This window comes from Aliidiomarina sanyensis, assembly GCF_003987175.1.
Taxonomy (GTDB): Bacteria; Pseudomonadota; Gammaproteobacteria; order Enterobacterales; family Alteromonadaceae; genus Aliidiomarina; species Aliidiomarina sanyensis.
The window spans coordinates 1-57,671 of sequence record NZ_PIPM01000005.1 but is presented as its reverse complement, the minus strand read 5'-3'; the positions used below and the strand labels follow the sequence as shown (position 1 = coordinate 57,671).

The window sequence follows — 57,671 nt, the reverse complement described above, 5'->3', positions numbered from 1 at the left end:
GCGGTATTGCGAATCGATGCGGATAATCTGCCGACTATTCCGATCAATCTAAGTTATGAACCCCGCGCTGGTGATGTAGTCCTTGCAATTGGTAACCCTTACAACCTCGGTCAAACCGTGACCCAAGGTATCGTTTCCGCCACCGGTCGGATTGCGATGGGCAGTGGTTACGCTGAATTTATTCAAATGGATGCAGCGATTAATCAGGGGAATTCTGGGGGTGCTCTCGTGAATAGCCGAGGAGAGCTCGTTGGGATTAACAGCGCGTCTTATCAATCGGAATTTACCAGCCGCGGCTCTCAAGGTATTTACTTTGCGTTGTCGTACAACCTCGCCATGCGCATTATGCAGCAACTCATTACGGAAGGCGTTGTGACCCGTGGCTATTTAGGTATTACGGCGGGTCAGTATTACCACGACGGCATTTCCGCCCAAGGATTGCGAGTCGATGATGTAGACGATAACAGCCCAGCACAACGGGCTGGACTTCGGGAAGGGGATTTTATCTTTGAAATTGCCGGGCAAACCGTAACGTCAGTGAATCAAGGTTTGGATTTAGTGGCGGAGGCGCGTCCGGGGACTGAAATCGAGATTCGCTACTTTCGTGGCAGCGAATCTCGCCGTACTTCAGTGGTCATTGAACAACTTCAGCTCTAAGCTTCAGTCCGTTTGATCCGTGTTGGACACATCTTTTCACGCGTGATCTGTGCTCCGAGTTTGGCCAACTTCTTCTCAATTGACTCATATCCGCGGTCAATGTGGTAAACCCGCTCCACTTCGGTAACCCCCTCGGCGACCATCCCGGCGATCACTAACGAAGCTGACGCGCGCAAATCCGTACACATCACTTGTGCTCCAGTTAATTTAGCCACACCGGTGGATATCGCTGTGTTTCCTTCAAGATCAATGTGTGCACCCATTCGGCGGAGTTCAGGAACGTGCATAAAACGATTTTCGAAGATAGTTTCCCGGACCACACCGGTTCCTTCCGCAATTGCATTTAAGGCAATAAATTGCGCCTGCATATCCGTTGGGAAAGCAGGATGCGGAGCGGTAACCAAGCTCACCGCTTTCGGACGACCGGTGCTTTTTAGCTCAATCCAATCTGGACCCCGTGTTATCTGCGCACCGGCTTCGGTCAGCTTCTTCAAGACGGCATCGAGAAAATCTGGGTTGGTGTGGGTGCAGCGAATTTCACCCTGAGTGGCGAGCGCTGCCACCAAAAACGTGCCGGTCTCAATGCGATCCGGCATGACGGTGTACTCACCACCATGCAAGCGCGACACACCATGAATTCGAATCGTGTCGGTTCCTGCATCCCGTACATCCGCACCCATGGCATTAAGAAACTTCGCTAAATCCACGATTTCTGGCTCACGAGCAGCGTTTTCAATGACGGTCTCGCCTTCAGCGAGTGCTGCGGCCATCATTAAATTTTCCGTGCCGGTCACACTCACGGTATCCATCAAAATGTGAGCACCGCGCAATTTGCCATGGCTACGCGCTTTGATGTAGCCATTTTCGACCACAATCTCGGCACCCATTTGACGCATGCCCTCGATATGCAGATTGACAGGCCGTGCACCGATCGCACAACCGCCAGGCAACGAGACTTCCGCATGACCACATTTGGCCAATAATGGGCCAAGCACCAAGATCGACGCGCGCATCGTCTTTACCAATTCATAAGGTGCCACATGGCCATGCTCTGCGGGGGGTTGAATGGTATAACTTGATTCTGAGTTGCGCGCATGGGGAATGCCCAGCTCGCCCAAGAGATCAAGAGAGGTTTCCACATCTTGCAGACGTGGAACATTGTGAATTGTGACTGGACTATCAGCGAGTATCGATGCCATGAGAATCGGCAACGCCGCATTTTTGGCACCCGAGATCCGCACTTCACCCTTGAGGCGGGCACCACCTTGAACGACTAACTTTTCCATTCGTTTACACTCAACCTGGCATATTCAGCATTTTTTCACGGCGCCACTTCTCCGGTGTAAACGCTTTAATGCTCAGAGCATGAATGGTGCCATCCGCAATTTTATCCTTGAGCGGGGCGTAAATCGTTTGTTGCTGTTTCACGCGAGACATCTCGGCAAACATATCGCTCACGGCAATCACTTGATAGTGGCTGCCCTCACCCTTAACGTGCACCTCGTCGAGCGCCAGCTCAGCACGCAGGATATCTTCAATTTCTTTTGGATCCATGGACCGTCTCGTTATTCGCTATTCAGATGGCGTATAGCTTAACGAAAGCAGGTCCGTTACGCCACTGACCTCCGCAAATTGACGCAGCTGAGTGTTCACATTCTGTAAAGAGAGTGACCGATTTTTACCCGCTAGCTCCGCTTGCAGCTGAATCAAAAGCGCCAACCCGGCCGAATCGACTTTACTGACCCCCGCTAAATCAAACACCAAATCACCTGAATCACCCAGCCATGCACGACGTTCAGACCATGCATCGCCGACATGATCGCGGTCCAGCGCGCCGGTGACGGTCACATGACCGTCCGCACATGTGAATGAGAGAGAGTGCTGATCACTCACAACTAATCGCCCCCTTGGCTGAATAGGAACTGACCAATCAAATTCTCCAGCACTATCGCCGAATTGGTGTTGTAGATGTAGTCACCGTGCTCCAACGTAAACACGTCCTCGTCAATAAAGCCCGGTTCAAGGCCAATATACTGCTCACCGAGCAGTCCAGACGTTAAAATTGACGCAGAGCTTGTATCTGGAAATCCTTTAAAATCGACACTGATGCGCATTTCGACGAGCGGCTCAAAATACTCACGATCCAGTGTGATGCGACTCACACGGCCTACCACGACGCCGCCAACTTTCACTGGCGAACGCACTTTCAATCCACCAATATTGTCGAATTTCGCATACAGGGTGTAGGTTTCACCGCGAGTCGCATCGGTATTGTTCGCCACCTGCATTGCTAGAAAGACAATCGCCGCGATGGCTGCCGTGACAAACACACCTACTAAAAATTCAATCTTACGCGCTTCCATAAATCACCCAAACATCAAAGCTGTTAAAACAAAGTCCAAACCGAGCACTGCCAACGAGCTGTAAACCACTGTTTGTGTCGTTGCGGCACTGATCCCCGGCGAGGTCGGCATGGCTGTATACCCTTTATAGAGAGCAATCCAGGTCACCACGACCGCAAATACCACGCTTTTAATAAATCCGTTCATCACGTCGTGCTGCCAGTCTACGCTCGACTGCATGACTGACCAAAAGGCACCATCATCGACACCAAGCCATTGAACGCCAACAAAGTATCCACCATAGATTCCGACCGCACTGAACATAAAGGCCAACAACGGCATACTAATAAAACCAGCCCAGAATCGAGGTGCTACGACACGCCGTAGAGGATCAACTGCCATCATTTCCAAACTAGAGAGCTGCTCGGTCGCGCGCATCAAACCAATTTCTGCGGTTAACGCGGAACCGGCACGTCCGGCAAATAGCAGTGCGGTGACCACCGGACCTAATTCACGCAGGAGTGATAAAGCCACCATGGGGCCGAGCGCTTGTTCAGCCCCAAAATCCACCAGAATCGTGTACCCTTGCAATCCGAGCACCATGCCAATGAATAATCCAGAAATCAGGATAATCAGCATGGATTGTACGCCTACGACATAGAGTTGACGCATTAAAAGAGAGAACATTTTGACGGGCTGCGGTTTCCCGATCAGTGCTTGGGCCAGCATGATGCTTGCTGCACCGATGCCCCGAACCGTGTCGAGGGTATTGCGGCCAATGGATTGGAAAAACTGAATCATGCGTTTTTCCCCCCCAGTAAGTCTTCGTGGTACGGTTGTGCCGCATAATGGAACGGCACTGGGCCGTCTGCATCCCCATGCAAGAATTGCTGCACCAAGGCATTGCCGTGTGCTTCAAGTTCCGCGGGTGATCCCTGACCGACTACTTGTTTATTTGCCAAAATAATCACGTGATCCGCGATACTCATCACTTCATGGATATCATGAGAAACCACAATCGATGTGAGCCCCAACGTATGATTGAGCTCACGAATTAATTTCACCAACATCCCCATGGAAATCGGGTCCTGCCCTGCGAATGGTTCATCGTACATAATTAATTCAGGGTCGAGCGCAATCGAGCGGGCCAGCGCTGCACGCCGCGCCATACCTCCGGACAGCTGCGCAGGAAACAAACGACCCGCGCCTCGCAATCCCACTGCTTCTAGCTTCATTTTTACAATGGTCGCTATGATATTGGGTGGCAAATTGGTGTGCTCGCGGATAGGAAATGCCACATTGTCAAACACCGTCATGTCACTAAACAGTGCGCCACTCTGGAACAACATACTCATCCGCTTGCGGGCTTCATATAAATCGCTCCGCCCAAGATCTGGAATATTGGTCCCGGCAAATTTCACGGTGCCTGATTGGGGCTTTAGCTGCCCACCGATCAGACGAAGAAGGGTGGTTTTCCCACAGCCACTCGGCCCCATAATGGCGGTGACTTTGCCGCGTGGCACAACAAGACTTACTCCCTCATAAATAGGGGTATTACCACGGGCGAAATGTACGTCGTTAATCTCGACTAAATGATCCACGTCAGTCCTCTTGCATGCTGTGCAGACTTCTCTTACAGCTATCCAAATACGCTGCTCTGACTCTCATTATCCGCAATAGGTTCAAGTAATGCGAGCAATTCCGCTTGGAACGCTTCGGCTTGCTCTGGGGTTTCATGCAACAAGCCAAATTGCATCAACAAGCGATGCCCCATGGCCGCCTTCCACGCCATGCGTGCGCGAGCTGATCCCGCTTGCGCGTTATCCAATTTGATCCACAGCTCTCTCGAGCGCTCTTGAATGGGCTCGAGCAAATCTGGATTGGTCGCTGCGGCCGCCATAATTGCGGCGTCCAGGGCCAAACGATCCTCGCCATCCGTGATCTGCGCCAATACAATGGCTTTCAACTCCGGATCGGCTCCCGGGACGCCTTGCTCAAGAATATCCGCAATTCGGACATCACGACGTTGGGCGTACCGTTCAAGCATTGCCATAATCAATGCTTCTTTACTGTCAAAGTGATATAAAAGACCACCTTTGCTGATTCCTGTCCGTTGGGTCAGCGCATCAAAAGTCAATTGTGCCGCTCCCTCTTCAAGAACCAAATACTCGGCTTGTTCAAGAATGAAGTCTCGCTTGCTCGGCCGACCACCGCGTTGTCCCCGAATATCCTTGTTCGATGTTGCTTTACTGGCCATGACTCAGTACCTTGTGCTGCAATAAAAAGTTTCATACCGACCGGATGGTAAAGTAACAGGTTTAGCCTATGCTCTCAACGTAAGTCCGGCGGAGAAAGACGAGATTTCATCGCGTCTGATGGTATACTGAACTGATTTCATTCAATAACCCGGTGGAACCACGGACATGTCGACACCCAACGCGTCACATCGCGACTCGCTGACACAGCATTTTATCGACCAAGGTAAGCAAGTACTCACCATTGAGCGTGCTGCTATAGACGGGCTCTTCTCGGCCATAAACCAAGACTTTGCGCGTGCTTGTGAGTTGATGTTGCAATGCAAAGGTCGCGTTGTTGTCACCGGCATGGGTAAATCCGGCCATATTGGCGGCAAGATTGCCGCGACCCTGGCGAGTACGGGTACCCCTGCATTTTTCGTTCACCCCGGTGAGGCCAGTCACGGCGATCTTGGGATGATCACTGGAAAAGATGTGGTCATTGCCATCTCCAATAGCGGTGAAACCCATGAAGTGCTCGCAATACTGCCCGTCATCAAGCGCCTCGGAGTTCCTCTCATTGCATTGACAGGAAAACCCGATTCGACGCTCGCCACTTTAGCGGATGTCCACATTTGTGTGGCCGTTGCTGAGGAAGCATGCCCCTTGGGCCTTGCTCCAACCGCGAGCACGACCGCGACACTGGTGATGGGCGATGCACTTGCCGTTGCGCTGTTACATGCGCGCGGCTTCACCGCGGATGATTTTGCCTTGTCTCACCCCGGCGGAAGCCTTGGCAAACGTCTCCTCTTGCGTGTGAGTGACATCATGCACACGGGTGAGCGAATCCCCAAAGTGAACGCCGACGCCATTATTACCGAGGCACTGCTTGAGATTTCTCGCAAAGGGCTCGGTATGACAACCATTGTCGACGCGAATGATACGCTTCTGGGGTTATTCACCGATGGGGATTTGCGCCGCATACTGGATCAGCGAATTGATATCCACCAAACTCCGATTTCAAAAACGATGACCACCCAATGTATTACCGCCCACCCCGAGATGCTGGCGGCTGAGGCACTCAAGCTCATGGAAACACGCAAGGTAAATGGGCTGATCGTGATCGATAAAAACAAGCGGGTCGTCGGTGCCTTTAACATGCACGACCTATTGCGCGCAGGAGTGGTGTAAATGCATACCCATCAAACCCATATTGGAACGTGGTACGGCGATATCTCGTCCGAACTTTTTGAAAAATTAGCCCAGGTTCAAATTCTCTTTTGTGACGTCGATGGCGTCTTTTCGGATGGCCGTATTTACCTTGGAAATCAAGGCGAAGAATTGAAGGCCTTCCACACGCGCGATGGTCTCGGTGTAAAAGCGCTCATGACAGCAGGCGTTGAGGTTGTGATTGTCACCGGACGGTCATCTCGGATTGTCGAGCAACGGATGCAGCATCTGGGTGTACGTCATATTATTCAAGGCGAACACGATAAGCTCACCGCCATGCAGCGCATCTTAAAAGACACCGGAATTAAATCAGAGCATGCGGCAGCCATAGGCGACGACTTACCCGATATTCCTATGCTGACCCACGCCCACGTGGGAGTCGCCGTATACGATGCCCACCCTGCTGTTCAACAACGTGCCGACTATGTGACGCAGCAGCGCGGGGGCTTCGGCGCTGTCCGTGAGCTTGCAGACCTGATTTTGATGAGCCAAGGAAAACTTCATCAAGTGCTGGAGAGCAGTACGTGAATCGACGTAGTCTGGTCTTGATTATCGTATTCCTTCTCACCGCAGTTTTGGTGTTGTGGAGTGTGACCGAGCGCAAACCGCCCGAGGACTTCGATGAGACACCCGAGCAGCTGATTCCCGATTTCACCGCGCGCGGCCTCGAAACGCGCATTTTTGAATCGGACGGACGCTTGTCGCACCAAATTCGTGCTGATCGAATGGCACATTTCAGTCTTTTGGGTCGCACGGAGCTCGATTCACCTGTTTATATTTCTTATCTCTCCGATGAGCAGGTCAATATCGAAGAAGCCGGGGCGATCTGGCAAATTACTGCAGTCAGTGGGCGCTTTTATGAAAACGAATTGCTCGAGCTTGAAGAGCAGGTCACCATTTTGAACCTTTCGGATAGCGGCTATATCGAACAGATAGAAACAGAATTTCTGGCGATTGATTTGCAAACCCGTACAATGCAGACGGATGAAGCCGTCACCATTCGCGGACCTCGGTTTATCGTGCGGGGTGAAGGAATGCGAGTCGATTTGGAAGCACAGCAGTTGGAGCTGATTAAGCATGTTGAAACGATTTTTTATCCTCGCCCTCGCGCTGAGTAGTGCTGCAGTCATTACGGCGAGCCTAAGCTTGGCCGATGATACCTCTGGAAATCAGCCCAGTGGCTTCCGCGCTGACTTCGAGCAGCCCGTGCAAATCCTCGCGGACAATGACCTGTTGGATTTACAACAGAGTATTTATCGCGCGACCGGCAACGTCCGGATTAACCAAGGAAGTTTGCGTATCACCGCCGATGAACTCGAAGTCACCGGATTTGATAGCCGCGGTGAAGAGCCTGAGATTTTTAGTTTGCGTGGCGCTCCGGCTACCTATCAGCAAGAAATTGAGCCGGGTTTAGTGGTGAATGCGCAAGCAGCCTCCATTTTGTACGACTCTACCGGTGGCATTCTAACCCTTCAGGGGGCAGCGGAATTGCGACAAGATGGCAGTCTCGTGCGCGCGGAGCGAATTGTGTATAACATTGAAACCCAACAGGTGACGTCTGACCGTGGCGAAGAGCAAGTTGAAACCATCTTCCGCCCGCGTCCTCGGCAACAAAATCAGCCTTAAACGACTCAGCAGCCCAGCGGCTTAAACGAAAGGACTTTACCAAAACCATGGCAACGCTTCGAGCGGAACACCTCGCAAAATCATACAAAGGTCGGGCGGTCGTAAAAGACGTCAGTATTGAAGTGAATGCGGGCCAAATTGTTGGCCTTCTCGGTCCGAATGGTGCTGGCAAAACCACGACCTTCTACATGATTGTTGGTCTGGTCGCGAATGATAAGGGTTCGATTCGTTTAGATGATGAGGACATCACCCTCTTGCCAATGCATGCGCGCGCGCGTCAGGGGATCGGATACTTGCCGCAAGAGGCCTCGGTTTTTAGAAAGTTGACGGTGCGAGACAACATCATGGCGATTCTCGAAACCCGAAAAGATCTGGATGCAGGGGCCCGGGAAGAGAAACTTGATGAATTGGTTAACGAGTTCAGTATCGGTCATATCGTAAATAGTCTTGGGATGAGTTTGTCTGGCGGTGAACGCAGGCGAGTAGAAATTGCCCGCGCTTTGGCGGCGGAGCCCAAGTTTATTTTGCTCGATGAACCTTTTGCCGGGGTGGACCCCATCTCAGTACTCGATATTAAAAAAATTATTCAACAGCTGAGCGATCGTGGGATCGGTGTCTTAATCACTGACCATAATGTCCGTGAAACCCTCTCGGTCTGCGAAATCGCCTACATTGTCAGTCATGGGCAATTGATCGCAAAAGGCTCGGCAGAAGAAGTACTTGCCAACCAACACGTCAAAGAAGTGTATCTTGGTGACCAATTCTCCTTGTAATTCCCGCCAAAATCCCAATGATTAGAGGTATGGACGGAATCATTTTCTGGCGGAAGAGCAACCACGTATGAGACCTGGCTTACAACTGAAAATGGGGCAAAGCTTAAGCATGACCCCCCAATTACAACAGGCTATTCGCTTGTTGCAGTTGTCGACGCTCGAATTACAGTCTGAGATCCAAGAGGCACTTGAGTCCAACCCGCTGCTAGAAGAAGACGACATCCCTCCTCCTGAGAGCCAATGGGAAACACAATATTCCGCTGGAACCTCCGCGGGTGAAGCGCAAGAAGACGATTACATTTATCAAGGGGAGACCACCGAAAGCCTGAAGGATTATCTGCTGTGGCAAATGCGTCTCTCTCACTTTACCCCCCTCGATGAGTTCATTGCAGAAACCATCATTGATGCGATCGATGAAAGTGGTTACCTCACGCAAGACATTGACGATTTATATGCCACAATTGTTGCAGAAGAGCCGGAAACTGAACTCGATGAAGTGAAAGTCGTCCTGAAGCGAATCCAACATTTTGACCCGATCGGGGTTGGTGCGCGCAGTGTACAAGAGTGTTTATTGATCCAGCTCCAACAACGCGCGATTGATTCCCCGTATATTGAGGTTGCACAGCGGGTGGTTCGGGACCACTTAGACCTGCTCGCAAAGCGTGATTATCGAAAGCTAGCCCGGAAGAGTCGTCTGAAAGAGGAAACTTTGCGGGAGGTCTTGAAACTATTACAAGATCTCGACCCACGCCCCGGGGATGGCTTTGGAACGAGCGAGAGTGACTACGTCATTCCTGATGTGCTGGTGCGCAAACACAAAGACCAATGGCGAGTGGAATTGAACCCACATGCACTGCCAAAAGTTCGGGTGAATCAGGGATACGCAGACTTGGTACACAATGGTTGTAGTCAACAAGATGGACAATACATCAAACAGCAGTTGCAAGATGCCCGCTGGTTGATCAAGAGTATAGAGAGTCGCAACGAAACCTTGCTGAAAGTCGCACACTGTATTGTGCACCGCCAACAAGGATTTTTTGAACATGGCCCAGAAGCAATGAAACCAATGATTCTGAGTGATGTCGCAGAAAGTATAGAGATGCATGAAAGCACCATTTCTCGGGTCACGACCCAAAAGTTCATGCACACCCCACAAGGGGTCTACGAGCTAAAGTACTTTTTCTCTAGTCACGTAGGCACTGATGATGGCGGTGAGTGCTCATCGACTGCAATCCGTGCTTTTATTAAAAAGCTAGTTGCAGAAGAGAACGCTGCAAAGCCACTGAGTGATAGCAAGCTTGCGAACTTGTTGGCTGAGCAGGGCATCCAGGTAGCAAGACGGACGATAGCGAAGTACCGGGAATCCCTTGGAATCCCCTCTTCGAGTCAACGGAAGACTCTACTTTAAATCACGTCAAAAGAAGGAAGATGTGTTATGCAAATCAATCTTACCGGTCACCATGTAGAAATTACCGAAGCTTTGCGCGATTATGTCGATAGCAAATTTGCCAAGCTTGAGCGACATTTCGATCATATTAACAACGTCCACGTGATTCTCAATGTGGAGAAGCTTTTGCAAAAAGCAGAAGCGACGGTTCACCTGAACGGTGGAGAAGTGTTTGCAGCATCCGAACATCAAGATATGTACGCCGCGATTGACGGTCTTATCGATAAACTCGACCGCCAAGTTATTAAACATAAAGAGAAACTCAAGAAACACTAGGTATGGACCTGAAAGAAATCCTTAGCCCCGATTGCACGCGTTCAGCGGTTTCGGAGAGCAGCAAAAAGAAAATACTAGAGCTCATTAGCCACCTGGTAGCCCCGAAGCTAGCGGGTGTGAGCAAGGCTGATATCTTCGAAAGTCTGTTGCAACGCGAGCGGTTGGGCAGCACAGGGATAGGTCTTGGAATTGCAATTCCACATGGCCGGCTGGAAAATGCCGGCCATCCTGTTGCTACACTCATTACACTGGACCATCCGGTGGATTTCGACTCGATCGATAATCAGCCGGTCGATTTAGTTTTTGCGCTGCTTGTGCCCAAAGATAATCCCGAGGTGCACCTAAAAACATTATCCGCCGTGGCGGCGCGCTTGAATGATAAAGACTGTTGCCGCTCTCTGCGCTCAGCAACTTCTGATGCGGACTTACATGCCATTATGATCAGTGAGCCGAATACATGCAGCTCATCGTAGTCAGCGGACGATCAGGTTCAGGAAAAACCGTCGCTCTGCGTGCGCTTGAGGATCTTGGCTTCTATTGTGTCGACAATCTTCCGATCGAACTCCTGCCAACCCTTGTTCATGCAACATCGGACCGTTATGAATCTGTAGCGGTCAGTATTGATGTTCGCAACTTAGGAACCGGCGCCGCAGACCTTCACGATGCGCTTGAATTTTTACCCGATAAGATTAAACCCGAGATTCTCTTTATTGATGCAACAGACGACATTCTGATCCGCCGGTATGGAGAAACTCGTCGCATGCACCCACTCTCAAAGGGTGCCCTGACACTTGCCGATGCGATTCAATCGGAAGGTGAACTACTCGAACCGCTCGCAGCCATGGCAACCTGGCGCATTGATAGTAGCGGACTGAACGTCCATGAGCTGATCACCCAAGTCACCGAGCGCATTCTGGGACGGGAAGAAAATCAACTAATGCTCGTGTTTATGTCGTTTGGTTTCAAACACGGTGTTCCACCAACCGCAGACACGGTATTCGACGCACGAATTCTCCCAAACCCACATTGGGAGCCGACACTCCGGCCTTTTTCTGGCAAAGATGATCCGGTCCAGCACTATCTTGGGAATCAAGAGTTGGTCACCAAATTTATCTACCAAGTCGAGAACTTTGTGGGGACTTGGCTACCCTACTTCCAACGCAGTAACCGCAGCTATCTAACCATTGCGATAGGATGCACGGGCGGACAACACCGCTCAGTCTACATTGCGGAGAAGCTCGCAGAGAGCTTTGCCAATCAACACAGCAGCGTTCGTGTGAAACATAGAGAACTTGATAAGAAGAAAAATGCCACAGCGTAGTCGTCAGCTTCGAATTTTGAATAAACTCGGCTTGCATGCCCGTGCAGCCACTAAGTTAGCGCGCCTTGCGAATGAGTTTGAGGCCAAGATCACCATTGCCCAAGGCGAGCGAGAAGTCGATGCATCAAGCGTCATGGGATTAATGTTGTTGGCTAGCCAGCAAGGAAAAACCATTGAGGTTCGTGCCGAAGGGAGCGATGCGGACGCCGCCCTCGACGCCATCGAAGAACTGATTCAAGCGCGCTTCGACGAAGATGAGTAGCCAACGCACTGCGTTGGGTTGGATCATTTATCGGGCTCGAACCCAACGCACTGCGTTGGCTACATAATTCTACGAGCTGGGTTGGATCATTTATCGGGCTCGGACCCAACGCCCCGTTACGGAACATGCCTTGGCTACTTAATTCTACGAGCCGGCCACTTTCATCGTGGGTAGTAACACGGAGCCGGTCAAGATGCCATGCCGTGGATCCGTGTCTTGCGCAATCGCTTCGATCCCTAGCAACATCGTTTTAAGATTCCCTGCAATGGTTACTTCGGTTACCGGGAACTGAATCTCGCCATTTTCAACCCAGAATCCAGCCGCGCCACGGGAGTAATCACCGGTTACCATATTGACGCCTTGTCCCATCAGCTCCGTCACCAACAAACCCCGCCCCATTTGGCGGCACAGTGCCTCAAGGCTCGCCACTTGGTGCGCGGCATCGGGACGTACAAACCAGTTGTGAATCCCACCCGCATGACCGGTGGTTTGCATGTTCATCTTACGCGCTGCATAACTGGTCAGCAGATAAGTGTCGAGTACCCCACCTGTGACAATGTTCCGAGCTTCGGTACGCACCCCTTCGTGATCAAACGGGCTCGACGCCAGTCCTCCAGGAATCAATGGGTCTTCATAAATGCTCAACCACGCCGGCAATACCTGTTTACCGAGATGATCAAGCAAGAAACTGTTTTTCCGGTAGAGACTTCCCCCACTGATAGCTGTCGCGAGGGAGCCAAACAGGCCGTGAGCTAGGTCGCGGTGAAAAATGACAGGTACTGAGCATGTTTCAATACTCCGAGCTCCAAGACGCGCAACGGTGTTGGATGCCGCTTCAGCACCGACCGATTCTGGGCTTGCAAGAAGTTGTGGATCGCGCGCCAGCGTGTACGCATAATCACGCTCCATGCGATCGCCTTCTTTCGCGATCGGCATGCAGCTAAGGCTTTGGCGTGAGCTCAGATAATGGCCAGTAAAACCATGACTGTTGCCATACACCCGGAAGCCACAATGACTGCTGTAATGGGCCCCATCGGAGTTCATAATGCGCGGGTCAGCCGAAAGTGCCGCCTGCTCGCAGCGAATTGCCTGCTCCATCGCATACTCAGGATCTTGTGAGGCAGCAAAAAAGAGGTTGGGGTCTGGATAACCAACCGCCATCAAATCCGCGTCTGCTAAACCCGCATGAGGGTCTTCTGAGGTGTATCGGGCAATCGCATCGGCTTTTTCAACGGCAACTTTGACCGCCTCAGGTGACAGATCGGACGTGCTGGCAGACCCTTTACGTTGTCCACGATAGACCGTAATCCCGAGACTTCCATCTTGGTTAAACTCGACTGTTTCCACCTCGGCGAGTCGGGTACTCACGCTCAAACCCCTTGCATGAGAAATGGCGCACTCCGCTGCACTCGCACCGCGTTTCTTAGCAATCTTTACTGCCTGTTCCACAGCCTCAACAGCACGCTCCAAGTCCGGCTGTAATTGCGCAGATGATGTCGTTTTTTCAATACTCAAAAGAAACCCCTTTTTCCGTCCTGCGTGTTACTTGCACGCAGTCCAATCGCTAATTCTCGGTGTTTACTCGGTGTGCCGACCATTCCACATACCATTCAGGGCGGCTTCCTGATAAAATTACTGCATCTTAACGCAAGGTTTTCATTATGCAGTCACACGACCAAGACGAATTTTCTGATGATTTAGGCCCCAGCAAAACGCAATTAAAGCGTGAAGCAGAAGCCATGCACCAACTTGGTACGAAGTTGGTCAAAATGGGCAAAAACAGCCTCAAACAGCTGCCGTTGGATCAAGAGCTTCTTGATGCCATCAAACTGGCCCAGCGCGTTGAAAATAAGCGCGAGGGCTTCCGCCGCCAGCTCCAGTTCATCGGAAAGCTTTTACGGGGCCGGGATGTCGAACCCATTCTTGCGAAAATCGATGAAATCGAAAATCACAGTTTGCATCAAGCCGCTCATTTTCACGGTCTTGAGCGTTGGCGTGAACGCATCCTAGAAGAAGGCGACGACGCCATTCAAGCGTTCCTCGATCAATACCCGACCGCTGACCGTCAACAGCTGCGCCACTATGTCCGCCAGGCTCAAAAAGAGCAGGCCAATAACAAACCACCGGCAGCCTCACGCGCCCTGTTTAAGTACATCCGCGGCGTCGTTGGCTGACTTCTACCTTCGAAGCCAACGCAATGCGTTGGCTACTCGGTGCCGCCGACGCAATGCGTTGGGTTCGGAGCTTGGTGTCTTTATCTAACTCTGACCCAACGCAATGCGTTGGCTACTCGGTGCCGCCGACGCAATGCGTTGGGTTCGGAGCCCGATGTCTTTATCTACGTCTGACCCAACGCAATGCGTTGGCTACTCGGTGCCGCCGACGGTCATGGCGTCGATCTTGAGGGTGGGTTGCCCTACGCCGACTGGGACACTTTGACCATCTTTGCCGCAGACCCCGATGCCGCTGTCGAGTTCTAAATCATTGCCGATCATCGAGACCCGTGCCATCGCTTCGGGGCCATTACCAATCAAAGTTGCACCTTTTAGCGGCGCGGTAATCTTACCGTCTTCAATCAAATAAGCTTCTGAAGCACTGAAAACAAATTTCCCTGAGGTGATATCAACCTGACCACCAGAGAATTGTGGAGCGTAGATGCCGCGCTTCACTGAGGCAATGATTTCCTCAGGATGGTGTTCACCACCCAGCATGTAGGTATTAGTCATGCGCGGCATCGGCAAATGAGAATAGGATTCTCGTCGGCCATTGCCGGTGGGAGCTACTCCCATCAGACGCGCATTCATTTTATCTTGCATGTAACCGACTAAAGTTCCGTCCTCAATCAGGACGTTGTACCCAGAAGGCGTACCCTCGTCGTCGACGCTCAACGAACCCCGTCGATTGGCTAAGGTGCCATCATCCACAATCGTGATTCCTTTGGCAGCAACTTGCTCGCCCATACGCCCTGAATAAGCCGATGCACCTTTGCGATTAAAGTCACCTTCCAGGCCGTGTCCAACCGCTTCGTGTAAAAGTACGCCTGGCCACCCTGCGCCCAGCACAACGGGCATGGTTCCCGCAGGGGCTGGTTTTGCTTCAAGCATAATCAGTGCTTGGCGCACCGCTTCTTCAACAAAAGAAACATAACGGAGCTTGTCGGCCCGAGCGCTCGTATCGTTGCCATCAATATAAACCGGTTGAAAGAAGTAATTGTAATCCACACGGCCACCGCCACCACTCGAGCCCCGCTCGCGCCGTCCATTTTGTTCGGCGAGGACCGAACAATTCAAGCGCACTAATGGGCGAACATCGGTTGCTAACGTACCGTCCGTTGCCGCGACCAGCACATGCTCGTAAACGCCGGTCAGTGACACTGTCACTTCTGTGATACGCGGATCCAGTTTCCGGGCGTGAGCATCCATGGCTTTTAAGAGCTCGATTTTCTTCTCTTCCGATAAACTTGTCAGAGGATTATCTTCGATGTAGAGCGGATTGATGCCCTGAGCCTGCAACATGGGTTGTTTGCCGTCTTGTCCAGCAGCGGCAATCCCACGCGCGGCCACCGAGGCCCGGCTCAATGCGTCTGCATCGATGCTATCGGCGTAGGCAAAGCCTGTCTTTTCTCCGGCGATCGCGCGTACCCCAAGGCCGCGCTCAATATTGAAGCTACCGCTTTTCACGATACCATCTTCCAATACCCAAGCTTCATTGATACTGCTTTGCAGGTAGACGTCCGCATAATCAATCGCGCCCGTGTGCAAGGTTCCTAAGCACGCGGCGAGGTGATCGACATCAAGGCCGGATTGAGCCAATAACTGATCATTCACTTGTGGGTTTATCATGAATAAAACTTACCTCAAATTGATTATGCTGTTGCACTGGCATGCGTTCACGCACCGCTTTCAGTTCATTTCTATCGGGCCGCACGGTGACAACACCCTGCGTTTGGGTTTGCTCTGCAATAACCCGTCCCCATGGGTCCACAACCATGCTGTGACCCCAGGTTTCTCGCTGATCATCATGCACACCGCACTGATTCGGAGCGAGCATAAAGACTTGATTTTCAATCGCGCGCGCTTGCAACAGGGGTTGCCAATGCGCCTCGCCGGTCACTTTCGTAAAGGCCGAAGGCAATGCAATAAGCTCGGCACCGAGCGTGCGCAAGGCCCGAAATATTTCCGGAAAGCGCAGATCGTAACACACCGTGAGGCCTAGTTTGCCGAACGGTGTCGGCACCACCACTAATTTATGGCCGGGCCGCGTAAACTTGGATTCGCGGTAACTCTTCGTCCCATCTTGCACATGCGCATCGAATAGATGAATTTTGTCGTAGCGAGCGCGCTGAGTGCCGCTTGCATCAAAAAGTAATGATGCTGCAGCATAACGTTCACCCGCGGCGATCGGGAGGGTTCCCGCGAGGATCCACACATCAAACTCACGACATGCGGCACTCAACCAATTCTGCACTTCACCTTTTCCGATTGTCTCCGCGAACTTCCCTTGAGCTTTTTCACCGGCACCAAAACGCGCGAACATCTCCGGTAAAATAATCAAATGCGGCTCTTGCGCCTCGCGCTGGGTTTTCGCCTCGTGCAGCAGTTCCCGAAGTACAGCCTTATTATCTTCCCAGCTAGCCCGTGAGGTCCATTGCAAAAGACTGATTGCGGCCATCGATTACCCTCCAGAATTCTCACGGGTTGCTTCGGTATGCTCAGGCAAATCACGGGGCAACACGTCTTCAGCCACTTCTGGCAATTCAACATCGGTTGCATCCCGACGTACCTCGGTCACCACAGGATCAGACATGCTGCCCGTCACGTGATATTGCAAGCGAGAAATCACCTGCGCATCGTGCAGCATCCGGTCAATCACCAGCGCCGCGATCCCACTCGGCGGATTGACCATAAACGCAAGCAATACGGGCAAACTCGAGGTCACCTTCGGTACATACGTAATTTGGTAATCTAACGTTTCATCCCGCAGGTTTGCGTGGCCACGCACCGTCATATCTCCGGCCACACCATTCATGCGCGTGTTCTCGGTGCGCACAACGCCATCCTCTAGCTCGAGCGTGCCACCAAAGCTTTGATAGTGCATACCCCGGGAGAAAATATCGCGAAAATCGAGGGTAAAGCGGCGCAAAATACTTTCTAAACTAAGGACCGCGAAGATCCGCGCTGCACCGTCAGATACATCACGCAAATAACCCTGCCCCAGCGACCAATCCACTTGGCCGCTCAAGGTATCCGCATTCCAGTCCAACAAACCACCTTGCCAATTTAAATCGTATTGGAGGTTGGCGCTCGATTCGCGCACCGTCGAGTTCACCCCAAATTCGCCCAGCAGAGCACCCACGTCGGACGTTTCAAAACGCCCTTGCACCCGTGTGCGCGTTTCACCGTTCGCTTCAACCCATCCTAACCCACCGCGCACGCGCGTATTCCCCCGACGGATCGTTAAATCCGTCACTTGGCCGCCGGAAATTTGAGGGTCGAAATTGGCTGTAATTTCTCCGAGTAGTTGACCGTCGTAGCGGCATAAACGGCAATTGATGGTCATTTTAGGCAGGCTGTCTAACCAGTCACGCTCTCGCACGACCTGTTGCTCCGAGGTATCTTCAGGAACACGGGTCAGTTCAAGAAAATCAATATTCACAGCGAGGGCATCGCTTTCATCATTCCCGCTTAGCCGCGCTCGAAGGTTCTCACCGTTAATATCAAAAGCCCAGCGAGCATCACCAGCACTTCCTTGAATCTGTGTTTCACCAAAATCCTGACCATAGGACGCCAAGGCATCTACCCGCCCTTCAACCCGATGCAGCGCCGGAATAAGTCGTAACCCAGGTTCACAGACTTCCCCTTCGAACTCGGGGACACACGGCACATTGTCGGCCAACCGTGTTAAGCCAACCACAATAGGGAGCCAGTCCTCCAGAGCCGCCGCACCAAGACCAAAGTAGATCGAAAAGCCCGATGTGGGAGACGCCGCAATCGGAACTGGACTTTCCCCAATCACAAACTCGAGTGCATCGAAGCCTTGCCCCAACGGCATATTTCCACGAACTTGTAGGAGATCGCCCATCCGCGATTCAGCGGTTAACTCCGTTTGATTTCCCCGTACTTCAGTTACCAAGGTGCGGCTCGTTCCTGCAGCCTTACCAAGCGGGGCCGGCAGCTGAATTCCCGTATCGGCCAATTGGGTCGTCATGTCCCAGCGGTAGTTGAAGCCCTCTGAGAGAAGATCGAGCTTAAATTCCGCTTGATGCTCCATTCGACCCGAAAATTGTTCCAATAAGGGAGTGTCCGGAAACGCCGATTGGATAGCGTCACTCGCCCATGCACCATAGATATCTGCTGCAATTCGGTAAGGGATCTCATCATCAACTCGGCCCGTCAGGCTGACCGAAATGGGAAGTTCGAACAACGCCGCATCATCCGTATGGAAGCGGATCGCACCGTTGCGGAACGTCAACTCACCCTGAACGGCATCGAGCGTGAGCCCGACGGGTGTTATTTCAATCGAGTTTCCATCCAGGTCCACCCGCCCTTCAGCGACAAGCTCACCGCCTTCATAGAATGGGATATCAAGAGTAAACGCTCCTTGTAAACGGCCTCTTGGCTTTACCACATCGAGCGTTGTCGCAACCGAGTCCGCTAATGGGCTTTGAGCAAACAGAGCATGCAAAGCATCGCGATCTGAGTCAACATCTGCCGCCACATGCAGCGTGGTTCCTTGTGCAATTAATGGACTGATCTCTGCTCGCACTTCACCGAGCGGGATATCCGCCAATGTGCCACCGCGAGTGGTGATAAACAGTGAGTCATACTCAAACGTTAGCTCCGCTTCGGTACCCAGTATCGGCGGCCACTCCGGCCGGAATTGGAAGTCGAGATCCCGTATCACGGTGCGTGCTTGCAAGACGCCTTGGCCTGGTTGGTAAGGGAGGCCATCCAACGGACCGCGCCAAACCATTCCAAGGGTATCAATTTGCCCCTGCTCCAATGCACCGTCGAGGTAATTCGCTAAATCTTCACCGAGCTGCAAGGGAAGAAGCGCTACAACATCAAACACATCCATCCCGCGGCTACCGCCACTGAGCAGCCACTCGGCCTGGACGGGATTTCCATTGTCACTGCGAAAGCGCATGCTTTGACGAACATCAGCATTGGGTAAGCTAAAATATGCCTCAGGTACCCCAAATTCCCACGAGCCATTTTGCTGAAACCAATAGCCTTCAACCGAAAGCTCCGTCAGCTTTTTTGCATCAGCAAAGGTAGAGGGTGATGCCAAGGCAACTTCTGCTCCGGTCAGTGCAAAGCGCCCTTTTCGATCCGTACTCCAGATCTCGAGTGCTAAACCTTCCATGCCCGGAACACCTTGATAGGCCTTCCAGCCAAGGCCATCGGCTCGCACGTAAAATTGCCACTCGCGGGCAGGACTCAACTGAACCTGCACCTGACTCAAAATTCCCTCTGCTTGCAAACCATCTGACCAATCCGCAACCAGCTGGCCTGGACGACCAAATAAACTCCAGAGCGGTGCAAAATCGAATAACTCAATATCGGTTAAGTTCCAGCGATGCTCACCTTGACGATACTGCCAAATAACCCGCTCGAGGGGCCAATCTCGCCCATCCAAACTGATCATCAAAGGCGTACTATTCATCAACCAACCATCGGTTCTTGGTTGCAAGCTCCAAGTGGACGGTCTGGTGTTCAAACGGTGACGCTCACGATCGCGACGCCATTCTAAATGGTTTTCGCCAAGTTCAAGCTGGCCCGAACGGAACTCACCATCGACAAGATTCAACCAGCCTTGCAAATTGAACTCAGTGCGCAGGATCTCAGAGGTCGGCGTGACTTGCTTTAACCATGGAGAAATGTCGAGCTGTTGTGCCTCAACGTAAAAATCGCCGCTTAAGGTACTGAACTCGTCACCATCGATATCGGCGATAAAATTAAGTGAGTTCGCTGTGACATCCGGAATGCGAAACAAACCGGTCGCTTGACGTCGTTCGCCTTCTCGTCGCCAGGTCAACGCATCGATTTGAATGGTCCGGGGGGCTTGTTCTCCGATTCGCAGCGTAAACTCGCTGTCGCGGATCTGGAAGTGCTCAAGTTGCCGCAGAAATAAGTTCTCAAGAGCCGCTGGCAAACTGCGATCTTGATCCCCGTTGAGGGGTGTAAATGCATAATCGACTCGCATGCCCGAAAGGACGAAGTGTTCAAAAACCCAGTCCCGCTGCATCATGCTTTGCCAAAAATTCAGCTGCACGTTGGCACGTTGAACATCAAGTTGCAGCGGATAATCATCCACCAACTCGAACGCGAGATCTTGCAATACCAGAACCGGACCGCGCGCAGTCCATTCGGCACTCAGTCCGCCGATAGTGACGTCTTGGCCAAATCGTTGCTGGATTTGTTCTTCAATACTTGCTCGGTAGTTTTCTGCGTAAGGCAATGCAATTCGCGCAATACTCAACGCCACCGCGAACAGCACCAACAGGATGCCGATCGTCAGCCAGAGCTTCCGAATTGTAAAATGGACTGCGCGTTTTAAAACCACTACATCATCACCACATCAAACTGTTCTTGGTGGTACAAAGGCTCCACCTGAATCTTAATTTGTTTCCCAACGAAGACTTCGACCTCAGCAAGCGCTTGAGATTCCTCATTCATTAATCTTTCTGCCACCGCGGCCGAGGCATACACCACAAATTTATCGGCCGCATAAGCTCGATTCACACGAACAATTTCCCGCATGATCTCATAACAGACCGTCTCCACGGTCTTCATGGAGCCACGTCCTTTACATACTGGACATTCGGACGAGAGCACATGTTCTAAGCTCTCGCGTGTCCGCTTGCGAGTAACTTCCACTAATCCAAGGGAGGTAAAACCAGAAATACTGGTCTTCGCCCGATCTTTCCCAAGCGCCAATTCTAAACTGTGCAACACCCGACGTTTATGGTCTTCATTCTGCATATCGATAAAATCAATAATGATAATACCGCCCAAGTTGCGCAGCCTTAATTGCCGCGCGATGGCTTGGGTTGCCTCGGTGTTGGTATTAAAAATCGTATCTTCCAAATTCCGATGACCAACAAATGCACCCGTGTTGATATCAATGGTGGTCATCGCCTCGGTTTGATCAATCACCAAAGTGCCGCCGGACTTCAACTGCACCTTGCGATCAAGCGCCCGTTGGATTTCATTTTCCACATCAAATAGGTCAAAAATAGGCCGCTCGCCCTCGTAATACTCAAGACGCTCGGACAGATGCGGGATAAACTCCCCGACAAACTCGTGCAGCTGAGTAAAGCTTAGTCTTGAGTCAACCCGGATCCGCTCAAGCTCAACACCAACAAAATCCCGCAAGACCCGAGCTGCAAGGTTTAAATCTTCGTAGAGCACGCCGCCTTTGGCCTTTTTCTTTTTACGCTCCTGAATTTTATCCCAGAGCCGGCGCAAAAAGGCCGCGTCTTGCTTGAGTTCATCATCGCCAGCGCCCTCTGCCGCTGTCCGCACAATAAATCCAATGTCATCGTTGCAGAAACTCTCAACCGCTTTGCGCAAGCGGTCCCGCTCTTGCTCGCTTTCGATGCGCTGGGAGACGCCCACATGATTGGACCGTGGCATCAAAACCAGATACCGACTCGGGATGGTAATATCTGTGGTCAGACGCGCACCTTTCGTGCCGAGCGGATCTTTCACGACCTGAACCATAATATGTTGTCCCTGACGAACCAGCTGGGAAATATCCGGCGCAGGAAGTTGTTCGCGGTCAAGCTCCTCTACCTGATCAATGTGGGTGATAATATCTGAGGCGTGAAGGAAAGCCGCTTTCTCAAGGCCGATATCCACAAATGCAGCTTGCATGCCGGGGAGCACACGGCTCACTTTGCCAACGTAGACGTTACCGACAAGTCCACGACGGGCTTGGCGCTCAATGTGAATTTCTTGCAGGATTCCGTTTTCGACGAGCGCAACCCGCGTTTCACTTGGGGTAACGTTAATTAAGATTTCTGCACTCATAGGTTTCCTCAATTTTTCTACATCGGTTTTGCGTGTGGTTGTGTTTTCGATTTGCGCCCCAACGCGGTGCGTTGGCTACGGGTACGGTCTCTCTGCCCCGCCCAACGCGGTGCGTTGGCTACGCTCTCGAATGCGCCGTCACGGAACGTGCGTTGGCTACGGGTACGGTCTCTTTGTAGCCAACGCACTGCGTTGGGTCTCGCCCCGTGAGCACATCCTGCCCCGCCCAACGCGGTGCGTTGGCTACGGTTCACAACGCATTGCGTTGGGTTTGCGGTTACGGGTATATCCCGTGGTTGCGCAGCAATTGCTCGGTTTCAAAAAGAGGCAAGCCCATCACCGCAAAAAAGCTGCCTTCCAAGTGACGCACAAAAGCGCCAGCCGGCCCCTGAATACCGTATCCACCTGCCTTGTCTTTCGGTTCACCGGTTTGCCAATATCGCAAAATATCTTCGTCCGACAGCGTCCGAAACCACACACGCGTGGTCACTAAAGCGGTCTCACTTGCGCCATTCACCGTCAGATTGACAGCGGTGAGCACTTCATGATACGTTCCACTCAATTTTTGCATCATCTGCACATAGTGTTCAAAATCGAGCGGTTTCTCGAGAATCTCGCCTTCACAGACCACCACGGTATCCGAACCCAAGACCGCAACCGGCTGGTCACCCTTATTCGCATTTGCGCAGGCTTGCGCTTTCTCTCGCGCCAGCCGCTGGACATAATCAGCAGGCGTCTCTTCCGGCCTTGGGATCTCCTCGATGTCCATGGGTTGCACCGTAAACGGATATCCAAGCAATCCAAGCAGTTCCTGACGACGGGGAGAAGCCGATGCCAATATCAATTGTGTCATCGCAAGCTCCATCTTACTGCGTTTTATATATTGTGTGACTTACTTCATCTGAAAATGACGGCGGATCTTGCGGAAAATCAAAAAGACCCACGGCCAAAATAGTGCGGAACTCAATGCAGGCCAAAAATAGTGCGGCATAAAGGGCGCGTTATTCAGGTAGTGCTCCAAAACAAACACAATTGCACGTGCCAAAAGCACAAGCAGCAACACCAAAATTGCTTGCTGGGAGAGTGAGAAGTTCCGAATTCGGGGATAATGCCGGGCTGCAGGGTAAACCACAACCGCATAGGCCGCTGCATGGAATCCTAACGTGGAGCCCAACAAGATATCGACCGCGAGACCGACTAAAAATGCATAGCCAATATTGACGCGATGCGGCAGCGCGATGATCCAATAAATAATTGCAAGCAATGGCCACTCAGGACGCCATGCTGCCAACGTCAGCGTTATCGGCATGACCGCAAAGATCAAGCTCAGAATCACGGTTCCAAGAATAACACTGCGTTGTACCATCATCCGAGAAAGAATCATTCGGTCTCCTCCTGCTCAGGACGAATCGGTTGTTGGTCACTCTCCGCATCCCACAACAGAAGAAGCATTCGGATCCGGTCAAGGTTCGCCACAGGCGTCGCTCGCACGCGGGCAAACGGGAGGGATTCATCACGGACTAATGAGTGGATTCTGGCCACCGGATAGCCCTCGGGAAAGACACCGCCCAAGCCAGAGGATAACAATAAATCCCCCTCCTGCAGTTCGGTCGAATGGGGCACGTGCATCAACTCCAAAAATTCAGTGCTTCCCACACCTTGCACAATCACTCGGATTTCACTTTCTGCCGAACGGGTTGGAATGGCATGGCTCTGATCGGAAATCAAAATAATGCGGGCGGTTGTCACGCCAACACTGACAACTTGACCAATCACACCATTGGCGTCAATCACTGGCTGGCCGATGTACACACCATGCCGCGTCCCTTTATTCACCACGACTTGATGACTGAAGGGATCCGAATCGACCGCGATCACCTCGGCAACCATTCGCAAACGATCATCACGGGAGTCACTGGCAAGCAATGTTCGGAGCCGTTCATTCTCGAGCATCAAAAACTCATACCGTTGCATCCGGCCTTGTAAGTCGAGCATTTCTTGTTTCAACAGCTCGTTCTCATTCACCAACGCACGGCGACTTTGCACTTGTGAAATGAAGTTATCGAGCGCTTGCTCCGGTACCACAGCAAGGTATTGCACTGGGCTGACAAGGGAGTTCAAGAAGAGCCGCACCGGTTGCATAGCATCCAGCCGATGGTCCAGAAAAATAAGCAAAAACGCTAGCGACAAGGCTAGCGTTAAGCGAACTTTCAGGGAGACTGAACGAACAAATAAAGGTGTCGACACAGGGCGCTCGTTATTGCTTACTCATCACTGAAAAGATCACCGCCGTGCTCGTCAATCAATTCAAGCGCTTTACCGCCGCCACGAGCCACGCAGGTCAATGGGTCATCGGCCACAATGACCGGAATCCCCGTTTCTTCCATCAGCAGACGATCGAGATCCCGCAGCAAGGCACCACCACCAGTCAAGACCATTCCACGCTCGGAAATATCTGACGCCAACTCAGGGGGCGATTGTTCAAGCGCCGTCATGACCGCCGCTACGATGCCCATCAACGGCTCTTGCAGCGCTTCGAGAATCTCGTTGCTGGTCAATGTGAATGAACGCGGCACCCCTTCTGCAAGGTTACGGCCACGCACTTCGAGTTCACGCACTTCATCACCTGGATAGGCGGTTCCGATCTCGTGCTTGATCCGCTCTGCAGTTGCATCACCGATCAGTGAACCGAAGTTGCGGCGCACATAACTGATGATGGCTTCATCAAATTTGTCACCACCAATACGCACTGAACTGGAGTACACCACCCCGTTCAACGAGATGATAGCGACTTCCGTGGTTCCGCCACCGATATCGACAACCATCGACCCCGTTGGTTCAGACACTGGCAAGCCTGCACCAATTGCAGCGGCCATTGGTTCATCGATAAGGACGACTTGACGTGCGCCTGCACCTAACGCCGATTCACGAATAGCACGACGTTCGACTTGTGTTGCTCCGTAAGGAACACAGACGAGCACACGCGGGCTTGGGCGCAGGTAGTTATTCTCATGGACCTGTTTAATGAAGTACTGAAGCATTTTTTCAGTAACATGAAAATCTGCAATCACGCCATCTTTCATGGGGCGAATTGCTTTAATGTTACCGGGAGTTCGACCAAGCATTTGCTTCGCTGCGTGACCGACAGCTGCAACACTTTTCGCGCCGCCAGCACGATCTTGCCGGATCGCGACTACGGAAGGCTCGTTCAAGACGATGCCCTTGTCTTTGACATAAATGAGTGTATTTGCCGTTCCCAAATCGATCGAAAGATCGTTGGAGAATAAGCCGCGCAACTTCTTAAACATGGAGGGCTGTTCCCTTGGTTTTTTAATTCGGTAGATAACTGCGTAACTTTATCAAGCCGGGGTTGCCCCGGCAAGCGCGAATGCCCGTCTGAACAGGGTTTTTACAAGAATCTATACACACAGGCTACAATGCACCGAAATCAGAACTAAAAAAATCGAAAAAGTTCCACTTTTACCCTGAGTTTAGTCCCCTACATAAATCTGTCACATTCCTATGGCATCGTTATCGCCCATATTTTTCAATATGGATCTTAATCAATGCTCACGTCGCTTTGTCTCGTCGCTGTATGTCATCTCGCAAGCGGTACCGATATCCCTGAAATGCCCGTATGGTACACCAGCAAAACACCCTATCCTGAACCTCTCTACACGGTGTATCCGGAACCTCCCGCGGGTTTCTCATTAATCAATATCCAGCACGTTGCACGTCATGGCTCGCGGGGGCTATCGAGCCGCGATGCAGATGACCTCCTGATGCAAGTATGGTTGCAAGCACAATATGAGCAGGCACTCACGCCCCTTGGTTTACAGCTTGGCGCGGATCTAATGGAGATTCTGCGAATTCACCACGACATCGGATATGGACAACTCAGCGGACTGGGGCGCACCGAACATAAAGCGCAAGCCGCTCGTTTGCTTGAACGAATTGTCGACGCATCGGCATTGGAAGATCTCGAGCGCGAGATTCACGTGATTCACTCGGGACGCTCGCGCGCTATCGACAGCGGGACCGCCTTCATTGATGGCTGGCTCCAACTTCGTCCACAGGATGAATCTCGCTTTCTCGAGCCAGTGGCCGACGAACACACCGTCTACTTCCATAGTGCCGAAGGGTCGGAGGGCTACGCAGATTATCGCCGAGGCGAACGCGTTCAACAGGTCTTAAGTTACTATGAAAGCCTCGAACAGACCGAGGACGTCGCGCGCGCCATCGTCGAAGCGTTATTTACGAAAGATTTCATTCAACGTTTGGATGGAGGCGCGTACTGGTTTGTCGCATTGGATGATGATTCCGATGTGATTGAATCAAGCTTTGATGTGGCGATGGCGGTCTATGACCTTTTTAGCATCGCCATTAACCTGACCGAAGAATACGCCCCAGATTTTCTGGCGTATGTGCCAGAAGAAACGCGGATGTGGCTGGCGTTTATAGATGACGCGGATTCGTTCTATGGACGAGGCCCCGGCTTTGCCGATGAAACCATTAGCTTCGAGTTGGCCGGTAATTTAGTCAGCGACATGCTTGCCCGCACAAATGCGGTGGCTCAGGGTGAGAGCACTGAATTCGCCACTGTGCGCTTTACCCATGCGCAGGCGTTAATGCCGATTGCCGCATGGCTGGAATTCCCTGATGCGCATCAAGGCGCTGATCCTGCGGTGCCCTTCTCCTACGAGAATAATCCCTGGCGCGCGGCGCGCGTTGCTCCGATGGCATCGAATGTGCAGTGGGATGTGTTTCAGAATGGTGATGGCGAGGTGTTAGTTCGCGTGCTGTGGAATGAGCGTATTGCGCCGTTGGGGCGTGGTTGTGAAGCGTATTTTGAGGGCTTTTATCGCCTGGAAGAATTGAATCGCTGCTTGGGGTCGTAACCGACCCCTCACCCAACCGTAGCCAACGCACCGCGTTGGGCCCCAGCCCAATCCATCCCCCACCCCAACCGTAACCAACGCATTCTCCGTAACGGCGCGTTGGGCCCCAGCCCGATAGACGCCCCTACCTGTTCACCCAACGCAGTGCGTTGGCTACCCCTTCCCGATCGTAGCCAACGCATTGCGTTGGGCCTCTGCCGGAAATATATTTCGATCAAAAACGTCACGACACCGTCATAAAAGTGCCGATTAATTGTCACACAACCTCCCTAACCTATCCGTCCATCTTAACCACACACAAGATGGATAAACCACATGAAACACTCACCTGTTCTTACCACCCGCTCGTTGGTTGCGCTCGCCGTCGCCGCAGCTATCTCGACAAGTTCTGGCGTCGCTCTCGCCCAAGTGAGTGCGGTAAATGCAGTCGCGGCCTCCGTGACCGCCATTAACGCACCGTCGATTCGTGGCCAGGTCTCTGACCCACGCGGACAATTCCTCCAAGGGGCTATTATTCGCTTGGTTGGCACCAACCGCGAAACCACCACCGACCGCCAAGGTCGCTTCCGCTTCGACGGCCTTGCGCCGGGCGAATATGAAGTCAGTGTTGATTATCTTGGGTATCAAAACCAAACCGTTGCCGCACGCGTTACCGCCAACGCAGGGCAAGAGTTCGTTTTTGAACTTGAGCAACCAAGCGTCGAGCGCATTCAAGTCGTTGGTAGCCGAGACGGGCAAGCACGTGCTCTGAACGCCCAACGCGCATCGGACAACATTCGCTCTATCGTTTCTTCAGATTACTTGGGACGCTTCCCCGATGCGAACGTCGCCGAATCCATGCAGCGTTTGCCGGGTGCATCGATTCAGCGTGACCAAGGTGAAGGAAAATACGTAAACGTTCGTGGTGCTCCCCTTGAGTACGCGAACGTATCGATTGATGGCGTTATTCTACCCTCACCAGACGGCGGCAGCCGCGCAATTGACCTCGATACCATCCCGGCAGACATCATCTCAGCTCTCGAGCTGACCAAAGCAATTACGCCTGACATGGATGCCGATGCAATTGCTGGAAATATCAATATTGTTACCCAGGGCGCTCTCGACAGTCGTGGCCGTATTTTGCGAGGTAGTATCTCTGGCGGAAAAAATGAAAAAGGAAATGGCGACGCCTATCGTTTATCCGGTACCTTTGGTGACCGAATCGGTGATGGTGATAACTTAGGGTTCTTGATTTCGGCTAACCACGCACAGACCGATCGCGTGACAGACAACATTGAGCATTCATGGATTATTGGTCCAAACGGCGACTATGTTGTTGAAGAGACCGACATGAAAGACTACGAAGTTAAGCGAATTCGCTCAGGTGTATCGGGTCGTATAGATTGGCGCATGGATGAGAATACGCATTTTTATCTGAGTCACAATTATTCTCGCTTCGAAGATAACGAATTCCGCGATAATATGAGCATCGAGTGGGACCGTCACTCGGCAGATGCCACTTCAACCTCCGGCACAGCTCGGATGCGTTTTAACAAAGAATTCCGTCACCGGACATTTGTAAATCGCATCAACACGACAACGTTCGGCGGTAAACATCTCCTTGACTCCATGATGATAGATTATACCGCGGCATACTCGGTTGCTTCACAGAATTACCCCGACCGAGATTATCTATATTATCGGTCAAGCTTCCGTCCGAACGTAAGATATGACTTCACAAACCCAGACCTTCCGACATTTGAAGTCTTGGGTGCAGATGGCAGTGTGATAGGAACGGACTTCAGCGAAAATACGATTCCGACAGATACCTATGCATTTCGCCGCTATGAGCGCCGCTTCGGTGAAGCCGAGGACAAAGAGCAATCCTATGCCATCAATTTCACCATGCCGAGCCAATGGGGCAACGCATTTTCAACCTACAAGTTTGGTGCGAAAGCACGCTTGCGCGAAAAATTCAATGATGAAGACCGTATGCGCAATAGCGTGGGAGCAGGAGCACCATCATTCTCTGACGTTTTGATCGACAAGCGTTCAGAGCCTTTTGGTGGGTTCTACAACAACGGTCCAAAGATGGAGCGTAACTTTGTTGCAATTTACGGCCCAACCTTTGAAGGTGCTGACTACCTTCCTCGTGTGGCAGCCTCTATCACGTCGGATTATCGAGCGACAGAGGACACATATGCAGCTTACGCAATGAACACGCTTGAATGGCAAGACACGACCGTTGTATTCGGTGTTCGAGTGGAGCACACCCGCACTGAGGGTCAAGCTTTCGAGTTTGATGATGAAACAGAGACAGCGCAACCAAACGATGGTTCCAGTAGTTACACGAAGGCATTCCCGAGCGTGCACCTTCGCCACGAGTTGAACAATGGGGTCATTCTGCGCGCAGCATATAGCACAGGTCTGAGCCGTCCTAACTTTGAAGATCTCGCACCGTACGTTATCGTCGAGGATCGCTCGACTGGCTTAGGTGACGTAGAAGTTGGCAACATCGACCTCAAGCCAACCTATGCACACAACTTTGACTTGATGGCTGAATACTACATTGAACCGGTAGGCCTTATTTCGGCAGGTGTGTTTTACAAAGATCTGAAAAACCCGATCTTCAAAGCACGCAGTACTATTGAAGGTGGTGAGTTTGATGGCTTCCGTTTAAACCGTCCAGAGAATGCGAACAGCGGTGAGCTGTATGGTTTTGAAGTGAACTGGCAACAAGCGTTGACCAATCTGCCAGGTGCTTGGTCGGGGCTTGGTTTCCTTGCGAACTACACCTTTACTGAGTCGCGGGCAGATTTGCCGTTCGGAATTGGCCGTACTGACTTGGCCGGAACATCACGGCATACCTACAACTTAGGCTTGAGCTACGACTCCGAGCGCGTCACCGCGCAGCTGGCATACAACTACCGTTCAGAGTTCATTGATTCTTATAACACGGGCAACCCCGATCTAAACATCTACTGGGATGAGCGTGGGACGCTAGACTTCACTGCAAGTTACCGCATCAACCGTAACTTCACTGCGTTCATGGAAGCGACGAACCTGACCGATAGCAAAGCGATTCGGTATCAAGGTGAGCGCAACCGCGTCTATGAGCACGAGCAGTTCGGTCGTGCGTGGCAAGTCGGCGTCCGCATGAACTTCTAATCACGGAATGTGTGAGAAGGTCGGGGTGACTTCGTATACTCCGGCCTTTTCCTTTTTTAAAGAGGAACGAATATGAAATCAGTAGTCTTTTCACGTGGCTCGTTGACCGTTGTAGCCGGCTTACTTGGCATGCTACTCACAGGATGTGCGGGCAACGCGGCACTGCAAGATGTCGGTGACCCCAATGAATTCCGGGAAGCCAATACACTTGTTCCGGAAGGCGCTGTGCGTTACGCCCCGACCATATTTCCGGACCGAATTGTATTACTCCCGACACAAAACCCCGCCACCTCGCAAACCGTTGCGTGGCGCACGGATACCAGCCTCACCGCACCGCAAGCACAAATTGCCGTGGCAAAATCCACACCCGATTTACACCGTGATGCCCGTCGGGTGGATGGTACGAGCACACAGCTACGAACTGAGAACGGCACCGCGTTACACCATCATGTGACCTTCACCGATTTGGAACCCGACACACTGTATGCGTACCGTGTTCGTGGTGGCGAACATGAGGGGCAATCTACCTGGAGTGAATGGTTTCAATTTAGAACGCCAAAAGCCGAATTTTCGCCATTTACAGCAGTGTACTTTGGGGATGCTCAAAATGCGGTGAAATCCCATTTCTCCCGGGTCATTCGCGAAGCATTTCGCAACGCGCCGGAAGCCATGGTGATGGTGCATGCGGGCGATCTCGTGAACTCGCGCTATGGCGTACACGATGATGAATGGGGTGAATGGTTTGATGCTGGGGGCTGGATGCACGGCATGGTGAATCAGTTTGTTTCTCCCGGTAATCACGAATTCATCACCGATATGCTCGGTCGTCGCAATCTTATGCCGCAATGGCCCGCCCACTTCCCCGGCGCTGGCAATGGTCCAGCAGAGTTACCGCACACCGTCTACTACACTGATTTCCAAGGGGTTCGATTTATCTCGCTCGATAGCACCGAAGCACTCCAAAGTGATCGCCTCGCACGCGTTCAAGCCGAGTGGTTGCGCGGGGTATTGCGTGATAATCCAAATCAATGGACGATTGTGACCCATCATCACCCAATGTTTTCGGTTTCACTCGGGCGCGATAACGCAGAACTGCGTGAGCACTGGCAGCCGGTGTACGACGAGTTTGGGGTCGACCTTGTGTTGCAAGGCCACGATCACACCTATGGCCGTGGGCAAAACGTGACGGAAGGTACCAGTGGACGACTAACCCTCGATGGGCCAGTGTATATGGTCTCAGTTGCTGGCCCGAAAATGTATCTCGTGTCGGAAACTGCTGAAGAAACCATGGACCCGACCGCCGAAGAATTGCAGTTATTTCAAACCATTCAGTTTGAGGAAGGACGCCTCATTTATGAAGCACGCACCGTGACGGGCGCACTTTTTGATAAGTTTGAACTGACCCGCGACGCCGAAGGCCGAGTACACCTCAATGATCTTGCACCAGGCGAAGAATCCCCTTACTTCCGCCATCGCTGCACCAATCCAGAGGCACCACAGAATCGTTGCTGGAATGGCACCGAGCTGATTCATGCGCATTGATGAGTTGATTTGACGTATGCGAAAGGGGCCACTTGGCCCCTTTGTTATTTCTTCTTGTCACTAATCCTCAGATACGATTGTGAAGACGATTGTCCTCTCTGAGGCGCTTTGAGGAAGCAGTGCGTTTGTGGCGCTAGAGAGTACAATTGAGAACGTGCGCTCGGCGTCTGTATCTACACCATTCAGAGTAAATTCAAAGACAGCCTCTCGATCTCCTCGGTCAAACTCAACCGTCAGTGGAACATTATTGAAGTCTCTAGGAATGAGTGCGCCACCCTGATTCACAACTAAATCAATACGGCCTGGCATTATCGCAGCGGTCGTGAAGGGAAGAACCACGGTAATAGTTGTCTCTTCTCCAAGAGGAGGACGAACCAATTCATACTCATTTTCAATTTGTACTTCGGGTAAACCAATAGCATCCGGATCAATCGATATGGTTACGGATCTATTCGCGGGAAGAATGATCTCTTCAGCAGACGCAAACTGAATCTGTAGCTCTTTGGGAGTTAACAATCGCCCTTCGTAGAGAATCGTGAGTGGAACTCGAATGTGATCATCACCCGCTGCGAATCCAATTCGCTCGCTTTCAATTTGCTCAAAATTCACATCCCGAATTGCACTACCATCAAATGTACGAACGATAACGGATCCGTCCACTGGTGCTGGCTGAGACAGCGGGAACCAGAACTCATACTCCACTTCACCTCGCTCTTCCGATGGTTCCGGTACTGCTATTACCGAAGGAAGCTGTAATTGAGGTAATACTATTTCATCTTCACGAGCCGGTAGGATAGATACATTGAATTGACGAGTGCTCGGTAGTTGAAGATTTACTGGGCGAGAAAGCTGGACTGCAAACTCTACTTCCTCATCAAATGACGTTCCTACCCGATTTACCGTCACAGGCAAGAAAACTTCTGTATCTCCGGTCTCAAATGCAATCTCATCATCAAATGACTCAACTGTTCAGTCTCTTGAAATTTTTGCATCCAGCGAGGAATCAGGGCCGGGTCGACCGCATGGCCATGCAAGTTCAACACTCCGCGGTTTTCTTCAATTCGAGTAACCCACAACCCTTCTTCATGTACTCGGGCAAGCTCCGTCATAATAGCTGCATAATCAAAGCTCTGGACTGAACCGAGTTCGGTGAATTCAAACAAGACACTGCGTTTATTTTGCACTTCCGCTTGCAGCTGACGTACCCGACGTTCAAGCTGCGGGTCGATCTGCAATTGCGCCACTTGCGCAGACAACTGACTCAGGAGCTGCTGCTTCTGACGTTGCTCGGTTTGTGCTGCTTGTAACTGACTTTCTAGCCGCATGGTCTGGATTTCGAGTACGACTCGCCAGCCCACACCAATCACCCACAGCACTAACACCACAGTTAAAACGCGCTGCAAGTCAAGGAGTGGGCGTTTCGGGACGAGGTCCGCGCGATAGAGGTTTATTGAATGCTTCATGCGTTTGCCTCCCGCGCAGTGGCTTTCAATTCAGCACGGTCTTGCAGCGCATCATTGGCCAATACCCATTGCAAACCACCAATGGCAAGCAAGTCAGAATAATCTTCTTTTTGAAAGTTTCGCGCCCATTCGGGATAAGGAGATAGCTTCACCGGGATCCCAAGTTGCACCGAAATCGCTTGGCAGAGATCTTGGGCCCGTTCGTTATCAACCAATAGCTCAATCTCACTGACTTGTACTTGACGCATGGGGCCCGAGTAGAAATCCAATGAACGCTGCAGCTCGAGCGCCAAGTTTTCCATCATCTCCGTATCACCTGGATCTATGGTGTTCATGTCATAGCTGTGACGCAGGCGACGCGTTACAAAGGAGCGTCCATTTGCCACAATATTGAGCTGCGCGCGTTCTTGCGGCATCTGGCTAATCAGCATCACCCGGCGACCTTGTGCGGGCCAGTGACCAAAAATTAAATCCGCATGGATGATGCCGGTAATCTTTAAACCAAACTCATGGAGCGCCGAAACCATCGGCATTACAGCTTGCCGGCTTGCCGCAACGACATGAATTTGTTTATTGGGAGTGGCCTGCACCGGTGGATCAAAATAATCGACCAACATATCCGTTGCTGGAATGCTAACCAACTCACGCAGTGACCACTGCAATGAAGGCGCGATGTCAGACGGTGGAAGCTCGGGGCGGTCAATGGTGACCTGTTCGACCAGCTCCGAACTCAAGACCACCTGAATCGGAGCTTTCTTAAATTTAAGGTGTTTATTTTTGAGCAGGATTTCGGTGATGGCTTCCGCATAATCGGCGGATTGAACGACCATGGAGTCGTTCTCGACCAACCGCCAATAGCTCCCCGCATGGTATAAATCTTGAGATTCTTCACGTGGACACGCTTGAAGTGCGGCGAGTGTGACAACCGAGTCGCCGACGCCGAGCGCATACATATACTTGGCGCTGGTCAACATTTTGAACTTGTTAAGAAACGACATCGGGACCTACCTTCGGCTCAGCGGGCTGATGCCGTTTCTCAATGCTAGCTGTGGAACGAGCTTGAGCTATCACCGGCAACATCCTCCCTGAATGTTAATATTGTTTATAGTTTAACCTTTTTATTTTAAAACGTAATTTTTTTTACCTATGTCAAAAAGCATATTCGGATTAGGCAATTTTCTTTTCGTTTTATTAACATAAGTCCAGTATTACACAGCCCAAGCAAATGTCCACAACACCAATAAAATTAAAGGGTTTCGTGGTTGTGAAAGGCTATTTTTTTACTTGGTACATCAGGCTTCGACCGGCCCAATAAGGCACCCAAACACCCCCTTTGTGCTCGATTCGCTCCGGCGCATGCCATGACTTTTTCTCAAGAACCAAGGTCTCTGTGTTGCGCGGTAGATTATAAAAATCGGCACCGAAAAAGCTCGCGAATCCCTCAAGCTTGTCTAAAGCCCCCAAGTGAGCGAACGCTTCTGCATAGAGCTCAATGGCACTGAACGCTGAAAAGCAGCCGGCACAACCACAGGCAGTTTCTTTCTTCGCTTGCACATGCGGTGCTGAGTCGGTGCCCAGGAAGAATTTTGGATTGCCGCTAATCGCCGCGCGTTGCAAGGCTTCTTGGTGAGTGCGGCGCTTCAGGACCGGTAAACAATAGTTGTGCACATGGACCCCGCCCACCAGCAGGTCATTGCGGTTCATCAAGAGATGTTGCGGCGTAATGGTTGCTCCCACGTTGGCATGAGCGCCCAGCACAAAATCGACCGCATCGGCGGTCGTAATGTGCTCAAACACCACTTTCAAACCAGGAAATTTGCGGGTGATCGGTTCAAGGTAGCGGTCAATAAACGCCTTCTCTCGGTCGAAAATATCGATATCCGAAGTCGTCACTTCTCCATGCACTAACAAAGGTACGCCATTGAGCTCCATCGCTTCAAAGACTGGGCCCATCGCATCGATATCCGTCACGCCGCTCGCTGAATTGGTGGTCGCGCCTGCTGGATAAAGTTTGTACCCAATAATGGTGGGATCTGCAGCCGCTTCTTTGACATCGGTTTCAGTCGTGCTTTGGGTCAAATAGAGCGCCATTTTTGGGTCAAAGCGCATCCCCTCAGGAAGCTCTGCCATGATTCGCTGGCGATACGCGCCAGCCAGCGCCGCATCCGTGACGGGAGGTACCAAGTTCGGCATTACCACGGTTCGGTGGAATACGCGAGCCGTGGCTGGAACCGTCATCCCCAGTACTTCTTCATCGCGTAAATGGACGTGCCAATCGTCCGGACGGGTGATCGTAATTTGCTCTGGAAGATCCGCCAGGCTTGGCTTGCTTTGCATTGAAGATATCGAGGAGAAGGTGGGCGCGCTCATGAGAATACCTGCCGTGAAATCGCTAAGAACTTGATTCCACAGTATAACGCGCGCGGTGGTTGTAATACCACCGCGCGGCTCAGATTCTCACAGCCAAAATATTATTCGGAAGCAAGCGCTTGCACTGGATCAAGCTGGGCAGCTTTACGTGCTGGGACATAACCAAAAATTAGTCCGGTGAGGAATGAACAGCCAAAGGCCAACAACACCGGCGTGGTCGCAAATACAACCGAGGTTCCAAAGCTGGCAATCACCCAGGTAATCCCAAGACCAAGTGCCACCCCAATCACACCGCCGAGCAGCGCGACCGTAACCGCCTCAATCAAGAACTGCAGACGGATCTGAGCTCGCTTGGCGCCAACCGCCATCCGAATTCCGATTTCTCGGGTTCGCTCGGTCACGCTGACCAGCATAATATTCATTACCCCAATACCACCCACCACCAGGGAGATCACCGCAATGATTCCTAGCAAGAGCGTCATGGTGTTCTGAGTTTCAGTGGCTGTTTCAATGATGGACGCCATATTTCGGATGGTAAAATCCTCAACGCCGTGGCGTTCAAGCAACAGTGAATGGACTTTATCATTCGCCGTTTGCATGACTTGCGGATCGCTACTCACGGCCGCAACCGTAATGTTGCGCACCCAGCGCTGACCAAACAATCGCAGTGAGCCGGTGCTGAATGGCACGAAAACCACATCATCTTGGTCTTGCCCCCAAGGAGATGCACCCCGCTCACTCATGACCCCGATCACGCGGAACAGGACATTGTTGATCAGCATCACTTCCCCAAGGGGATCGCGATCCGGGAAGAGCTGTCTTGCCACCGTCTGACCGATGACCGCGACGGTCGCATAGAGCTCTTCATCCTCTTGCGTAAAGAAGCTACCCTGCGCCACGTCCCACTGCCGAGCAATCGGGAAACTGGCATAGGTTGCATTGACCTGGGCTTCTTTATCGAAGCCTTCCCGACGCAACGTTCGGTTGCCGGTTAGCTCTGGAACCGCAGCGAGGACTTCAGGAATTTCATTAATTGCGTCCGCATCCTCGGGCATGAGTGTCGCAACACCCCAGCGTCCGCGCTGATTCGGTGCCCCAGGAAACACGCTCAACAAATTGGAGCCCATCGCACTGATCCGATCGACCACATCCTGCCGCGCTCCTTGCCCGATCGCGAGCATAGAAATCACAGCGGCCACCCCAATCACGATACCTAACAAAGTCAGTGCAGTGCGAAAGATATTCTGGCGCAGCGCAGAAAACGCGGTAAGGAAAGCGCGCGCCAAATCCAACACGGAGTTCGGTTGGCTTACACCCGGTCCCGCAGGTGGCGTGCTCTCTGCATCAGGACTGCGGTCCCGATAGCGCTTATCGCTGGTAATATGCCCATCTTTGAGTTCAATGACTCGGTCGGCATGCGCCGCAACTTCATGGTCATGGGTAATGACGATCACGGTATGGCCTTGCTGTGAAAGATCCTTCAACAGCGCCAACACCTCTTGGCCGCTCTGGCTATCCAGCGCGCCCGTTGGCTCATCCGCAAGAATGATTTCTCCACCATTCATCAGCGCGCGTGCAATCGACACCCGCTGTTGCTGACCACCCGATAGCTCGGTGGGTTTATGGTGCATGCGCTCGGCAAGCCCCAAGCGGGTCAGCAAAGCCTCCGCGCGTGCGCGCCGCTCATCTGCATTAATCGCAGTATAGGTTGCGGGAAGCTCGGCATTGGCAACCGCATTCGCGCCGCCAAGCAAATTGTATTGTTGGAACACGAATCCAAATGCGCCGCGACGTAACTGGGCGAGCTCATCTGGGTCCATATCAGCGACTTTTTGGCCCTTGAACCAATAGTCGCCAGTGCTCGGCTTATCCAAGCAACCGAGAATATTCATCAGCGTCGACTTACCCGAGCCTGAACTGCCGACAATCGCGACAAAATCACCTTGCTCAATCTCAAGGTCGATCCCATGCAACACTTGAGTAGTAATAGGACCGGTTTGGTAGCTCTTGGTCAGCCCTTGAATACGAATCATGGGCTCGCCTTTGGCCACACCTTTCTTGCGCTGCGCGGTGGATTGCACAACCGGATCGGAGAGGGTGTCGTACGTCGAGTCAGTCATCTTAGAACATCCGCATGCCGCGACCACCTGGGCCGCCTTGTCCACCACCTTGCTGACGCGGAATCACAACCTCGTCACCAACCTGCAAACCATCACGAATCTCCATGTACACCCGATCCGTAATACCGGTCCGTACCGTGACCGTTTCAGTCTGGCCGTTGGCCCGCAGTACCTCGACAGTCCCCTGCCCACGGCCACTCGGACGCACGGCAGCAAAGGGTACCGACAACACATCATCAGCACTCTCTACCACAAAGAAGACCTGGGTCGTCATCTGCGGAAGTAAGCGCCCTTCGGGGTTTGGCACATTAAATAGGGCATTATACAACACCACATTGTTCTCAATTTGTGGTGTGGGTTCGATCAGCTCAAGCTCGCTGTACCAGCGCTGCCCACGATTACCCAAGGTCGTAAAATACACCGGCATGCCATTCGATAAGCGACTAATATCCGCTTCAGAAACTTGCGCCTCAACGCGCATTTTCGAAAGGTTCGCGATCGTCATAATGGTCGGTGTGGTTTGTGCCGCGTTCAATGTCTGGCCGCGACGTGCAGGCATACTGACCACAGTGCCTGACATCGGTGCAAAAATCCGCGTGTAATTTAAATTGGCTTCCTCGGCCCGCAAGGACGATTGTGTTTGTTCAATTTGGGCCTGAACCTGGTCAATTCTTGCGTTCTCCGCCCGGGCTGTCGCTTCGGCGCTTTGGACAAGCTCTTCGGACGTGGCACGATCAGCCAACAGCCGTTGCTGGCGATTTAAATTAATCTCCGCCAGGTCGCGATTCGCTTCGCGCTCCCGCAGCTGCCCTTTTTGGAATAAAAGCTGAGCGCGGGTCGCATCGAGACGAGCTTCCAGAACCGTTGCATCGATCTCGGCCAGGAGTTGTCCTTCTTCGACTTCATCCCCGATTTGCACGTGAATCCGCTCAAGCTGACCGGAAACCTGCGCACCCACATCAACAAAATCCAATGGCTGAAGACGACCGGTCGCGGTGACCACGACTTCTAAATTTCGCACTTCCGCTTTTGATGTGTTGAATCGGGGTTGTCCGTCATCTTTCGGCCACAACCACCACGTCACCCCTGCCACAACAATCAGCAGTACCACGATGATCCACACCCAAGCCTTGTTACCGCGCTTTGCCATTGGTTCTTTTTCCTTGCTTAACTCTCAATGAGAGGAAATGTTTGTTGATCAACGCCCGCTTGCTTGAGGGCTTCGACCCAATGTTTACGGCAACACGACACATATCGGTCATTGCCACCAATAGAAATTTGTTCGCCTCCGGTGATCGCTTTGCCATCCGGACCCGAGCGGTAGACCATGGTGGCCTTGCGTCCACAAAAGCAGATGGTCTTGATCTCGTTCAGTTTGTCGGCGATTGCGAGTAAGGTCGCGCTGCCCGGAAACGCATTGCCAAACGCATCGGTCCGAATCCCATAACACATCACCGGCGTGTGGAGGCTATCAACCGCTTGCGCCAGCTGCCACACTTGTTCAGGAGTCAAAAATTGCGCTTCATCTAACAACACACAATCCACCACCTGATGTGCGAGCTTGTCCGCGATGAGTCGATACAAATCGGTTTTCTCAGTGAAGGTTTCAGCACTCCGCGTCAAACCCAACCGTGAATGAATTTTGCCCTCGCCCATGCGGGTATCGAGCGCTGGCGTTAACAGCAGGACTTGCTGATCGCGCTCTTCATAGTTATACGCAACCTGTAAAAGCGACGTGCTTTTTCCCGCATTCATTGCCGAGTATGTGAAATACAACGAAGCCATCTTTTTATTCCATCCGTAGTGTCTTTCGTGATTTATTAAACGCATGGCCCGTTGTTCGGCGCACAATAAAATCGAGTGTTTATAGTGCCGGACAAGTTCGCAGAAAGCATGCGCACAATGTGAAGAAATTGTGCAGCTTTTCGCGAGCAAATACTACTGAACTATAACGATTGCAGCATGATAAACCCGCGCAAGTGCGGGAATTTTGCGATATAATGCGCGGTTAATTTAAACCTGCAGGAGTACAGCAATGGCGAGTCCATCTCAATCGACCCCAACCACTTATTCTCTCGACTTTATCCGTGAGCTTCCGAAAGCGGATTTACACCTGCACCTCGACGGAAGTTTGCGCCCTGCTGGTCTGATTGAAATGGCCAAGCGCAGCAAGATTGAACTGCCTTCCTACACCGTTGAGGGTTTGAAAGAGCTCGTATTCAAAGACAAATATCAGAATTTGGGTGAGTACCTACACGGGTTCCAGTACACCTGCTCGGTTCTTCGGGATCTCGAGAATATGGAACAAGCTGCCTACGAGTTGGCCGTCGATAACCTCGAAGAAGGCGTGAACTACATTGAAGTGCGTTTTGCCCCGCAGCTTCTAATGGACCCTGCACGCGGAATTGGCTTCGACGAAGTCATGCATGCGGTGAATAACGGCTTAAAGAAAGCTAAAACTGAGTACAACAACAGAGCAGACGTAGGTTTCGGTGCAGGCCTCAAGCCACCATTTGAATATGGCATTATCAACTGCGCGATGCGCATGTTCGGTAAAAAAGGCTTCTCTCCTTATTACACGCAGCTCTTCCAACTGCTGCGCGATCACGCGCCCATGGATGTGATCAAGTCAGCGGCGATGGAATTAATTCGCGCGAGCATTCGGATGCGCGATGAAGAGGGTCTCCCAATTGTTGGCCTCGATATCGCGGGCCAAGAGAATGGCTACCCGGCTCACAAATTCAAAGAAGTCTACGAGTATGCTCACCAGAACTTCTTACTTAAAACGGTCCACGCGGGTGAGGCCTATGGCGCTGAAAGCATCTTTGAGGCATTAACTCAGTGCTACGCTGATCGATTGGGACATGGCTACTCGCTGTTCTCACCCGAGATGATTGAAGATGAGTCGATCACCGACAAAGAGGCCTACAGCCGGAGCCTGGCCTCTTACATTGCCGATCGCCGTATTGCGATTGAGGTATGTCTGACCAGTAACCTGCAGACCAATCCGGCGATTACCGACATCAAAGAGCACAACTTTAAGTACATGCTTGAGAACCGAATCGCGACCGTTATTTGCACCGACAACCGGTTGGTCTCGAACACCACGGTCAGTGATGAGTACAAGCTCGCGTTGGATAACTTTCCGGTGCCATTGAAGCGTCTGAAAGATATGGTGGCGTACGGCTTTAAGAAAAACTTCTTCCCGGGCAACTATGTGGAAAAACGCGCGTACGCAAAACACGCCTTAGAGCATTTCGACGTTATCGCTCGCAAATACGGGTTTATTTAATGTAGCCAACGCACAGCGTTGGGTTCATGTTCGAGTTATTGATTAATCTGGGACCCAACGCGGTGCGTTGGTTACATCGCCGGGACCCAACGCGATGCGTTGGTTACATCGCCGGGACCCAACGCAGTGCGTTGGTTACATCGCCGGGACCCAACGCGATGCGTTGGTTACATCGCTGGGACCCAACGCGGTGCGTTGGCTACGGTGCGTTGGTTACATCGCTACGCCCCATTTGCGCTGCCACAGATGCCATTCGATGGGTTTTTCGTAGAAATATCCCTGACCCCAGATGCCCAGCTTCTCGCAGAATTTGGACTGTGAGCGTGTTTCGACGCCTTCTGCCACGACCCGTAAATTCAAGTTTTGCGCGAAACTGACAATAGTTTTTACCATGGTCACGTCGCTTTGTGTGTGGGGGATCCCGCGAATAAAGCTTTGGTCAATCTTCAACTCATGCACGGGTAATTGTCTGATATAACTGAGGGACGAATAGCCAGTCCCAAGATCGTCGATCGCAAATTGGATTCCGAGCTCACTGAGCGCTTTCATTTTCTGAATGCTCTGTTCCACATCCTCAACTAAAAGCCCTTCGGTCACCTCAAGGACAAGAAGTGTCGGGTCCGCCCCAGTCTCTTTCAGAATTTCCGTCACACTCTCCACAAACCGCGCACTTTGAATATGCCGTGGACTAATATTAACGGACATGGTCAACCGTTGACCTCGATCCTGCCACCTTTTTAGCACCTCAAGGGACCGACGGAGCACCCAACGATCTAAATCCGCAATCAAATCACTACGCTCCGCAATCGGAATAAACTCTGCCGGTGAAACCATTCCCGATTGAGGATGTTGCCAGCGTACCAACGCCTCTGCACCGGCTAGCTCGCCGGCCTGATCCATCTGGGCCTGCAAATAGAGGATCAGCTGACCTTGCTCAATTGCCACCCGCAAATCTGCTTCTGTTTGATACAAACGTTCAATTTCTTGCCCATCGGCTGGACGATAGACCAGATGCTGATTGCCACCTTTGCGCTTTGCGTTATGCAGGGCCGTTTCAGCACTTTGAATCACATCGTCAGCACTGCGTTGCAGCTCCCCAAATACAGCAGCACCAATACTGACGGTGAGCTGCACTCGCTCGCCCCGTACATCGAATGGTTCTTGACATAAAGCCATCAATTTATTGGCGTATTCGTCGAGCACGGTTCGGATCTGCATGCTGTCTCGGAATTGCGCAGAGATGACAATGCAAAAAGTATCTGCCCCCAAATGGCCCAGGAAATGACGCTCCATTTGATGCTCCGTCAGCCGTGACGTCATCGCCAACAACACATCGTTGCCGTATTGAAAGCCTCGGGCATCGTTGATGTCTTTCATGCGATCAATATTGATGAGCACCACCGCACCCCAGCTCTGTTTGCGGCTGGCCACTTCCAATTCATTCCTCAACATATCTAGCACGCTCGTCCGATTCGGTAGGTGGGTCAGGGTGTCGAAGTACGCAAGAAAATGCAGTCGCTCTTGAATTGATTTCTGCTCTGTAATGTCCTGCTTAATACCCAAGAAATGGGTTACCTCGCCGGATTTATCTTTGAGCGGCGTGACGGTTTGTAACTCGATGTATTCACTTCCATCTTTGCGTCGGTTGTAGAATTCACCCGTCCATGACTGACCATTTAAAATAGCTTTCCAAAGCGATGCGAAAGTACTTGCCGGGGTTTGCCCCGAGCCCAACATTCGTGGATTTTGCCCGAGCAGCTCATCTTCACTGTAACCCGTTGCCTTAACCACTGCGTCATTAACATACTCAATCGTTCCTTGCCGATTGGTAATCAGGATCCCCTCATGACTTTGTTCAACCGCCGCCGTGAGCTTGCGTAGTTTTTCTTCGTGAATATCTCGTTGCGCGACCATATCAGCGACCGCATCGACGATCACACGGAGCTCTTGCGTTTTAATTTCTTTATCCAGTTTAAATGCTTCCCCATCGCGCGCTTTTTTTAATGCCTGTATCAATGCTTGACTGGGTTGGCTGACCCACGTCCGCCAATACCAAAATAATAGAAAATAGATCCCCACCAGTGCACAGGCGGCCACCAAAATCCGTCCAATTCGATTGGCAAACGCATCGGCTGCCGTAATTGGATGAAGGTACTCAATCATCATCACATAGCGGTTTGGCACGCCGAGCAGTTCGCCAGGCGCCAGCACCGGAATGGCCGCAACATAGGTATTGCGATCCTCCATAAAGGAAATCGAAATACGTTCCGATATCTGCGTTTGTTCGAGCTTAACCGCCATTTTATCCGTCAGGCTTGCGTCATCCTGCAAGTAAGCCCCGACCGAATGCGCGATCGCACCATCTCGCCGATACATCACGACTCGCTGAACTCGTCGATGAGCCGCGGTTTCAGCCATGATTTCCTCGAGTGCCTCAGGCAAAGCGTAACGAAGGGCTCGATTCGCTGAGGCTTGGACGAAAATTGACATAGTCCGCAGCTCGCGCTCGCTATGTTCATGACTTGTGCGAACCTGATCCTGCACAATCGCAAACGTGCTGAGGGCGATGGTAAAGGTGCCGAGGACCATGACAAGCAGGACAAACTGAAAGCGTAAGCTCGCAAATGAAAAACGGGAAAATGGAGAGGTCATAATGGGCCGATGTTCACTCCAATAAGGTTAATCATAAAATGATATTGCTGGTGCTGGGTCTGCGTAAATGATGTTCTCACACAGAGGAATATTGCCCGGCACTGTAAGGTGCTGATAACTCAGAAGGTAATGATTGAGCACCCCGAGAATTCGAGCATAATCTTGCTCAGCGAAGGCTTGCGCCTCCCGCCATGACGGAAAATGAATGCCTGACAACGCGGTTTGCAAGTCACTCAGATCAGCACCGGTACGCGCGGCGATAAACTTCAAGCTTTCTTCGCGTTCTTTCATCATGCTTAGGCCGTGATACCAGAATGACGAGCCAAGCCAGATTAAACTGTCTTCGTGCCGGCGTGCAATATCTTGCCGCACCACAAGAACATCGAGAATCTCTCCAGGCATATCGCGACTTGAGAACAGCACCATCGCTCCGCGCTCCACCAGTTTGCTGACGTAAGGTTCGTAGGTCACGACCACATTCACCTCACCGGAGAGTAATGCGTCTACGTGCGATGCGGGGTGAACGACTCGCTGTTCAAATGGCTTATCAATCCATTTTAGTGCTTCGATTCCACGGGCGGTCTTAAAACCACCAAGCGCCGATTGTTCATTTCCGATTACAAACGGGCGATCAGGGTCGAAGTCTGGCATTGCAAGAATGGCATCGGCTCCGTCGGAATAACTGAGAATTTGCGCCACACAAATGGGGATTTGGGTGCGGCTTTGGAAGCCAATCGCTTCATCAAGGGTCAAAAGCGCACCATCCAGTTCGCCCGTCCCAAATAGACGTAGTGTGCTTGTTGTGGCGGGCATCATGTTGATTCGAAACGCCTGACCGCCCACATAACTGTCATGGGTTGGACATGCGCTACAGCCGAACTCTTCTTTGGCGAGATAGTAAGGTTGGTAACCAAGCCAAGTATTACCGCCAATGTTGATGGGCTCACGCTTCTGCCCACAGGAAGTGAGCAGGAGGATCAGCCCGAAGAGGGAGAGAAAAAAAGTAGCGGTCGTCGATCGCACCTGTTGTATTCCAGACTGAAATATAAGCAATGGCTAAAGCATAGGCATGTGCCGTCGCTTTTGCCACCGCTATTCAGGGTTCATATGATCCAGCGCAACAATTTCCGGGAAGTCGTTAAAAACCGCCGTAGCTCAAATACTTCCATTCCGTGTACTCATCAAGGCCCTGGTGCGAACCTTCTCGTCCAATCCCTGAGCTTTTGACTCCGCCAAAGGGGGCTGTGGCATTGGAAAGAATACCCGTATTAATACCGACCATCCCTGCCTCAAGTGCCTCGGCGACACGCTGAACCCGATACAAATTGGTCGCGTAGAAATAGGCCGCAAGACCAAATTCAGTGTCATTGGCCCAAGCAATTGCCTCTTCTTCTTTCTCAAATTTAAAAATTGGCGCGAGCGGGCCGAAGGTTTCTTCCCGCGCACAGAGCATGTGCTGCGTACAGTCCACCACGACGGTGGGTTCAAACCAAAGGCCGCCCCGCTCATGGGGCTTCCCGCCGAGCATAATCTCGCCGCCTTGTTGTTTTGCATCATTAATATGCCGTGTCACTTTATCCACTGCGCCCTGATTGATCAGAGGACCAATCTGAACATCCGGCTCAAGCCCGTCACCGACCTTGAGGGCTTTTACTTTCGCGACAAATTTCTCTACAAACGCATCATGCACTCCCGCTTGCACATAAATCCGATTGGCGCAGACACAGGTTTGCCCAGCATTTCTGAATTTGCTGGCAATCGCACCATCCACTGCTGCATCAATATCCGCATCGTCGAAGACTATAAAAGGTGCGTTGCCGCCAAGTTCCAGTGAGACGCGTTTAATGGTTTTTGCAGAAGCCGCCATCAAATGAGAGCCAACGGCTGTTGAGCCAGTAAAGCTAAGCTTTTTCACGAGAGGACTGTCCGTAAAAACCGGCCCGATAACTTTGGAAGACCCGGTAATGACGTTAAAAACACCAGCCGGAAGTCCAGCTTCTTGTCCAAGTGCGGCGAGTGCAAGCGCAGTGAACGGGCTCTCGGAAGCTGGGCGCACAACCATGGTACATCCAGCCGCCAATGCCGGCCCCACCTTCCGGGTAATCATGGCTGCTGGAAAGTTCCATGGCGTGATAGCCACGCACACGCCCACCGGCTCCCGGGTGACCACCACGCGATTACTCGCATCAAGCCCTGGAATGGTATCGCCATACATCCGTCGTGCTTCTTCGGCATACCATTCAATGTAACTGGCAGCATAGGCGACTTCACCCTTGGCTTCGGTCACTGGCTTGCCCATCTCGACGCACATTAATTCTGCAAGTGGCTCGGCATGCTCCATGATCAAGCGATACCACGCTTTTAAGATATCGGCGCGGGTTTTGGCGGATTCCTTACGCCAGCTAGTAAAGGCCTCATGCGCCGAATCGATCGCCTCGGCTGTTTCCAGTGCTGTCAACGCAGGAACACGTCCAATTCGCTCCCCGGTGGCTGGGTTGGTGACATCCAACATGTCACCTGAATCGCTCGACTGCCAGCGGCCGTGTACAAAGCAGGCTTGGTGCAGAAGGTTGGCGGCTTTTTCTGAGATGTTTGGCATGGTCACTCCCTTTTGACGAAATGAACCACCCGAACTGGGTGCGTCCGTTACTTTAAGCATGTACGAAATATTCGGGGAATGGGTTAAAGGGTAGTCGAAATTCTGCATTTGTTCCGCAAAAAACAAACCCCTGCAAGCAGGGGTTTGTGGTATTCACGAATGGACGATCAGAATGGAATGTCATCATCAAAATCGTTATCCAGGGGTGCAGGCTGTGGTGGTGCCTGGCGCTGAGGCTGGCTCTGCTGTCCGCTTTGGCCTTGATTCTGCCCACCTTGGTTTTGGTTAAAACCACCGCCTTGGTTCTGATTTTGATTGTAATTGCTCTGGCCACCACCCTGACCGCCACCAAAGTCACCTCGGCTGTCGAGCATTTGCATTTCGTTGGCTACGATCTCTGTGGTGTAGCGATCTTGCCCCTGCTGATCTTGCCACTTCCGGGTTTGCAGACGACCTTCAATGTAAACCTTTGAGCCTTTCTTCAAATATTCACCCGCAATCTCTGCTAACCGGCGATAGCACACCACACGGTGCCATTCAGTGAGCTCTTTTTGCTCACCGGTTTGCTTGTCTTTCCACGTTTCGCTCGTTGCGAGATTCAAGTTGGCAATGGCCACACTATTTTGCGTGTAACGGACTTCCGGGTCTTGTCCCAGGTTTCCGATAAGAATTACTTTATTGACTCCACGACTGGCCATTCCATTCTCCTAATGATTATTTTGATAGCGGGCAATCAGTGCTTGAATTGCTGCCGCGTCATATTCGTCTCGTTTAATTTTTAAATAGGTCGTCCCTTCATCGGGAAGCACAATCGCCTCTTCCACACCGGGGGCCGCAATCAAATCTGAAGCAAGCGCTGACGCCATCGCTTGAGGAACGCCGGGGATGGGTAAGGCCATCCGGGTCGTTGCCGCGACCTGCCGTAAACCGTGACTCAGCAAGACCCATAATACTAACAGGGCAATCGCGAAAAGCATAACCGCTGATGCGCCACCCTGCTGATAAAGATAGCCTCCAGCGACACCGCCAATAAAGGCGCCCGCAAACTGACAGGTGGTAAAGAGTCCACTCGCACTGCCCTTACTTCCTGCAGGTGCATGTTGCGTCAGCAACGCTGGAAAACTTGCTTCCAGATAATTAAATCCAATAAAGAATATCCACACTGAGAGGACAATTGTCCAGAGCTGATCAGTAAATAAGGCGATCACCGACAAAGAAATAATGAGCATACCCATCGCGAGACGCATACCGAGCACTTGTTGCTTGCGACGGACCAAGAAAATCATCATCGGAACCATCACGACAAACGAGAGGATTAAGGTCGGTAGATACATCCAACTGTGATGTTGGGCTGCCAAACCCGCATCGACCAATTGCAACGGTAAGGTCACGAACCACGCGGTGAGCACCAGATGTAGAACAAAGACACCGAAGTTAAGACGCCCGAGCTGCCCATCCTGGAGCAACCGCCCAATTTCTTTTGGGACTGGTAGCACGTCCCGACTCGGCACTTTTTGATGGGTTGCTGGCATCACTTTCCACATCAACACCATGCCACCAAGGGCTAAGACAGCTGTGAACCAAAACAAGCCCGACATCCCAACATGTTCACCCAAAATTGGGGCGATGATGAGCGCTAGTACAAACGACAAGCCGATTCCCATCCCAATCACAGCCATCACTTTGGGGCGTTGGTCATCACGGGCGGAGTCAGCGGCGAGCGCTAGCACAGCACCCGCAATTGCACCGGCACCTTGCAGGACCCGACCAACAATTACTCCGGTCATGGTGTCGGCCAATGCAGCCACTACGCTACCGAGCGCAAAAATAAAGAGACCAGCGAAGATCACAGGGCGTCGGCCAATCCGATCCGACAGCCAGCCCATGGGAATTTGCAAGAATGCTTGGGTCAGACCATACGCACCGATCGCGATACCGACCAGAAATGGCGTGTAATCCGGATATGCTTGGCCATAAATTGCAATGACCGGCATGATCAAAAACAGGCCGAGCATACGTAAACCGAACACAGATGCGAGCGCAAATGCGGCCTTCTTTTCTGTGCGATTTAATCCAGATTGCTTCATGGGTTTCAACGACTATCTCTAACTGATTCAGGTGAGTCTCTCTAAGCAGCCGCGAGTTTATCAGATTCACGATGAGTTCGTCAGCCCAAAGCGGTTTGCGGCTTCAAGAGTGGGTACGGTTTGTGCGATAATGGCGGATTAATGTTCGGCCGCACAAACGCTTTTCGGCACATGCCACTTGGCAAAGGATATTATGGATAAAATTGAAGTACGGGGTGCCCGCACCCACAACCTAAAGAATATTCATCTTGAAATTCCGCGCGACAAACTCGTGGTCATCACAGGCCTCTCGGGTTCAGGGAAGTCATCCTTGGCGTTCGATACGCTCTATGCTGAAGGCCAGCGCCGCTACGTGGAATCACTCTCCGCCTATGCCCGGCAATTTTTGAGTTTGATGGAAAAGCCAGACGTAGATTCCATCGAAGGTCTGTCGCCAGCGATCTCCATTGAGCAAAAATCGACGTCGCACAATCCACGCTCAACGGTCGGGACCATCACCGAAATTTACGATTATTTACGCCTAATGTATGCGCGTATCGGTGAGCCGCGTTGCCCCGAGCATAAAGTGACCTTGGCAGCACAAACCGTCAGCCAAATGGTCGACCAAGTGTTGGCCCTACCCGAAGGCAGTAAAGTAATGCTGCTTGCACCCGTGGTGCGTGGCCGTAAAGGTGAGCACCAAAAGACCCTTGAGAATCTTGCAACCCAAGGTTTCTTGCGTGCGCGGGTCGACGGCAACGTATGCGACTTAAGCGACCCTCCCAGCCTTGAGCTCCATAAAAAGCATGATATCGAAGTGGTCGTTGACCGCATCAAGGTCAAGCCAGGCCTTGAGCAGCGTCTTGCTGAATCGTTTGAAACCGCGCTTGAGCTCTCGGGTGGCTCGGCGATGGTGGTCGGAATGGAAGCGGAAGATGGCATCGCAGACATGCTGTTCTCGGCGAATTTTGCCTGCCCTCACTGCGGCTACAGCATGCAAGAACTCGAACCACGTCTGTTCTCGTTTAACAATCCAGCAGGCGCTTGCCAAACCTGTGATGGGCTCGGGATCGAGCAATTTTTCGACGCAGATAAAGTGGTAGGCAATCCCGAGTTAAGCCTGACCGGTGGTGCGATTCGTGGCTGGGATAAACGTAACTTCTACTACTATCAGATGCTCCGCTCGCTCGCCAAACAATTCAATTTCGACCTCAACACACCGTTCAAGGACTTACCTGAAGAAGTCCGCGAACTTGTGTTGCAAGGTTCCGGCAGTCAAGAGGTCAAGTTCACCTACATGAACGATCGCGGTGATACCGTGGTTCGCAAGCACCCTTTTGAAGGCATTATTCCAAATATGCAACGGCGCTACCGGGAGACCGATTCGAATGCGGTGCGAGACGAACTCGCCAAATACTTGGCAATGAAGCCTTGCCGCAGCTGTGGTGGGACTCGCCTGCGCGAAGAAGCTCGGAATGTCTTTGTAAACGACACCACATTGCCACAGATCACTGAACTAGCAATTGGCGATGCACTGCAATTCTTTACCGATATTCAACTCAGCGGCCAGCGAGCTCAAATTGCTGAAAAGATTCTAAAGGAAATTAATGACCGGCTCCGCTTCCTTGTGAACGTTGGTTTAAATTACCTGAATTTATCACGCAGTGCTGAGACGCTCTCCGGTGGCGAAGCGCAGCGGATCCGCTTGGCCAGTCAGATTGGTGCGGGGCTTGTGGGCGTGATGTACGTTCTCGATGAACCTTCCATTGGTTTACACCAGCGCGACAATGAGCGCCTACTTAAGACCCTCTGCCACCTCCGCGATTTAGGCAATTCAGTGTTGGTCGTTGAGCATGATGAAGATGCCATCCGGGCTGCGGACTACATTATTGATATCGGGCCAGGCGCCGGCGTGCACGGCGGCGAAATCGTCGCCAAAGGAAGTTATCAAGACATTATCGACAATGAAAAATCACTGACCGGTGACTACCTCAGTGGACGAAAAGCCATTGAGATCCCGAAGAAACGCAATAAACCCGGAAAGCATTGGCTCGAACTCAAGGGTGCGCGGGGCAACAATCTCAAGAACGTGGATGTGAAACTGCCGATTGGGTTAATGACCTGCGTTACGGGTGTCTCGGGTTCAGGGAAATCAACCCTCATCAACGACACTCTGTATCCTCTGGCCCATCGTGAACTCAATGGCGCCACCTCCGATACGGTTGCTCCTTACGATAGCGTTCATGGACTCGAGCATCTTGATAAAGTCGTAGACATCGATCAATCTCCAATTGGCCGAACACCCCGTTCCAACCCAGCAACCTACACGGGTATTTTTACCCCCATTCGTGAACTCTTTAGCGGCGTTCCGGAGTCGCGTTCGCGTGGTTATAAGCCAGGGCGTTTTAGCTTTAACGTCAAAGGCGGGCGTTGCGAAGCGTGCCAAGGGGATGGGGTAATCAAAGTTGAGATGCACTTCTTACCCGACGTCTATGTTCCCTGTGACATCTGTAAAGGAAAGCGCTACAACCGAGAAACCTTGGAGATTCTCTACAAAGGGAAAACGATCCATGAAGTGCTCGAAATGACGGTAGAAGATGCCCGTGAATTCTTTGATGCGATTCCTGCCATCGCTCGCAAATTACAAACCTTGATGGATGTGGGCCTCTCCTACATTCGCCTTGGGCAATCAGCCACGACCCTATCCGGCGGAGAAGCGCAACGGGTTAAATTGGCGCGGGAGCTATCAAAGCGTGATACCGGCAAGACCTTGTATATTCTGGATGAGCCAACCACCGGGTTGCACTTCCATGATATTCAACAATTGCTTGCGGTTCTCCATCGCCTGCGCGACCATGGCAATACCATTGTCATTATTGAGCATAACCTTGACGTCATTAAGACCGCCGACTGGATCGTCGATTTAGGCCCCGAAGGCGGTAGTGGCGGCGGTGAGATTATCGCATCGGGCACGCCGGAGCAGGTTTGTGAGTCCACCGTGTCCCATACCGCACGCTTCTTGAAGCCGCTGCTGAACGGATAAGGAATCACCGTGGAAGGTACCCCCAAGCAACCCAAAAATTGTGGTTCACTGCTCGAGGAGCTGGTGGAAAAAGCTCGGCAGCAAGCCCCGGGTGGGCAAGTTGCCGACTACATCCCAGCACTCGCGGAAGTGGATCCGGAGCATCTTGGGATTGCGGTGGTCGAGCTTGATGGCACGGTGCATATCGCTGGGGACGCTCATACCCCATTCTCCATTCAAAGTATTTCCAAAGTTTTTGGGCTCGCTATCGCCATGCAGCGTATGGACGATGTCCTTTGGGAGCGCGTTCGAATGGAGCCCTCCGGGCAAGCGTTTAACTCGATCGTGCAGCTTGAGTGGGAACATGGCATCCCACGAAACCCATTTATTAATGCCGGAGCGATTGTCATTGCAGATGTGTTAGTGAGCCATTACTCCGCTTCCAAAACGGCATTTGTGCAGTATGTAAGACAGCTTTCCGGTAATCCGAACATTCACGCCAACCATCGGGTGTGGGAGTCGGAAAAGGAGCACGGCAACCGAAATGCCGCGCTCGCTTACCTGATGAAAAGTTTTGGCAATATCGAATCCGAGGTCCCTGAAGTCCTTGATCACTACTTTTTTCAATGCTCAGTGGAAATGAGTTGTATCGATCTCGCGAAAAGTCTTGGATTTTTGGCAAACCGCGGCGTGCAGCCAGGTACCGAACAAGTCATCTGTGACGCACGCTCGGCGCACCGCATTAACGCTCTGCTCTCAACTAGTGGTATGTATGACCAATCCGGGGAGTTTGCCTTCACCGTCGGCTTGCCAGCAAAGAGTGGCGTGGGCGGTGGTATTGTAGCGGTCGTTCCTGATTATGGCGTGATCGCCGCCTGGAGTCCGCCATTGAATCGCTTTGGCAACCCCACCCGAGCCGTCGAAATGGTCACCCAATTCGCAGAACGCCTCGGCCTTTCGGTGTACACCTGATTAGTAGCCAACGCATTGCGTTGGGGTACCGACCGTAGCCAACCCATTGCGGTGGGATAATGACCGTAGCCAACGCATTGCGTTGGGGTACCGTGCCTTGATTACTGATTTGGGAGGCAGTCGTCCCGTTGGATGAGGTGTTGGTAGGCTACGCATGCGCCCCCCTCCTCGGCCGTGACTAAATTAATTCCATATGCCTCGAGCTTGAGCTTCATATTCTCAGTGGTCGCAAGCTTCAATAAAAATCCCATGATGGTCTCAAGCGAAATTGGGCTGTCGTCGCTCACAATAACATTTGTCACATACACGCTGTCGGGATTGGGAGCCGCTTTGAGACCGACAACTCGTTCTGGATCATGCGTCGAGAGCCAACGGACATATTCATCAGATAGAAGACCATATTTGACTCGATGGTTTCGAACGAGCGTGAGAACCGTAGCTTGGCTATCTGCGCGGTAGACCGCAGGTAAATCCCCACTGCCATTATCGCTCCCATTCGCGTCGTAATTGAGCCCGTAATGGTACCCGACAACGCCGGCCACACGATCACCGGCGCGCGGCTGCCAGTCAAACGCTTCCATCGCATAAAGACGCTCACTCCCATGTGAAATCGGCGGCGAGACCTGAAAACCGGAGTGCGCGTCCCATCCCCAAGCTTCAGACTCAAATAGAATCAGGTCACAGCATCCCGATTTAGAGATCGCTTGATACCGCTCTTGCGGCCGAACTTCACGAATACTGAAATGATACTCCGATTGCATGTGATTCAGTGCATAAACCACATCACCGAGTAAGTGCTCACTCATGCGAGAAGAGAAATAGGGTGGGAACTCATACGCTGCAATCATCACTTTCTTCTGAACTGAAGTCATACCGGCTTCATGCTCAAAACGTGATTCTGAAAATGCTTGGAACGTGATTAAGCTGATCAGGACAGCCGCTACCCCAAGCATCCAGCAAAGAATGCTTGGCTTCAGGCTGACAGGACCGATGGCTTTAATCACGTTCCGCATTTGCTACACCCTTACTGAGCGGCTTCGAATGAATAATAGGTTGCTGCACCCGGTCCGACAGGCATCCCGAGGGCAAACACCCACACATAGAACAAGATAACCCAGCCAATAAAGAACACCATAGTGTAAGGCAACATAATCGAAATCAGCGTCCCAATTCCAATATCTTTCTTGTACCGTGCTGCAACGGCTAAAATCAAGCCGAAATAGCTCATCATGGGAGTAATGATATTCGTGACCGAATCACCAATCCGATAAGCCGCCTGAACGAGCTCTGGGGCATACCCAATGATCATCAACATCGGAACAAAAATCGGAGCCGTGACTGCCCATTGCGCTGAGGCAGAGCCGAGCATTAGGTTTACGAAAGCACACATTAAAATAAAGAAGACGAAGACCAACGGCCCCGTCAGGTTAATGGATTGCAGAATATTTGCACCATTCACCGCAAGCACCGTGCCAAAGTTAGTCCAGCCGAAGAAGGCGACAAATTGCGCTGCGAAGAATACTAAAACCATGTACAGACCCATGGAGCTCATACTCGCAGCCATGGCATTGATCACATCCCGGTCATTGCGCATGGTTCTGACAACGTAGCCATACACAAAGCCTGGAATGGCGAACGTAATAAAGATAAACACCACGATACCGCGCAAGAACGGAGAGCCCGCGACACCGCCTGTTTCAGGATCACGCAACACGCCCCATTCTGGCACGACTGTAATCGCCAGTAAGGCAATCAATGCTAGGAATGTAAGGCCCGCAGCGATTAAACCTTTGCGCTCTTCCGGCTTGAGACCCTCCATACTGACGTTTTGGTCTAGGTCGGAGTCGGGATCCATGTCGTTCGGATTGTATTTACCAAGTTTCGGCTCAACAATCTTCTCGGTCACTAGCCAGCCAAGCACCGCAATCAAGAACGTACTGATGAACATAAAGTACCAGTTCATCTCCGGTCCGACTTCGTACGTTGGGTCAATTAGTTGCGCCGCAGAGGTGGTGAATCCAGACAGCAAGGGATCAACCGTCCCAATAAAGAGGTTTGCACTGTAACCTGCGGACACCCCAGCGAAGGCTGCCGCAAGGCCGGCGAGCGGATGACGGCCTAACGAATGGAAGATCAGAGCCGCTAGCGGAACCAAGACCACATAACCCAATTCGGACGCCGTATTTGATACCACCCCAGCAAACACGATCGTCACCGTCACCATGCGCGGCGACGCATTCATCACCATGCCACGCATCATCGCTTCGAGCATGCCTGAACGCTCGGCAATTCCGACGCCCAAAATAGCAACCAAGACCACCCCAAGCGGTGGGAAGCTGGTGAAGTTCGTGACAAGATTCGAAACGATCCAGCGTAAACCTTCGCCGCTCATTAAGCTATTTACGACAATGTCTTGCCCGTAAGTTGCGGGGCGCGGATCCGCGACACTAACACCAAAGAATCCTGCAATGCCGCTGGCAACAATGACCAGCAAACAGAAAATGGCGAAAAGAGATACCGGGTGAGGAAGTAAGTTGCCAAGCCACTCAACGGTATCGAGAAAGCGAGTAAACCAACCGCGCTGACGTGCGTCGTTCTGGTTCCGATATTCATTCTTTGCAGACGCCATGCAGCGCTCCTTTAATTCTTATGCGACGCCCCGAACAGGCGTGTTCTTAATCTCTTAAACAGCGAAGCATTGTACTGTAAACCAGCACGCGCAACAAACCCGCCCTGCCGCCCAATGCGGATAATCATGATAATTCCAGTGAGGACAAACCAAAGACTAAATAACCCAGCGGCGATAATAAAAACATTGTTGAAATTTCGCTGGCCGCTGTAATCCATAAAATGCAGCTTGTACATCAGCTCGGTTAAACCCGAGTGTTTATTGCGGTGCGCCACCACATCACCATTCACCTGGTCAATATAGACACGAGTCTGCAATCGATCGGCAAAGTCGATGCGAAAACCGGGGCCAGGCCATCGTGGAAGGTCATGTGAACGGCGCACATCCGTTATCCTGTTAAACATGCCAGAGCCTAGGTAAGAGTCGACAGCAAGTCGCTGAGCCAGCACGGCGCCAGTATTCCAGCGCTGGCCTGTCTCGGCATCAAACCACGCTTGCTGCAGGCCATCTCCGCGACTGCGCCCTACTTCATGCCGCGGGCGATGAGCTGAATCGTAAACCACCGCAAATTGGGGGAGTTCATCCCGCATCCTCACATTGATTTCGTATACATCCCCTAATTGAGAAAGCTGCCTAAGGGGCACAATGTACCGGCCTTGGATAGCCAACACACGATCCGGCGCCGCATGATAATTTTGTTGTGCATTCAGCGCTTCTCGACCCATAAATGAGAAATAGAATCCGGTCACCGTCCAAATGAGCAACTGAACGACAAGAATCAGCCCAGCAATCCGGTGCAAGCGGATCATTCGTGACATCGACCAACCACTACTCTTTCTATTGGCACGTTGCTTTGCCTGTTCGTATTTTTCTCTGTCGAGTGGATTTACGCGCGCCATGAACGCCTCCACAATTTCAGAACATGTCGCTGTAACAGCAGCCATAAACCCGTGATTGCAATGAAAAATGTAAGCACGGTGAAGGCGTATAACCAGGGTGTGCTGATACGATGACGATCGGTGTAATCCATAATGTGGAGCATCCACATCACATCAAATACACGCCACGCTTGATGACGCTGCGTTAACAAATCGCCCGTCTCAGCTGCAAAATAGAATGTGGTTTTCCGCGCATCGGCAAACTCAACTCGCCATACTGGGGCATGCGCAGGGTTAACTTCTTGTGGCATCTCAGCCGCATCGAGAATCAGTTCTTTTGCATGTATCTTCGGAACTGGAGAATCCGCATAGGTCAAATCCGCGATATGACGGACGTCATCGGCAGACAAACTGACGATCTCAAGATCAAAAGCATTTACCAGAAACCGCGTGTCTTGCGTTCGTACGCGAAATACATACCGGAAATCACCATCAATAAAGCGGCGCACCAACGCAGCTTGAGTGGCTTCGGGATATCGTGTTTGAAGTTTCGGAACTTGCTCGAGAAGCTCCATCTGGCTTAGCGGTTGATCCGCTTGCTGGCTTAAATGATGACCATGAATATAGGGTAACTGCAAAATAACCATCACAGCTCCGGTAATGCTCCAAATAATCAATTGGGCACCAAAAAGCAGGGTCATCCAACGGTGAACTTTGCGGATTTTTAGCGTCTTGAATTGCATCGTTATAGTTATAATTTCAAGTCAAGCCTTGTTGTACCACGAAACCCCCGATCTCCGCTACCTGCGCGTTGGAAGCAATGCCGTCGCCGGATGATGGCCGTAGCCAACGCAATGCGTTGGGTGTGAGGGTGGGAGGCGATGCCGTCGCCGGGTGATAATCGTAGCCAACGCAATGCGTTGGGAGCGGTGATTGGAAGCAATGCCGTCGCCGGATGATGGCCGTAGCCAACGCAATGCGTTGGGAGCGATGGTTGAAAGTAATGCCGTCGCCGGGTGATGACCGTAGCCAACGCAATGCGTTGGGAGCGGTGCTTGGAAACCCAACGCATTGCGTTGGCTACGATGCGTTCGCGCCGTGGTTGGTAACAAAAAAGGCTCCCGGAGGAGCCTTTTGGTGTCTTGCAAAGGGGTATCTAATTACTTGATGATTTTAGATACAACACCCGCACCTACGGTACGGCCACCTTCACGGATTGCAAAGCGCAGACCTTCGTCCATCGCGATTGGCGCAATCAACTGAACAACAAACTTCAGGTTGTCACCAGGCATGACCATCTCGACGCCTTCTGGCAACTCGACTGAACCCGTCACGTCCGTTGTACGGAAGTAGAACTGTGGACGGTAACCTTTGAAGAATGGCGTGTGACGGCCACCTTCTTCTTTGCTCAGTACGTAGACTTCTGCTTCGAAATCAGTGTGTGGCGTGATTGAACCTGGCTTCGCCAATACCTGACCACGCTGCACGTCTTCACGCTTCGTTCCACGCAACAACGCACCAATGTTCTCACCCGCACGACCTTCGTCTAGCAACTTACGGAACATCTCTACGCCCGTTACAGTCGTCTTCACAGTCTCTTTCAGACCAACGATCGCAACTTCGTCACCCGTGTTTACGATTCCGCGCTCTACACGGCCTGTTACTACGGTTCCACGGCCTGAGATTGAGAACACGTCTTCGATTGGCATCAGGAACGGCTTGTCGATGTCACGCTCTGGCTCTGGGATATAAGTATCCAACGCTTCCGCCAGCTCAAGAATCTTCTTCTCCCACTGCTCGTCGCCTTCCAACGCCTTCA

The 57,671-nt window shown here is 51.9% G+C and carries 51 protein-coding genes (1 of these 51 running past the window's edge); 18 read left to right on the top strand and 33 right to left on the bottom strand.

Annotation, left to right across the window (positions count from 1 at the left end; translation table 11 throughout):
* Positions 1–657: the 3' portion of a trypsin-like peptidase domain-containing protein gene (locus CWE11_RS06330; RefSeq protein ID WP_126776770.1), read on the top strand. Its footprint begins 408 nt before the window's first position; 657 of the gene's 1,065 nt are visible here — the last part of the coding sequence; its start codon lies off the left edge, out of view; its stop codon occupies positions 655–657.
* Here the strand turns inward: CWE11_RS06330 and murA are convergent.
* Genes murA through CWE11_RS06295 form a run of 7 tightly spaced genes read right to left on the bottom strand, consistent with a single transcriptional unit; the run spans position 654 to position 5,256 of the window.
* Positions 654–1,943 (bottom strand): UDP-N-acetylglucosamine 1-carboxyvinyltransferase, encoded by a 1,290-nt coding sequence (gene murA, locus CWE11_RS06325; RefSeq protein ID WP_126776769.1) that lies wholly within the window; start codon positions 1,941–1,943, stop codon positions 654–656. The two genes, CWE11_RS06330 and murA, sit on opposite strands and share 4 nt — an antisense overlap.
* 10 nt (positions 1,944–1,953) lie before the next feature.
* The gene (locus CWE11_RS06320; protein ID WP_126776768.1) at positions 1,954–2,211 is read right to left on the bottom strand and encodes a BolA family protein; all 258 of its coding nucleotides are present in this window, start codon (positions 2,209–2,211) and stop codon (positions 1,954–1,956) included.
* An 18-nt stretch (positions 2,212–2,229) separates the two neighbouring features.
* Positions 2,230–2,550 carry an STAS domain-containing protein gene (locus CWE11_RS06315; RefSeq protein WP_157981307.1) on the bottom strand — a complete coding sequence of 107 codons (321 nt, stop codon included), beginning with the start codon at positions 2,548–2,550 and terminating at the stop codon, positions 2,230–2,232.
* A 2-nt stretch (positions 2,551–2,552) separates the two neighbouring features.
* The gene (mlaD, locus tag CWE11_RS06310; RefSeq protein ID WP_126776766.1) at positions 2,553–3,020 is read right to left on the bottom strand and encodes an outer membrane lipid asymmetry maintenance protein MlaD; all 468 of its coding nucleotides are present in this window, start codon (positions 3,018–3,020) and stop codon (positions 2,553–2,555) included.
* A gap of 3 nt (positions 3,021–3,023) precedes the next feature.
* A complete protein-coding gene (gene mlaE, locus CWE11_RS06305) occupies positions 3,024–3,797 on the bottom strand; it encodes a lipid asymmetry maintenance ABC transporter permease subunit MlaE (RefSeq protein WP_206750181.1) in 774 nt (257 codons plus the stop codon).
* Entirely contained in the window at positions 3,797–4,600 is an 804-nt protein-coding gene (locus CWE11_RS06300; RefSeq protein ID WP_126776764.1) for an ATP-binding cassette domain-containing protein, read from the bottom strand. Before CWE11_RS06300 ends, mlaE begins: the two co-directional genes overlap by 1 nt.
* 38 nt (positions 4,601–4,638) lie before the next feature.
* Positions 4,639–5,256 (bottom strand): TetR/AcrR family transcriptional regulator, encoded by a 618-nt coding sequence (locus CWE11_RS06295; RefSeq protein WP_126776763.1) that lies wholly within the window; start codon positions 5,254–5,256, stop codon positions 4,639–4,641.
* A 166-nt stretch (positions 5,257–5,422) separates the two neighbouring features.
* Between CWE11_RS06295 and CWE11_RS06290 the strand changes: the two genes are divergently transcribed.
* From CWE11_RS06290 to CWE11_RS06245, 10 genes are all read left to right on the top strand, one after another.
* Entirely contained in the window at positions 5,423–6,424 is a 1,002-nt protein-coding gene (locus CWE11_RS06290) for a KpsF/GutQ family sugar-phosphate isomerase (protein WP_126776762.1), read from the top strand.
* Positions 6,425–6,991 (top strand): 3-deoxy-manno-octulosonate-8-phosphatase KdsC, encoded by a 567-nt coding sequence (gene kdsC / locus CWE11_RS06285; RefSeq protein WP_126776761.1) that lies wholly within the window; start codon positions 6,425–6,427, stop codon positions 6,989–6,991.
* Complete coding sequence (lptC, locus tag CWE11_RS06280; protein ID WP_126776760.1) at positions 6,988–7,581, top strand: LPS export ABC transporter periplasmic protein LptC; 594 nt, start codon at positions 6,988–6,990, stop codon at positions 7,579–7,581. Before kdsC ends, lptC begins: the two co-directional genes overlap by 4 nt.
* Positions 7,541–8,089, top strand: coding sequence for a lipopolysaccharide transport periplasmic protein LptA (gene lptA, locus CWE11_RS06275; RefSeq protein WP_126776759.1), 549 nt, complete (start codon positions 7,541–7,543; stop codon positions 8,087–8,089). Before lptC ends, lptA begins: the two co-directional genes overlap by 41 nt.
* Positions 8,090–8,136: 47 nt before the next feature.
* On the top strand, positions 8,137–8,862 hold the full coding sequence (lptB, locus tag CWE11_RS06270; RefSeq protein ID WP_126776758.1) for an LPS export ABC transporter ATP-binding protein: 726 nt from the start codon (positions 8,137–8,139) through the stop codon (positions 8,860–8,862).
* 67 nt (positions 8,863–8,929) lie between these two features.
* Entirely contained in the window at positions 8,930–10,270 is a 1,341-nt protein-coding gene (locus tag CWE11_RS06265) for an RNA polymerase factor sigma-54 (RefSeq protein WP_126776757.1), read from the top strand.
* A gap of 27 nt (positions 10,271–10,297) precedes the next feature.
* Positions 10,298–10,585, top strand: coding sequence for a ribosome hibernation promoting factor (hpf, locus tag CWE11_RS06260; protein ID WP_126776756.1), 288 nt, complete (start codon positions 10,298–10,300; stop codon positions 10,583–10,585).
* A 2-nt stretch (positions 10,586–10,587) separates the two neighbouring features.
* On the top strand, positions 10,588–11,058 hold the full coding sequence (ptsN, locus tag CWE11_RS06255; protein WP_126776755.1) for a PTS IIA-like nitrogen regulatory protein PtsN: 471 nt from the start codon (positions 10,588–10,590) through the stop codon (positions 11,056–11,058).
* Entirely contained in the window at positions 11,043–11,906 is an 864-nt protein-coding gene (gene rapZ, locus CWE11_RS06250) for an RNase adapter RapZ (protein WP_126776754.1), read from the top strand. Before ptsN ends, rapZ begins: the two co-directional genes overlap by 16 nt.
* Positions 11,893–12,168, top strand: a complete 276-nt coding sequence (locus CWE11_RS06245; RefSeq protein WP_126776753.1) for an HPr family phosphocarrier protein — start codon at positions 11,893–11,895, stop codon at positions 12,166–12,168. The genes rapZ and CWE11_RS06245 overlap by 14 nt, the downstream gene beginning before the upstream one ends.
* A 144-nt stretch (positions 12,169–12,312) precedes the next feature.
* On the opposite strand, the gene pmbA is transcribed toward CWE11_RS06245, so the two are convergent.
* On the bottom strand, positions 12,313–13,677 hold the full coding sequence (pmbA, locus tag CWE11_RS06240; RefSeq protein ID WP_241971748.1) for a metalloprotease PmbA: 1,365 nt from the start codon (positions 13,675–13,677) through the stop codon (positions 12,313–12,315).
* Between the two features lie 152 nt (positions 13,678–13,829).
* Here pmbA and yjgA point away from each other — a divergent pair, with 152 nt between their 5' ends.
* Positions 13,830–14,342, top strand: coding sequence for a ribosome biogenesis factor YjgA (gene yjgA, locus CWE11_RS06235; protein WP_126776752.1), 513 nt, complete (start codon positions 13,830–13,832; stop codon positions 14,340–14,342).
* 192 nt (positions 14,343–14,534) lie between these two features.
* Here yjgA and tldD read toward each other — a convergent pair whose 3' ends face one another.
* The 8 genes from tldD to CWE11_RS06195 all read right to left on the bottom strand — a co-directional run bounded on the left by tldD (position 14,535) and on the right by CWE11_RS06195 (position 25,510).
* Entirely contained in the window at positions 14,535–16,010 is a 1,476-nt protein-coding gene (gene tldD / locus CWE11_RS06230) for a metalloprotease TldD (RefSeq protein WP_126776751.1), read from the bottom strand.
* Positions 15,988–16,839, bottom strand: coding sequence for a carbon-nitrogen hydrolase family protein (locus CWE11_RS06225; RefSeq protein WP_126776750.1), 852 nt, complete (start codon positions 16,837–16,839; stop codon positions 15,988–15,990). The genes tldD and CWE11_RS06225 overlap by 23 nt, the downstream gene beginning before the upstream one ends.
* Positions 16,840–16,842: 3 nt before the next feature.
* Positions 16,843–20,733: a YhdP family protein gene (locus tag CWE11_RS06220; RefSeq protein ID WP_126776749.1), complete on the bottom strand. Its 3,891-nt coding sequence runs from the start codon at positions 20,731–20,733 to the stop codon at positions 16,843–16,845.
* On the bottom strand, positions 20,733–22,202 hold the full coding sequence (gene rng, locus CWE11_RS06215) for a ribonuclease G (RefSeq protein WP_126776748.1): 1,470 nt from the start codon (positions 22,200–22,202) through the stop codon (positions 20,733–20,735). The genes CWE11_RS06220 and rng overlap by 1 nt, the downstream gene beginning before the upstream one ends.
* 277 nt (positions 22,203–22,479) lie before the next feature.
* Complete coding sequence (locus CWE11_RS06210) at positions 22,480–23,055, bottom strand: Maf family protein (protein WP_126776747.1); 576 nt, start codon at positions 23,053–23,055, stop codon at positions 22,480–22,482.
* 39 nt (positions 23,056–23,094) lie between these two features.
* Positions 23,095–23,586 (bottom strand): rod shape-determining protein MreD, encoded by a 492-nt coding sequence (mreD, locus tag CWE11_RS06205; protein ID WP_241971745.1) that lies wholly within the window; start codon positions 23,584–23,586, stop codon positions 23,095–23,097.
* The gene (gene mreC, locus CWE11_RS06200) at positions 23,583–24,449 is read right to left on the bottom strand and encodes a rod shape-determining protein MreC (RefSeq protein ID WP_126776746.1); all 867 of its coding nucleotides are present in this window, start codon (positions 24,447–24,449) and stop codon (positions 23,583–23,585) included. The genes mreD and mreC overlap by 4 nt, the downstream gene beginning before the upstream one ends.
* Before the next feature lie 17 nt (positions 24,450–24,466).
* Positions 24,467–25,510, bottom strand: a complete 1,044-nt coding sequence (locus CWE11_RS06195) for a rod shape-determining protein (protein WP_126776745.1) — start codon at positions 25,508–25,510, stop codon at positions 24,467–24,469.
* A gap of 258 nt (positions 25,511–25,768) precedes the next feature.
* On the opposite strand from CWE11_RS06195, the gene CWE11_RS06190 reads away from it, so the two are divergent.
* The 3 genes from CWE11_RS06190 to CWE11_RS06180 all read left to right on the top strand — a co-directional run bounded on the left by CWE11_RS06190 (position 25,769) and on the right by CWE11_RS06180 (position 31,789).
* On the top strand, positions 25,769–27,100 hold the full coding sequence (locus tag CWE11_RS06190) for a histidine-type phosphatase (protein WP_126776744.1): 1,332 nt from the start codon (positions 25,769–25,771) through the stop codon (positions 27,098–27,100).
* A gap of 315 nt (positions 27,101–27,415) precedes the next feature.
* Entirely contained in the window at positions 27,416–30,247 is a 2,832-nt protein-coding gene (locus CWE11_RS06185) for a TonB-dependent receptor (protein WP_126776743.1), read from the top strand.
* A gap of 72 nt (positions 30,248–30,319) precedes the next feature.
* Positions 30,320–31,789, top strand: coding sequence for a purple acid phosphatase family protein (locus CWE11_RS06180; protein WP_126776742.1), 1,470 nt, complete (start codon positions 30,320–30,322; stop codon positions 31,787–31,789).
* Positions 31,790–31,849: 60 nt separating this feature from the next.
* On the opposite strand, the gene CWE11_RS06175 is transcribed toward CWE11_RS06180, so the two are convergent.
* The 7 genes from CWE11_RS06175 to CWE11_RS06145 all read right to left on the bottom strand — a co-directional run bounded on the left by CWE11_RS06175 (position 31,850) and on the right by CWE11_RS06145 (position 39,527).
* Positions 31,850–32,695 (bottom strand): hypothetical protein, encoded by an 846-nt coding sequence (locus tag CWE11_RS06175; protein ID WP_126776741.1) that lies wholly within the window; start codon positions 32,693–32,695, stop codon positions 31,850–31,852.
* Positions 32,692–33,252 carry a PilN domain-containing protein gene (locus CWE11_RS06170; protein ID WP_126776740.1) on the bottom strand — a complete coding sequence of 187 codons (561 nt, stop codon included), beginning with the start codon at positions 33,250–33,252 and terminating at the stop codon, positions 32,692–32,694. Before CWE11_RS06170 ends, CWE11_RS06175 begins: the two co-directional genes overlap by 4 nt.
* Complete coding sequence (locus CWE11_RS06165; protein WP_126776739.1) at positions 33,249–34,250, bottom strand: type IV pilus biogenesis protein PilM; 1,002 nt, start codon at positions 34,248–34,250, stop codon at positions 33,249–33,251. The genes CWE11_RS06170 and CWE11_RS06165 overlap by 4 nt, the downstream gene beginning before the upstream one ends.
* Positions 34,251–34,524: 274 nt before the next feature.
* Positions 34,525–35,589 carry a dihydroorotase gene (gene pyrC, locus CWE11_RS06160; protein WP_126776869.1) on the bottom strand — a complete coding sequence of 355 codons (1,065 nt, stop codon included), beginning with the start codon at positions 35,587–35,589 and terminating at the stop codon, positions 34,525–34,527.
* A 134-nt stretch (positions 35,590–35,723) separates the two neighbouring features.
* Complete coding sequence (locus CWE11_RS06155; protein ID WP_126776738.1) at positions 35,724–37,742, bottom strand: MacB family efflux pump subunit; 2,019 nt, start codon at positions 37,740–37,742, stop codon at positions 35,724–35,726.
* A gap of 1 nt (position 37,743) precedes the next feature.
* Positions 37,744–38,892 carry an efflux RND transporter periplasmic adaptor subunit gene (locus CWE11_RS06150; RefSeq protein ID WP_126776737.1) on the bottom strand — a complete coding sequence of 383 codons (1,149 nt, stop codon included), beginning with the start codon at positions 38,890–38,892 and terminating at the stop codon, positions 37,744–37,746.
* A gap of 17 nt (positions 38,893–38,909) precedes the next feature.
* On the bottom strand, positions 38,910–39,527 hold the full coding sequence (locus CWE11_RS06145) for a thymidine kinase (protein WP_126776736.1): 618 nt from the start codon (positions 39,525–39,527) through the stop codon (positions 38,910–38,912).
* A gap of 250 nt (positions 39,528–39,777) precedes the next feature.
* Between CWE11_RS06145 and CWE11_RS06140 the strand changes: the two genes are divergently transcribed.
* Positions 39,778–41,034, top strand: coding sequence for an adenosine deaminase family protein (locus CWE11_RS06140; protein ID WP_126776735.1), 1,257 nt, complete (start codon positions 39,778–39,780; stop codon positions 41,032–41,034).
* A 213-nt stretch (positions 41,035–41,247) separates the two neighbouring features.
* Here the strand turns inward: CWE11_RS06140 and CWE11_RS06135 are convergent, their stop codons facing one another.
* From CWE11_RS06135 to CWE11_RS06115, 5 genes are all read right to left on the bottom strand, one after another.
* Positions 41,248–43,686 carry a putative bifunctional diguanylate cyclase/phosphodiesterase gene (locus CWE11_RS06135; protein WP_126776734.1) on the bottom strand — a complete coding sequence of 813 codons (2,439 nt, stop codon included), beginning with the start codon at positions 43,684–43,686 and terminating at the stop codon, positions 41,248–41,250.
* A 27-nt stretch (positions 43,687–43,713) separates the two neighbouring features.
* Positions 43,714–44,709 carry a type 2 periplasmic-binding domain-containing protein gene (locus CWE11_RS06130; protein WP_126776733.1) on the bottom strand — a complete coding sequence of 332 codons (996 nt, stop codon included), beginning with the start codon at positions 44,707–44,709 and terminating at the stop codon, positions 43,714–43,716.
* Between the two features lie 115 nt (positions 44,710–44,824).
* Positions 44,825–46,285, bottom strand: a complete 1,461-nt coding sequence (locus CWE11_RS06125; protein ID WP_126776732.1) for an NAD-dependent succinate-semialdehyde dehydrogenase — start codon at positions 46,283–46,285, stop codon at positions 44,825–44,827.
* Positions 46,286–46,452: 167 nt separating this feature from the next.
* On the bottom strand, positions 46,453–46,983 hold the full coding sequence (ssb, locus tag CWE11_RS06120) for a single-stranded DNA-binding protein (RefSeq protein ID WP_126776731.1): 531 nt from the start codon (positions 46,981–46,983) through the stop codon (positions 46,453–46,455).
* Between the two features lie 9 nt (positions 46,984–46,992).
* A complete protein-coding gene (locus tag CWE11_RS06115; RefSeq protein WP_126776730.1) occupies positions 46,993–48,372 on the bottom strand; it encodes an MFS transporter in 1,380 nt (459 codons plus the stop codon).
* Between the two features lie 193 nt (positions 48,373–48,565).
* On the opposite strand from CWE11_RS06115, the gene uvrA reads away from it, so the two are divergent.
* Both uvrA and CWE11_RS06105 read left to right on the top strand, forming a co-directional pair.
* Complete coding sequence (gene uvrA, locus CWE11_RS06110) at positions 48,566–51,394, top strand: excinuclease ABC subunit UvrA (RefSeq protein ID WP_126776729.1); 2,829 nt, start codon at positions 48,566–48,568, stop codon at positions 51,392–51,394.
* A 9-nt stretch (positions 51,395–51,403) separates the two neighbouring features.
* Positions 51,404–52,345, top strand: a complete 942-nt coding sequence (locus CWE11_RS06105; protein WP_126776728.1) for a glutaminase — start codon at positions 51,404–51,406, stop codon at positions 52,343–52,345.
* 101 nt (positions 52,346–52,446) lie between these two features.
* Here the strand turns inward: CWE11_RS06105 and CWE11_RS06100 are convergent, their stop codons facing one another.
* The 5 genes from CWE11_RS06100 to CWE11_RS06080 form a co-directional block, all read right to left on the bottom strand.
* Positions 52,447–53,358, bottom strand: coding sequence for a hypothetical protein (locus tag CWE11_RS06100; protein ID WP_126776727.1), 912 nt, complete (start codon positions 53,356–53,358; stop codon positions 52,447–52,449).
* A gap of 11 nt (positions 53,359–53,369) precedes the next feature.
* Positions 53,370–54,974 carry an AbgT family transporter gene (locus tag CWE11_RS06095; protein ID WP_126776726.1) on the bottom strand — a complete coding sequence of 535 codons (1,605 nt, stop codon included), beginning with the start codon at positions 54,972–54,974 and terminating at the stop codon, positions 53,370–53,372.
* An 11-nt stretch (positions 54,975–54,985) separates the two neighbouring features.
* Positions 54,986–55,792 carry a PepSY domain-containing protein gene (locus CWE11_RS06090; RefSeq protein WP_157981306.1) on the bottom strand — a complete coding sequence of 269 codons (807 nt, stop codon included), beginning with the start codon at positions 55,790–55,792 and terminating at the stop codon, positions 54,986–54,988.
* 68 nt (positions 55,793–55,860) lie between these two features.
* Entirely contained in the window at positions 55,861–56,595 is a 735-nt protein-coding gene (locus CWE11_RS06085) for a PepSY domain-containing protein (RefSeq protein WP_126776724.1), read from the bottom strand.
* Positions 56,596–57,012: 417 nt separating this feature from the next.
* On the bottom strand, positions 57,013–57,671 hold a 659-nt coding region (locus CWE11_RS06080), incomplete at its 5' end, for an EF-Tu C-terminal domain-related protein (protein WP_241971744.1).

What these genes read in the sequence shown, in the direction of transcription:
- murA (WP_126776769.1), bottom strand. Translation starts at nt 1,943, where the DNA reads ATGGAAAAGTTAGTCGTTCAAGGTGGTGCCCGCCTCAAGGGTGAAGTG.
- CWE11_RS06320 (WP_126776768.1), bottom strand. Translation starts at nt 2,211, where the DNA reads ATGGATCCAAAAGAAATTGAAGATATCCTGCGTGCTGAGCTGGCGCTC.
- mlaD (WP_126776766.1), bottom strand. Translation starts at nt 3,020, where the DNA reads ATGGAAGCGCGTAAGATTGAATTTTTAGTAGGTGTGTTTGTCACGGCA.
- CWE11_RS06295 (WP_126776763.1), bottom strand. Translation starts at nt 5,256, where the DNA reads ATGGCCAGTAAAGCAACATCGAACAAGGATATTCGGGGACAACGCGGT.
- CWE11_RS06290 (WP_126776762.1), top strand. Translation starts at nt 5,423, where the DNA reads ATGTCGACACCCAACGCGTCACATCGCGACTCGCTGACACAGCATTTT.
- kdsC (WP_126776761.1), top strand. Translation starts at nt 6,425, where the DNA reads ATGCATACCCATCAAACCCATATTGGAACGTGGTACGGCGATATCTCG.
- lptA (WP_126776759.1), top strand. Translation starts at nt 7,541, where the DNA reads ATGTTGAAACGATTTTTTATCCTCGCCCTCGCGCTGAGTAGTGCTGCA.
- lptB (WP_126776758.1), top strand. Translation starts at nt 8,137, where the DNA reads ATGGCAACGCTTCGAGCGGAACACCTCGCAAAATCATACAAAGGTCGG.
- CWE11_RS06265 (WP_126776757.1), top strand. Translation starts at nt 8,930, where the DNA reads ATGAGACCTGGCTTACAACTGAAAATGGGGCAAAGCTTAAGCATGACC.
- hpf (WP_126776756.1), top strand. Translation starts at nt 10,298, where the DNA reads ATGCAAATCAATCTTACCGGTCACCATGTAGAAATTACCGAAGCTTTG.
- ptsN (WP_126776755.1), top strand. Translation starts at nt 10,588, where the DNA reads ATGGACCTGAAAGAAATCCTTAGCCCCGATTGCACGCGTTCAGCGGTT.
- rapZ (WP_126776754.1), top strand. Translation starts at nt 11,043, where the DNA reads ATGCAGCTCATCGTAGTCAGCGGACGATCAGGTTCAGGAAAAACCGTC.
- CWE11_RS06245 (WP_126776753.1), top strand. Translation starts at nt 11,893, where the DNA reads ATGCCACAGCGTAGTCGTCAGCTTCGAATTTTGAATAAACTCGGCTTG.
- yjgA (WP_126776752.1), top strand. Translation starts at nt 13,830, where the DNA reads ATGCAGTCACACGACCAAGACGAATTTTCTGATGATTTAGGCCCCAGC.
- tldD (WP_126776751.1), bottom strand. Translation starts at nt 16,010, where the DNA reads ATGATAAACCCACAAGTGAATGATCAGTTATTGGCTCAATCCGGCCTT.
- CWE11_RS06225 (WP_126776750.1), bottom strand. Translation starts at nt 16,839, where the DNA reads ATGGCCGCAATCAGTCTTTTGCAATGGACCTCACGGGCTAGCTGGGAA.
- rng (WP_126776748.1), bottom strand. Translation starts at nt 22,202, where the DNA reads ATGAGTGCAGAAATCTTAATTAACGTTACCCCAAGTGAAACGCGGGTT.
- CWE11_RS06210 (WP_126776747.1), bottom strand. Translation starts at nt 23,055, where the DNA reads ATGACACAATTGATATTGGCATCGGCTTCTCCCCGTCGTCAGGAACTG.
- mreD (WP_241971745.1), bottom strand. Translation starts at nt 23,586, where the DNA reads ATGATTCTTTCTCGGATGATGGTACAACGCAGTGTTATTCTTGGAACC.
- CWE11_RS06195 (WP_126776745.1), bottom strand. Translation starts at nt 25,510, where the DNA reads ATGTTTAAGAAGTTGCGCGGCTTATTCTCCAACGATCTTTCGATCGAT.
- CWE11_RS06190 (WP_126776744.1), top strand. Translation starts at nt 25,769, where the DNA reads ATGCTCACGTCGCTTTGTCTCGTCGCTGTATGTCATCTCGCAAGCGGT.
- CWE11_RS06185 (WP_126776743.1), top strand. Translation starts at nt 27,416, where the DNA reads ATGAAACACTCACCTGTTCTTACCACCCGCTCGTTGGTTGCGCTCGCC.
- CWE11_RS06180 (WP_126776742.1), top strand. Translation starts at nt 30,320, where the DNA reads ATGAAATCAGTAGTCTTTTCACGTGGCTCGTTGACCGTTGTAGCCGGC.
- CWE11_RS06170 (WP_126776740.1), bottom strand. Translation starts at nt 33,252, where the DNA reads ATGAAGCATTCAATAAACCTCTATCGCGCGGACCTCGTCCCGAAACGC.
- CWE11_RS06165 (WP_126776739.1), bottom strand. Translation starts at nt 34,250, where the DNA reads ATGTCGTTTCTTAACAAGTTCAAAATGTTGACCAGCGCCAAGTATATG.
- pyrC (WP_126776869.1), bottom strand. Translation starts at nt 35,589, where the DNA reads ATGCAAAGCAAGCCAAGCCTGGCGGATCTTCCAGAGCAAATTACGATC.
- CWE11_RS06155 (WP_126776738.1), bottom strand. Translation starts at nt 37,742, where the DNA reads ATGACTGACTCGACGTACGACACCCTCTCCGATCCGGTTGTGCAATCC.
- CWE11_RS06150 (WP_126776737.1), bottom strand. Translation starts at nt 38,892, where the DNA reads ATGGCAAAGCGCGGTAACAAGGCTTGGGTGTGGATCATCGTGGTACTG.
- CWE11_RS06145 (WP_126776736.1), bottom strand. Translation starts at nt 39,527, where the DNA reads ATGGCTTCGTTGTATTTCACATACTCGGCAATGAATGCGGGAAAAAGC.
- CWE11_RS06140 (WP_126776735.1), top strand. Translation starts at nt 39,778, where the DNA reads ATGGCGAGTCCATCTCAATCGACCCCAACCACTTATTCTCTCGACTTT.
- CWE11_RS06135 (WP_126776734.1), bottom strand. Translation starts at nt 43,686, where the DNA reads ATGACCTCTCCATTTTCCCGTTTTTCATTTGCGAGCTTACGCTTTCAG.
- CWE11_RS06125 (WP_126776732.1), bottom strand. Translation starts at nt 46,285, where the DNA reads ATGCCAAACATCTCAGAAAAAGCCGCCAACCTTCTGCACCAAGCCTGC.
- ssb (WP_126776731.1), bottom strand. Translation starts at nt 46,983, where the DNA reads ATGGCCAGTCGTGGAGTCAATAAAGTAATTCTTATCGGAAACCTGGGA.
- CWE11_RS06115 (WP_126776730.1), bottom strand. Translation starts at nt 48,372, where the DNA reads ATGAAGCAATCTGGATTAAATCGCACAGAAAAGAAGGCCGCATTTGCG.
- uvrA (WP_126776729.1), top strand. Translation starts at nt 48,566, where the DNA reads ATGGATAAAATTGAAGTACGGGGTGCCCGCACCCACAACCTAAAGAAT.
- CWE11_RS06100 (WP_126776727.1), bottom strand. Translation starts at nt 53,358, where the DNA reads ATGCGGAACGTGATTAAAGCCATCGGTCCTGTCAGCCTGAAGCCAAGC.
- CWE11_RS06095 (WP_126776726.1), bottom strand. Translation starts at nt 54,974, where the DNA reads ATGGCGTCTGCAAAGAATGAATATCGGAACCAGAACGACGCACGTCAG.
- CWE11_RS06090 (WP_157981306.1), bottom strand. Translation starts at nt 55,792, where the DNA reads ATGTCACGAATGATCCGCTTGCACCGGATTGCTGGGCTGATTCTTGTC.
- CWE11_RS06085 (WP_126776724.1), bottom strand. Translation starts at nt 56,595, where the DNA reads ATGCAATTCAAGACGCTAAAAATCCGCAAAGTTCACCGTTGGATGACC.